This is a genomic window from Azospirillum endophyticum, assembly GCF_016595245.1.
GTDB classification, from domain to species: domain Bacteria; phylum Pseudomonadota; class Alphaproteobacteria; order Azospirillales; family Azospirillaceae; genus Azospirillum; species Azospirillum endophyticum.
Genome location: NZ_JAENHM010000059.1, coordinates 1 through 56,075 on the forward strand (window position 1 = coordinate 1; position 56,075 = coordinate 56,075).

The following is a 56,075-nucleotide window of genomic DNA, read 5'->3' on the forward strand; positions in this document are numbered from 1 at the left end:
GGCATTGGGGGATCGAGAACCAGTTGCACTGGGTGCTCGATGTCGTCTTCAACGATGACCAATCCCGCCTGCGCAAAGGCCACGGCGCCCTGAACATGGCCGTCGTCCGCCACTTCGCCATCAACCTCGTCCGCAAGGCCGCCGAACCCACCCGGCCACGCTCCGGCTTACGGCGTGCCACCAAAAAGCCGCCCGCCACACCAAGACCCACCAGCATCAAGCTCCGACGGAAGTTGGCCGGCTGGGACACCGATTACCTCGACGCTATCCTTGCCGTTAAAATCCGTTAACCCGGATTCGGAGCCCTGCGCACAAGTCCGATTCCTTGACCAAAACGCTCGGTCCGCCTACCTTGTCCGTTTGAACTCCCCCTACCAGCATTGAGCACCCATGGCCCGTCTTCCGATCCTCGTCGCCCCGCATCCGATCCTGAAGCGCAAGGCGCAACCCGTCGCCGAAGTGGATGCGCGCGTCGTCAAGCTGATGGACGACATGGTGGAGACCATGTACGACGCCGTCGGCATCGGTCTGGCAGCCCCGCAGGTCGGCGTGCTCGACCGCGTCATCGTCGTCGACGTCCATGAGAAGGGCGAGCCGCCGAACCCCATCCGTCTCGCCAACCCGGAAATCGTCTGGTCTTCGGACGAGAAGGCGGTGTGCGAGGAAGGCTGCCTGTCGGTGCCCGAGCAATATGCCGACGTCACCCGGCCCCAGCGCGTCCGCGTCCGCTATCTCGACGAAAACAATCGGCAGCAGGAGATCGAGGCGGACGGCATGCTCGCCACCTGCATCCAGCATGAGATCGACCATTTGGATGGCGTCCTGTTCGTCGACTATTTGTCGATGCTGAAGCGGAACATCCTGCTGAAGAAGGTCCAGAAGATGCAGAAGGCGACGGCCTGAGCCGCCCGAAACCAGATCCGCGATCAAGATCCGATGACTCCGCTCCGTCTCGTCTTCATGGGCACGCCGGACTTCGCCGTGCCCAGCCTCGCCGCGCTGATCGAAGCGGGGCATCAGGTCGTCTGCGCCTACAGCCAGCCGCCGCGCCCGGCCGGGCGCGGTCAGCAGGTGCAGAAATCGCCTGTCCATCGCTTCGCCGAGGAACGCGATATCCCCGTGCGCACGCCAAAGAGCCTGCGCAACGCCGAGGCCCAGGCGGAGTTCGCCGCCCTTGGGGCCGATGTGGCGGTGGTCGCCGCTTACGGCCTGATCCTGCCGCAGCCGATCCTGGACGCGCCGCGGCTGGGTTGCGTCAACGTGCATGGCTCGCTGCTGCCGCGCTGGCGCGGGGCGGCGCCGATCCAGCGCTCCATCCTGGCCGGCGATTCCGAGACCGGGATCACCATCATGCAGATGGACATCGGCCTCGACACCGGCGCCATGCTGTCGAAGGAGGCCGTGGCGATCACTCCGGCCACCACCGCCAGCAGCCTGCATGACCAGTTGGCCGCGCTGGGCGCCCGCATGATCGTTCCGGCGCTGGAAGGGCTGGCCGGCGGGACGCTGACCGCCGTGCCGCAGCCGGAGGAGGGCGTCACCTACGCCGCCAAGCTGACGCGCGAGGATGGCCGCCTCGATTGGACCCGGCCCGCCGCCTCTGTCGAGCGGCAGGTCCGGGCGCTGACCCCCTGGCCCGGCTGCTGGTTCGATGCCGCGAACGGCGAGCGGATCAAGGTGCTGGCGGCGGAGCCCGCGACCGGCAGCGGCACGTCCGGCACGCTGTTGGACGACCGGCTGACGGTCGCCTGTGCCGATGGGGCGGTGCGGCTGGTCAAGGTGCAGCGGCCGGGCAAGGCGCCGGTCGATGGAGCGGCCTTCCTACGCGGCTTCGCGCTGGCGGTCGGGCAGGCGGTGTCCGCCCCGATCTCTGCCGAAACCGTCGCGGGCTGATCGCCGTGCAGCGCTGGAAACTGACCGTCGAGTATGACGGCCGTCCCTTCGTCGGCTGGCAGCGCCAGGACAACGGCCCCTCCGTCCAGCAGAGCCTGGAAGAGGCGGTGCAGCGCCTGTCGGGCGAGGTGGTGCGCGTCCATGGCTCCGGCCGCACCGACGCCGGGGTGCATGCGCTGGGACAGGTCTGCCATTTCGACCTGGAGAAGCCCTTCACCGGGCTGAAGCTGCGCGACGCCCTGAACTTCCATTTGAAGCCGGCGCCCATCGCCGTGCTGGAGGTGGAGGCGGTGGGTGAGGACTTCCATGCCCGTCTGACCTCGACCGGCCGCGCTTATGTCTACCGCATCGTGAACCGCCGGGCGCCGCTGGCGCTGGACGCCGGCCGGGCGTGGCATGTCACCCGCCCGCTGGATGCCGAGGCGATGCATGCGGCGGCACAATTTCTGGTCGGCCAGCATGACTTCTCCAGCTTCCGCGCCGCGCTGTGTCAGGCCAAATCGCCGGTGAAGACGCTGGACCGGCTGGCTGTGGAGCGTCAGGGCGAGGAGGTCCGCGTCCATGCCGCCGCGCGCTCCTTCCTGCACCATCAGGTCCGCAACATGGTCGGCACGCTGGAGCTGGTCGGCGCCGGGAAATGGAAACCCGACGACGTCCGCCTTGCGCTCGAAGCCCGCGACCGCGGCAAGGCCGGGCCGACCTGCCCGCCGGACGGCCTCTACTTCATGGCGGCGCGCTACTGAATCGGGTCAATTGCTGATCCGCTCCGGCTGTTCGGGCATGGATTGGAGCGTCTTCAACAGCCTGTCCGTCTCGACGCCCTGGGCGCAGAGGCCGGTGGCGGTTTCGCCGAAATCGACCAGACCGTGGTAGCGGGGCGGCCGCGCCCGTTCGAGCGGGACCAGCCAAGCCTTGTGTCCGCGTGCCGCCAAGCCATCGAAGTAGAGGCGCTGGGTGCGGAACAGCACATTCGTTTCCCGCGGATCTCCGATGACGAAGATCCGGCGTGCCGGATCCTGGGGAATCAGGTCGAGCGAGCGGTAGGGGTCGAACCAAGTCTCCGGCTTTGCCAAGCGGCCCTTGACGCCATGCGCCTGGAGGTAGGCTTCGTAAGCGGAGGCGCCCGACGAGATGACGGCGCATTTCAGGTCGGTGCGGCGGGCCAGGAATTCGGCCGTCAGCGTGCCTCCGGCACTGCTTCCACCGAGCGACCATTGCCCGATGCCGTAGCGCTTCTTGAGCAGGTCGAGATGGGCGTTCATCAGCGCCGCCTCGCGCGGGGTATGGCGCATGGTCCAGAATTTGCCGGAACTGCCATAAGCTCCCGGACGGGCGAGAAAGAGGAAGGGCACGCCGAAGCGCGCCGACAAGACCCTTTCCTGTTCGATCATGCCGGCGACGCTCAGCCCCTTCTGATGCCCGATCTTATCCGGCTTGGAGCCCATGACATCGCCGTGCATCCAGGCCGCGACGATCGGGTTTGATCCAGGCTTCAGGCCGGCCGCGTAATAGCGCAGGCACTCGCCGCGACCGTCGACCTCCACCCAGCTGGCGGTTTCCCGCGCCTCCAACTCGGCGCATTGCGGGCGGGTGACGATTTTCCCGGCTGCGACAACCGCGTTGGTGAAGGCTTCGTCGTTGGAGCGGGACTGCGCGTGGGCGGGGACCGCCGCGACGAGGGCGAGGCTCGCCAGACACAGGGAGCGGAACGACATGGCGGACAAGCCCTTTGCGGCGATGGCTGGAGGAGGGTGGTGGAGGTGGCGGGGCACCGTCAACCGCCGTCCAGCCTTGCGTGCTCGGCGGTGAAGACCGCCACCAGATGCTCGATCACCGCCCGCACCCGCGGCACCTCGCGGCGGTCGCGGTGGACCAGCAGCCAAGCCTCCCGGACCAGCGGCGGGCCGGGCAGCGGATGCCGCACCAGCCCCGCCACGCCGTCGGCCAGCATGCAGGGCAGGAAGGCGGTGCCGAAGCCGGCGACCGCCGCGGCCAGCTGCCCCTGCACGCTGTTGGAGCGGAAGGCGACCCGCCGGCCGCCGCCATGGCGGTCCAGCCAAAGGGCCTCCGGCAGCTCCGCCATCGACTCGTCGTAGGCGATCAGCGTGTCGGGTGCGTCCGGCGCCGCGTACAGCCCATAGCCCAGCGTCGCCAGCCGCCGCCCGACCAGATCGCCGCGCTGCGGCCGGGCCAGCCGGATCGCCAGATCGGCCTCGCGCCGGGCGAGGCTGAGGGTGCGGTTGTCGACGAGGATTTCCAGATCCAGCGCTGGGTTGGCCGATCGCAACGGTCCCAGGCGGGGGATCAGGAAGATGTCGGCCAGCGCCTGGGTCATGGTCAGCCGCACGGTGCCGCTGAGGCCGGCGTCGTCGCCTTCGCGGCGGCGGATCGCCTGTGCCCGCTCGTCCATCGCTTCGGCCAGGGCGCGGACGTTCTCGCCTTCTCCAGTCAGGACATAACCTTCAGGACGGCGCTCCATCAGAGTTCGGCCGAGGGCCGCTTCCAACCCGGCAAGCCGGCGGCCCACCGTGGCATGGCTCAGCCGCAGGCTGCGGGCCGCCGCCGACAGGCTGCCCGCGCGTGCCAGTTCGAGGAAAACGCGCAGATCGTCCCAGTCGAGCGGGCCTGTGAATTTTTGAACGGTCATCGTGCGAGGATAGCGGATGGCTGCGCATCGGTGAACGGGGCAGCATTGCCTCCATCAACGCTCAACGGCTGCGGAGGAACTCCCGATGACGACCGATATCGCCCATGCCCAAACCGTCCGAACCCTGCGCCAGATCGCCGGCGCGCCGAATACCCCCAGCCCGCTGGACAAGGCGGTCCTGGTGCTGATCGACCTTCAGCGCGAATACACCGACGGCGCCCTGAGGCTGTCGGGCGTCGATGCGGCGGTGGAGCGGGCGGCGGAACTGTTGGATCTTGCCCGTGCCAACGGCGTGCCGGTGATCCACATCGTCCATCACACCGCGGCGGGAGCGCCGGTGTTCGACCCCACCGGGCCGCTGGCGGAGATCGTTCCGGCGGTCGCCCCGCGCGATGGCGAACCGGTGATCGTGAAGAAGCTCGCCAACGCCTTCGCCGGAACCGGGTTGCAGGCGGTGGCGCGCGATACCGGCCGGACCGAGATGATCATTGCCGGCTTCATGACCCACAACTGCGTCAGCAGCACCGCGCGGTCGGCAGTGGATCATGGCTGGCGGGTGACGGTCGTGGCCTCGGCCACCGCCACCCGCGACCTGCCGGACGGCAAGGGCGGCGTGGTACCGGCGGCCGACATCCAGCGCGGCGTGCTGACCGGCCTGTCCGACAGCCTCGCCGTGGTGGTGGAGGACGCGCGGGCCTGGAGGTGAGTGTGGAGGGGCGCGACCGGCGCGCCCCTCGCATCCTTACTTCTTCTCGGCCTTCCAGTAGAAGTTGGTGTCGAAGCTCGGACCCCAGACGAGGCCGCTGACGGTCTTGCGCTCGGCGATCATCTCCGTCTGCTGGAACATGATGACGAAGGGCGAGTCGGCCAGCACCGAGCGCTGCAGCTCCTCGTACATCTTGGCGCGCTTGGCGCCGTCGCGCTCCTCGATGGCGGCGGCGGTCTTCTTGGTCAGTTCCGGAATATCCCAGGCGTTGCGCCACGCCAGCGGCTTGGACTTGGCGTTGTCGCTGTTGTCGGGGTTGGAGGCGAAGGTATCGGCGTTGGAGTTCGGGTCCTGATAATCCGCGCCCCATTGCTGGATCATCAGTTCGTGGTTGCGGGCGCGGTACTTGGTCAGCACCTGCTTGCCGTCGCCGGGGATGATCTCGATCTTCACGCCGGCCTTGGCGGCGCTGGCCTGGATCGCCTGGGCCATGTCCTGGGTCGGGTTGGTGTTGCGCACGTCCATGCTGACGGTGAAGCCGTCGGGATAGCCGGCCTTGGCCAGCAGCTCCTTCGCCTTGGTGGGGTCGTACTTGTAGGGGTTGTCGTTGACCGCCCCCAGGAAGCCCTTGGGCAGGAAGGCCTGATGGACGGCGCCGATGCCGTTCATGATCGAGCCCGCCATGCCGTCATAGTCGACGAGATACTTGAAGGCCTCGCGCACCTCCGGCTTGGCCAGGGCGGCGTTCTTCTGGTTCAGGCTGAGATACCACAGCGTGCCCTTCGGCGCCTGGACCAGCCGGACGGTGTCGCTGGCCTTCAGCGGCTCGAACTGCTCGGGCTTCAGGTTGCGCGCGACGTCGACGTCGCCCTTCTCCAGCAGCAGGCGCTGGGTCGCCGGTTCCGGGATGTGGCGGATCAGCACGCGCTTCAGCTTGGGCGCGCCGCGCCAGTATTTCGGGTTGGCGTCGAAGGTCAGCAGTTCGCTCGCCTTCCACTGCTTCAGGATGAAGGGACCGGAGCCGGCGGAGTTGGTCTTCAGCCAGCCGGCGCCGAAATCGCCGTCCTTCTCCTTGCCCTTCACCAGCTTGGAATCGACGATGGAGGCGACGTCGGCGGTCAGGCAGTAGAGCACGAAGGTCGGCGCATAGACCTTGTCGGTGGTGAAGACCAGCGTCTTCGGATCGGTGGCGCGCACCATCTGGTCGACATTCTCGGGCGTCAGGCCGAACTGGGTCAGGATAAAGGCCGGACCCTTGTTCATCTTCACCGCGCGGGAAAAGGACCAGGCGACATCCTCGGCCGTCATCGGGTTGCCGGAATGGAAGGCGATGCCGTCGCGGATCTTGAAGGTGAAGGTCTTGCCGTCGGGCGACACGGTCCAGCTTTCGGCGGCCTCGCCTTCGATCTTGCTGACGTCGGCGACGTCGAAATGGACGAGCCGGTCATAGACCTGGGCGCTGTATTCGGCGCCCGACAGCTCGAAGATCTCGCCGGGGTCGAGGCTGACGATGTCGTCGAACTGCCATGCCATCACCAGCGCGTCCTTCGGCGTGTCGGCGAGGGCGGGGGCGGCAAAACCGGCGAGGGCGAGAGCGGCGGCGCCAAGAACAGTCTGCGCGATCAGGCCGCGCTTGAAGCTGGTCATCCGTGAAGTCTCCCTGGAGGCCCGTTCGGGCGCTGTTGAGGGACAGAATCTTCCCGCCGCCTTCCCTCGCCTGTCAACCCGGCCGGTTGGCTGGTTCCTTGTCAGACGGGTTGCAATTGGCGGGGAAAGTGCCTAGCTCCTAACGCCCTCCGGCACCATTCTTGTATTCGCGGATATTCGGCAGAAGGAAACCACCGTCATGGGCTACACCGTCGCGGTCATCGGCGCCACCGGCAATGTCGGGCGCGAGATCCTGCAAACGCTGGCCGAGCGGAAGTTCCCGGCCGACAAGGTCATCGCGCTGGCTTCCGAAAAGTCGATCGGCCAGGACGTCTCCTATGGCGAGGACGACATCCTCAAGGTCCAGGATCTCAACAAGTTCGACTTCCATGGCGTCGATATCGTCCTGTCGTCGCCCGGCGCCAAGGTGTCGGCCGTCCATGTGCCGCGCGCCGCCGCCGCCGGGGCCATGGTGATCGACAACACGTCGCAGTTCCGCATGGACCCCGACGTGCCGCTGATCGTGCCGGAGGTGAACCCGGAGGCGCTGGCCGGCTATCGCAAGCGCGGCATCATCGCCAACCCCAACGGCGCCACCATCCTGATGGCGGTGGCGCTGAAGCCGCTGCACGACCGTTATAAAATCCGCCGCGTCGTGGTTTCGACCTACCAGTCGGTGTCGGGCGCCGGCAAGGAGGCGATGGACGAGCTGTTCACCCAGACCCGCGCCATCTTCGTCAACGATCCCATCGCCAAGAGCGTCTTTCCCAAGCAGATCGCCTTCAACGTCATCCCCCACATCGACGCCTTCATGGAGGACGGCTCCACCAGGGAAGAGTGGAAGATGACGGTTGAGACCAAGAAGATCCTCGATCCGAAGATCAAGGTCGCCGCCACCTGCGTCCGCGTGCCGACCTTCATCGGCCATGCCCTGTCGATCAACATCGAGACGGAGGAGCCGATCAGCGCCGAGGAGGCCCGCATTGTCCTGCGCGCCGCCCCCGGCGTCTCGGTGGTCGACCAGCAGACCGGCGACGGCTACGTCACCCCGGTGGAGATCGCCGGCGAAAACCCGGTCTTCGTCAGCCGCATCCGCGACGACATCACGGTGGAGAACGGGCTGTCCTTCTGGTGCGTCGCCGACAACCTGCGCAAGGGGGCTGCGCTGAACGCCGTGCAGATCGCGGAGCTGCTGGTGCGGGATTACATGGTGGAGTAGTGGCTTCTGCTTCCCGAGGTTAGACCCCCACCTAACCTCCCCCGTTGGGCGGGGGAGGGACTGCCGCTGCTTTCCCGCTTAAGCGCTTGTCCCCTCCCCCGCCCAGCTCTCGCACAAAGCTATGCTTTGTGCTGACGCGGCAGGCGGACCGCAGGTCCGCTGAGAGCGGGGGAGGGGCAGGGTGGGGGCACCCGCGCGACCACCTTCCCACCCTTCCGAATTGTCGGTAGGCTGAACCGTCCCACCTGACCGGGCGGTTCCGTGCTCCGCATCCTGCCGCTGTTGTGCCTCGTCCTGCTGATGCTCACCGGGTGCGGCGTCGATGCCGACCAGGATATGCTGTGCCGGAAGCTGATCCCGGCCTTCGAGCCCGGCCCCGTCGCCGACCTGTCCAGCCGCGGCTACTCCGAGGAGAAGCGGGTGGTGCGTGTCGATTACCGCAGCGGCGGGCAGTCCCACTGGATCGCCTGCCGGTTCGCCGGCACCGGCATGGGAGAGGAACGGCTGACCCTGGTGGCGGTGGCGACCGACCGCAGCGGCTGGCTGTCGGGGATCCGCTTCGCCATGTTGCAGCAATGGCTGCGCATCCGGCCGCCGCGCGATGCCGTGGGCAGCATGGCGGTGGTCGACCGGGCGGCGGCGACGCGCTGGACGCCCGTGCTTTTCCTGGTCCAGCAGATCATCAACGCCGCCACCGTCGCCTGCGTCTATGGGCTGCTCGCGCTCGGCTACACGCTGGTCTACGCCATTCTCGGCCAGATCAATCTGGCGATGGGGGAACTGACGATGCTCGGCGCCATGCTGACGGCGATGGCGGCGGCCGGGCTGGGCATGGCCGGTTGGGCGACATGGCCGCCGGCCGTGCTGGGCGTTCTGGTGCTGGTGGTCGGCTTCATCGCGGTGCAGGGCTGGACGATGGACCGGCTGGTCTTCCGCCGGCTGCGCGGGGTGCGCAGCCACACGCCGCTGATCGTCGCGGTCGGGCTGTCCATCGCCTATCAGGAGGGGGTGCGGCTGCTGCACGGTGCCCGCGACTGGTGGCCGGCGCCGGTGCTGACCGGCCGCTTCGACCTGCTCAGCGACGGCGCCTTCACCGTCACCGCGCTGACGGCGCAGCTGGCGATCCTGGCGCTGACCGGCGGGCTCTATGCGGCGCTTTGGGGAATCATGCAGCGCACCGCCTTCGGCCGGGCGCATCGCGCCTGCACCGACGACATCGCGGCGGCGGAACTGGTCGGGGTGGACGTCAACCGCACGGTGGCGGCGACCTTCGCCATCGGCGGCGGGCTGGCCGCGGCGGCGGGGGCGGTGATCGCGCTCTATTACGGTGGGGTGAACTTCTTCACCGGCTACCTGATCGGCTTCAAGGCGCTGGCGGCTGCGGTGGTCGGCGGCATCGGCTCGGTGCCGGGGGCGATGCTCGGCGGCGCCCTGCTGGGGCTGGTGGAGACCTTCTGGTCCGCCTATTTCGCTCTCGCCTACAAGGACATCGTGGCGTTCGGGCTGCTGACGCTGTTCCTGATCTACCGGCCGCAGGGCCTGATGGGGCAGGCAAGGGGCAGGGGGGATTGAGGCGGAGTGCCGGCTTCGATAGCCCCCACCTAACCTCCCCCGCTGGGCGGGGGAGGGACGCCCTCACTCCCCGTACAAGCAGTCGTCTCCTCCCCCGCCCGGCGGGGGAGGATTAAGGTGGGGGTCTAACGCAGTCCTCCCACAACAACCTTACAGCGTGCGGACGTCCGTCAGGTGGCCGGTCACCGCCGCCGCCACGGCCATTGCCGGGCTGACGAGGTGGGTGCGGCCGCCGCGGCCCTGGCGGCCTTCGAAGTTGCGGTTCGAGGTCGAGGCGCTGCGCTCGCCGGGCGCCAGACGGTCGGCGTTCATCGCCAGGCACATGGAGCAGCCCGGCTCGCGCCACTCGAAGCCGGCCTCGGTGAAGATCTTGTCCAGCCCCTCTTCCTCGGCCTGCTCCTTGACCAGACCCGAACCGGGAACCACCAGGGCGCGGACGCCCTCGGCGACCTTGCGGCCCTTGGCGAGGTCGGCGGCGGCGCGCAGGTCTTCGATGCGGCCGTTGGTGCAGGAGCCGATGAACACGGTGTCGACCTTGACGCTCGACAGCGGCTGGCCGGGGGTCAGGCCCATGTAGGCGAGCGAGCGCTCGACGGCGGCGCGCTTGCCCTCGTCGGCGATGTCGGCCGGGTTCGGCACGGTCGCGGTGATCGGCAGCACGTCTTCCGGGCTGGTGCCCCAGGTGACCTGCGGCGCGATGTCGGCGGCGTTCAGCACGACGGTGGCGTCATAGACCGCACCCTCGTCCGACGGCAGCGTCTTCCAGTACTGGACGGCCTGCTCGAAGGCGCCGGCCTTGGGCGCCAGGGCGCGGCCCTTCACATACTCGAAGGTCTTCTCGTCCGGGGCGATCAGGCCAGCGCGGGCGCCGCCTTCGATCGCCATGTTGCAGACGGTCATGCGGCCTTCCATCGACAGCTCGCGGATGGCGTCGCCCGCGAACTCGATGACGTAGCCGGTGCCGCCGGCGGTGCCGATCCTGCCGATGATGGCCAGCACGATGTCCTTGGCGGTGACGCCCGGGTTCAGCGTGCCGTCCACGCGGATCAGCATGTTCTTGGCCGGCTTCTGCAGCAGGGTCTGGGTGGCCAGCACATGCTCCACCTCCGACGTGCCGATGCCGAAGGCCAGCGCCCCGAAGGCGCCGTGGGTCGCGGTGTGGCTGTCGCCGCAGACGATGGTGGCGCCGGGCAGGGTGAAGCCCTGTTCCGGACCGACGATGTGCACGATGCCCTGGCGGACGTCGTCCATCGGGAAGTAGCGGACGCCGAAGTCACGGGCGTTCTTGTCCAGCGTCTCGACCTGGATCCGGCTCTCCTCCTCGACGATGCCCTTGGAGCGGTCGGTGGTGGGAACGTTGTGGTCGGGCACGGCGAGAGTGGCTTCCGGACGCCGCACCTTGCGGCCGGCGACGCGCAGTCCTTCGAACGCCTGCGGGCTGGTCACTTCATGGACCAGATGGCGGTCGATGTAGAGGATGCAGGTGCCGTCGTCCTGGCGATGCACGACGTGGCTGTCCCAAATCTTGTCGAACAGAGTGCGCGGCTTGGACATCGGAAAAACTCTCTCTCGCGGTACGATCAGGCGCAGAACAATCGGAGGCCGCACCATAGCCTTGTGTCGTGCCGGGGACAAGCATCGCGCTACGTCTGTCGTCGCAAGCCTGTCCCCCGCAATATTATGACGCGGGCGGCCAATCCTCTCGCTCGTCATCCCAGCGAAGGCGGGGATCCAGGCGTCCGGTTCAAGCGCTTGAAACGGCTGGATTCCCGCCTTCGCGGGAATGACGGACGTTGTGGAAGGGCATCAGCGGATCGTGCAAAGTTACGGCAGCATCTTGCCGGGGTTCAGCAGGCCCTTCGGATCGAGCGTCGCCTTGATGGCGCGCAGCATGTCGAACTCCACCGGCCCCTTGATGGCCGGCATCTCGTCCTTCTTGAAGCGGCCGACGCCATGCTCGGCGGAGATCGAGCCGTCGAGCTTGAAGATCACCTCGTTCACGACGTGGCAGATCTCGTCCCAGCGGTCGAGATAGGCCTTGGTGTCGGCACCCTCGGGCTGGCTGAGGTTGAAGTGGATGTTGCCGTCGCCGACATGGCCGAAGGGGGTCGGGCGGATGCCGGGGCAGGCCCGCTCCACCGCCGCCTCGGCCAGTTCGATGAACTCGGCGACGCGGGACACCGGGATCGACACGTCGTTCTTGATCGAGCCGCCCTCGAACTTCTGCGCCTCGACGATGGCCTCACGGATGAACCACAGCTGCTTGGCCTGGGCGTCCGACTGGGCCAGCGTGGCGTCGGTCGCCAGCTCGGCCTCGAATGCCTCGCCGAGCGCCGTCTCCACCGTCTCCTGGAAGGCGTCGGACTTGGTGCCGGCGGTCAGCTCGGTCAGGACATACCAGGGCGACGGTTCCGACAGCGGGTCGATGGTGCCGGCGACGTGGCGGAGCGCGAAGTCCAGGCAGCGGCGCGACATCAGCTCGAAGGCCGAGACGGCGTCGCCCGAGGCGGCGCGCAGGCGGGCCAACAGCTCGATGGCGGCGGCCGGGCTGGGCACGGCGACGAAGGCGGTGATCGACTGGCGCGGGCGCGGGAACAGCTTCAGCACCGCGGCGGTGACGATGCCCAGCGTGCCCTCGGCGCCGACGAACAGGTTCTTCAGGTCGTAGCCGGTGTTGTTCTTGCGCAGCCGGCGCATGCCGTCCCAGACACGGCCGTCGGCCAGCACCACTTCGAGCCCCAGCACGAGGTCGCGGGTGTTGCCGTAGCGCAGGACGTTGATGCCGCCGGCGTTGGTGGAGATCAGGCCGCCGATCTGCGCCGTGCCCTCCGCTCCCAGGCTGAGCGGGAACAGGCGGTCGGCGTCGGCCGCGGCCTCCTGGATGCTGGTCAGCACCACGCCGGCGTCCACCGTCATGGTGTAGTTCAGCGTGTCGATGTCGCGGATGCGGTTCATGCGCGACAGGCTCAGCACGATCTCGCGCCCCTCCTCATAGGGGATCGAACCGCCGACGAGGCTGGTGTTGCCGCCCTGGGGAACGATGGGGATGCCGGCGTCGGCGCAGATCTTGACGACTGCGGCCACTTCCCCGGTATTGGCCGGGCGGACCACCGCCGGGCTGTTGCCTTTGAAGCGCCCGCGCCACTCCGCAAGGTAGGGGGCCATGTCGGCGGCGTCGGTCAGGATGCCGGACGGGCCGACGATGGCGCGGATCTGGTCGAGGGCGGCGGCAACGGTCATGGCACGGCGTCCAAAGCAGGTTGAGGGACTTGCAATCGATCCCTTCTAACCCCTTCGACGATCATTTTCTATCCCTTGGCGGTCGATGCGGATCTGCGTTGTCCCAGCCGTGCGAACAGTCTTCCATCGATGGCGGCAAGGCCGCCGGCGATCAGCGCCATGCCGATGCCATGCCTGACGGCGAGACGTTCGCCGAGGAACAGGCTGCCCAGCAGGATGGCGCTGACCGGGATCAGGAAGGTGACGAGCATGAGGTTGGTCGCACCGGCGGAAGCCAGGACGCGGAAGAAGATGACGTAGGCCAGGGCGGTGGACAGCAAGGCCAGACCGGCGACCGCGCCCCAGGCGGCGGGGGTGGGCAGCGGCAATGTCCAGGGATGGTCGATCAGCAGCGCCACCGGCACCAGCATCAGGGCGGATGCGGTGACCTGCCCCGTCGCCGTCACCATCGGCGATACTCCCATGCCTTTGAAGCGCCGGCCGAAGATGCCGGCGAAAGCATAGGACAGGGCGGCCCCCAGCACCGCAAGCTGCGGCAGCAGCCGGTCGCCCAGCCCGCCCCATGCAGCCGGCCCGATCATCACCGCCACGCCGGCGAAGCCGATGAGCACCCCCGCCAGCCGGTTGCCCGTCATCTTCTCGTCCCGGGTCAGGACATGGGCCACCACGACGCCGAACAGCGGCGTGGTGGCGTTGAGGATCGAGGCAAGGCTGCTGGCGATCTGCGTCTGCCCCCAGACGATCAGGCAGAAGGGAACGAGGTTGTTCAACGTTCCCATGCCGAAGAACGCCGCCCATGTCCGCCGGTCTCGCGGCATGGGCGTTCCCAGGAGCCGCAGCAGTCCAGCGAGCGCCAGCGCGGCCAGCGCGACCCGCAAGGCGACGATCGTCAGCGGCGGCAACTCGCGCACGGCCATGCCGACGAAGAAGAAAGAACCACCCCACAGGATCGAGAGCGCGACCAGCAAGCTCCAGTCGGTCAGGTCCATCGGCTTGTGGCTTGGTGCGGTCATCGGGCGGCCTCCATTGATGGCTTATGAATGTTCGTGTGTATGTGTGTCGGGGCTGGACATGCCGGGCTTCGGCATCCTGCGCGGCGGTGCCGGCCGGCGGCGATCCGTTTCTTGCGGTGGAATTGCCATCGCCGCCGAAATGGATGTTTCGGGTGCCCGCTCCATGATCGGGCTTGACCCACACGATCCCGCCATTGGCTGGCCTTTCCCGCTCGATCGAGCTGAGCTAAAATTAGCCTCCAGCCCCGATATCGTACAAACGAGCCTTTTTCCGCATACGGGTGAGATTTTCTAAATCATGGCGCCTTCTCTGCCCCCGCTTGCCGGCCTGCGCGCCTTCGAAGCGACCGCGCGTCACCTCAGCATGACGCTTGCCGCGCGGGAGCTGAACGTCACGCCGGGCGCGGTCAGCCTCCAGGTCAAGGAGCTGGAAACGGCGCTCGGCTTGCGGCTGTTCGAACGCAAGCCGCGCAGCCTCGCCTTGACCGCCGAGGGGGCGGCCTATCATGCAGCCATCCGGACCGCCTTCCGCCTGATCCGGGACGCGACCGCCGAACTCACGGCGGGGCTCCGCAGGCCGGAACTGACGCTGTCCTGCACTCCGGCCTTCGCCGTGCAATGGCTGGTTCCGCGTCTGCCGCGGTTCGAGGCCGCTGCGCCCGGGATCGATGTCCGGATCGGGGTTACCAACCGGCTTGTCGATTTCGCGCAGGACCGCGTCGACGTCGCCGTGCGTCACGGTCTGGGCGCCTACGAAGGTCTATGTGCCGAGCGGTTGATCGACGACGAGTTGGTTGCGGTGTGCAGCCCCGACTATCTGCGCGCCGCGCCGCCGGTTCGGCATCCGGCCGATCTGGCAGCCGATCTGGCGGCCGATCCGGCAGGGGGGCCAGCGGCTCACCGGCTTTTGCATGACGAGCACCGCGGGGACTGGGCGCTCTGGTTCCGAGCCGCCGGCGTGCCGGATGCGGGCGCAGGTCACGGGCCGGTCTTCGCCGATGGCAACGGCGTGATGGAGGCTGCCAAGGCCGGATTGGGGATAGCGCTGGTCCGGCACCGTTTTGCCGTGGACGATCTCGCGGCGGGGCGTCTTATCGTCTTGTTCGACCAACGTCTGTCGAACGGCCTCGCCTATCACCTCATCTATCCTGGCGGGGTGGAGGAAAAGCCGGCGGTGGCCGCCTTTCTCCGCTGGATCAGGGCGGAGGCCGGCGATGCCCTCATCCCCGCGGGGCCGCCGCCCGGCGCAGGCGGTCGTTGATCGCCAGCCCGAGCCCGACCTCCGGGATCGGCATCACGGCGATGCGCCTTGCCCCGCTCTGGTCGAGGTTGCGCAGGTGGGAGAACAGGTTGGCGGCGGCCTCGTTCAGGTCGCCTTCCAGGCTCAGGTTCAGCCGGGTGGTGCCGCCGAAGACGAAGCGGTCGGGGCCGAAGGTCAGGAAGGCCTCGTCCTCTTCCGCCGCCGACGCGTTCAGGCGGACCGCGGCGTTGGGGGCATAGTGGCTTTCCAGCTGGCCCGGCGACTTGGGCGCGGTCGGATCGCCGGCCGACAGGCGGACCGGGCCGATCAGCCGCTCCATCTCGTCGGGCAGCACGGCGCCGGGGCGCAGCAGCACCGCCTCCGGACCGGTCAGGTCGATGACGGTGGACTCGACGCCGACCATGCATTTGCCGCCGGTGACGATGGCGTCGACCCGGTCGCCCAGGCTTTCCAGCACATGATGGGGTGTGGTCGGGCTGACGGCGCCGGAGCGGTTGGCGCTGGGGGCGGCGATCGGCTTGCCGGCGGCGCGCAGGATGGCTTGGGCGACCGGATGGCCGGGAACCCGGATGGCGATGCTGTCCAGCCCGGCACTGACCAGCAGCGAGAGGGCCGAGTTGGCCGGGCGCGGCACGACCATGGTCAGCGGGCCGGGCCAGAACTGCGTCGCCAGATCATGGGCGCGGTCGTCGAACAGGCCCCAGGACTGGGCGGACGCCAGATCGGGGACGTGGGCGATCAGCGGGTTGAACTGCGGCCGGCCCTTGGCGGCGAAGATGGCGGCAACGGCGCGGTCGTCGGTGGCGTCGGCGCCCAGCCCATAGACCGTCTCGGTCGGAAAGGCGACCAGACGGCCGGCGCGCAGCAATTCGCCCGCGCGGGCGATGCCGGCGGCGGTGGCCGGGATCAGCGCCGGGCGCTTTTCACCGGTATCGGATGCGGAATGGTCGGTCACGGCATCTTTCTAGAGCCTGCGGCACCGGTGTCAATTCGCGCGGTTGCACCGGTGCCATGCCGAAGGTTATGAGGGGGATGCGCAATCACAGAACACAACATGATGGGTGCGGGCATGACGGGCAAGGTCTTCACCGTGGCGCAGCAGAAAGGCGGCGCCGGCAAGACCACGCTGGCAGCCCATCTCGCCATCGCCTGGGCGCAGCTTGGATACAAGGTCGCCACCGTCGACATCGATCCGCAGGGCAGCCTGACCCGCTGGCACGCCGTGCGCTCGGAGGCGACCGGCGGCCAGCCCGGCTTCACCCATGTGCAGATCACCGGCTGGCGCACCCAGGCCGAGGTGGAGAAGCTGGCGCGCAGCCACGACATCGTGGTGGTCGACAGCCCGCCCCATGCCCAGACGGAAGCACGCATCGCCGTCCGTGCCGCCACGCTGGTGGTGGCGCCGGTGCAGCCGAGTCCGATGGATTTGTGGGCGGTCCATCCGACCATCGATCTGGCGGCGCAGGAGAAGCGCCGTCTGCTGCTGGTGCTGAACCGCGTGCCGCCGCGCGCCCGCATCGCCGACGAACTGGTCGGCAAGGTGCATGAGCTGGTCGCCCCGCCGGCGGTGGAACTGGCAAGGGCCCAGGTCGGCAACCGCACCGCCTATGCCGGGACGCTGATGACCGGGCTGTCGGTGACGGAAGCCGCGCGCAAGACCCAGGCGGCGGTCGAGATGCAGGCGCTTGCCGAGGAAATTCTGGGCCGGGTTTGAGGGGGAGGGGTTGGCCGGCGTTTGCCCCCACCTAGCCTCCCCCGCTGGGCGGGGGAGGGACTCCCGCCGAACGCCGGCAAAGGTCGAAATTCCCTCCTCCGCCCAGCGGGGGAGGGTCAGGGTGGGGGGCTAACGCCGCAAGACTCCAACCACTCAGTCCTTGAACTCGCCCATCGCCGACTGGATGTAGTTCGCCAAGCCGATGTCGCCGATCAGGCTCAGCTGGGTTTCCAGATAGTCGATGCGCTCTTCCGATTCTTCCAGCAACTCGGACAATTCGTCGCGCGACACGTAGTCGGCCTTGTCCTCGCACACCGCGATGGCGACGGCGATGCGGTCGCGGGCCTCCTGTTCGGCGGCGAGGTCGCTGGACAGGATCTCCGGCACATCCTCGCCGATGTGCAGCTTGCCGAGATCCTGGAGGTTGGGGATCGCCTCGATGAACAGGATGCGTTCGATGATCTCGTCCGCGCTCTTCATCACTTCGATGGAGGCGTGGTACTCCCACTTGCCCAGCGCCTTGACGCCCCAGTTCTTCAGCATGCGGGCGTGCAGGAAATACTGGTTGATCTGCGTCAGCTGGTCCTTCAGGACGATCTGAAGCTGGGCGATGACGTCGCTGTTGCCTTTCATGATCCGTCCTCCGCTCAGCTCGGGAAGCCGCCCATGGCCGACTGCAGGTAATTCTGCAGGCCGAGCATGTCGATCAGGCCGAGCTGCTGCTCCAGCCAATGCGCATGGTCTTCTTCGGTGTCGACCAGCAGTTCCAGCAGGATGCGGCGGGTGTCGTAATCCTTCACCTGCTCGCAATAGGCGATTGCCTCCTTCAGGGCGGCCACCACCTCATATTCCAGGTTCAGGTCGTTGCGCAGCATCTCCGGCACGGTCTTGCCGATGTGCAGCGGGTCGCGGCTGGCGACGTCGGCCGTGCCCTCCAGGAACAGGATGCGGCGGATCAGCTTGTCGGCATGCTCCAGTTCTTCGACCCGCTCGTGCGAGATGCGCTCGCTCATCGCCTTGAGGCCCATGTCCTCCATGCTGCGCGCATGGGAGAGGTACTGGTCGGCGGCGCTCAGTTCGCCGGTGAGCAGCTTGTTCAAACGGTCCAGGACACCTTGATCGCCTTGCATGGCCGATCCTCCGAAATAGACGATTTGTCGCACCATGGCACAGGGGAAGGACTCCGACAATAAAAAACTCCCGGAAAATTAGAGATGTAGTTGATAGTCACTATCAATAGGACGGGATGGCGATTGCCTGGAATACAGGCAGGCCTCCCGGTCTTCATTGAGAATCGATGTCAACTGCACCGATGCGAAGTCTTCGCAAATACGACGGGGTATGGCATCGGATTTGACTTGCCGCCCCGGAGCGATGCTTGGAGAGGAGACGGACCGGTGCAGGGTCCGCTTTCCGGGCCGCCGCATTGAGGCAGGGGCCGTTCCGTGCTAACAGACCGCGGGATTTCTCCGACCCTGCCTCGCCCTTCTTTCCAACGACTGCCGGATTGCGGCCATGACGACGACCACCTCCTCGGCCTCCTCGGAGTTCCTGCGCACCCTTCAGGATCGCGGGTTCATCCACCAGTGCACCGATTTCGCCACGCTGGACGAGCGTGCGACGAAGGGGCCGATCGTCGCCTATATCGGCTTCGACTGCACCGCCGATTCCTTGCATGTCGGCAGCCTGCTGCCGATCATGATGCTGCGCTGGCTGCAGAAGACCGGGCACAAGCCGATCGTCCTGATGGGCGGCGGCACCACCAAGATCGGCGATCCGTCCGGCAAGGACGAGGCGCGCCAGCTGCTGACCGACGAGGTTATCGCCGGCAACATGGCGGGCATCAAGCGCATCTTCGGCCGTTACCTGACCTTCGGGGACGGGCCGACCGACGCGGTGATGGCGAACAACGCCGACTGGCTGGACGAGCTGAAATACATCCCGCTGCTGCGCGACATCGGCCGCCATTTCACCATCAACCGGATGATGAGCTTCGAATCGGTCAAGCTGCGGCTGGATCGCGAGCAGCCGCTGACCTTCCTGGAATTCAACTACATGATCCTCCAGGCCTACGACTTCGTGGAGCTGAAGCGGCGCCATGGCTGCAGCTTGCAGATGGGCGGGTCGGACCAGTGGGGCAACATCGTCAACGGCGTCGAACTCGGCCGCCGCACCGACGGGGCGGAGCTGTTCGGCCTGACCACGCCGCTGCTGACCACCTCGTCGGGCGCCAAGATGGGCAAGACGGCGGCGGGCGCGGTGTGGCTGACCGCCGACAAGCTCGGCAGCTATGATTTCTGGCAGTACTGGCGCAACACCGAGGATGCCGACGTCGGCCGCTTCCTGCGCCTCTACACCGAACTGCCGCTGGACGAGGTCGCCCGGCTGGAAAGCCTGCAGGGCGCCGAGATCAACGAGGCCAAGAAGATCCTCGCCAACGAGGTGACCAAGCTCGCCCACGGCGAGGACGCCGCTCTGGAGGCCGCCGAGACCGCGCGCCGCGCTTTCGAGGAAGGAGCCGCGGCCGAGGGGCTGCCCAGCATCGAGGTCGCCCGCGCCGAGCTGGAAGCCGGTATTCCGGTGGTCGACCTGCTGGTGTCGGCCGGGCTGGCCGCGTCGAAGGGCGAGGCACGCCGCCTGATCAAGGGCGGCGGCGCCAAGCTGAACGATGGGTCGATCGCCGACGAGACGGTCAAGGCGACGGTGGCGGACCTGAACGTCGACGGCGTCGTCAAGCTCAGCGCCGGCAAGAAGCGGCATGCGCTGGTGAAGGTGGGGTAAAGGATCGATGAGGGATGGGCGCCGGCCGGACTGCCGGCGTCCATCCTCCTCACCGCATGTGCGATTCCGGCGGCGGCTTGGTGTCCGGCGTCGGCGTCCCGTCGCCGCCCAGGAAGAACAGGTTGCGCAGGAATCCCGGGGCCAGCACCGCCAGCGGGTTGACCGAGACGTCGGGATCGGACAGCGGTCCCTGGACATGCCAGGTGGCGGAGAAGATGCCCTGGCCCTCGCCGCCGCTCAGCACGTCGCCCAGCAGCGGGATCTGGCCGATCAGGCGGTTCAGGCCATAGACCGGGACGATGGTGCCCTGCAGGTTGGCGGTCTCCGTCTCCAGGTCGATCTGGCCCTCCAGCGTCAGGCCCAGCGCCGAGCCGGAGGTGCGCAGGTCCTTCAGCGTCAAGAGCCGGCCTTCCTTGCGGAAGTCCGCCGACATGCGGCCGAAAGCGATGCCCTTGCCGCCGCCCAGCAGTTCGGCGAAGCCCGACGGCGAGATGGCGTTCAGGATGCGGGCCAATGCCGGAACGTCGATCAGCGTGTAATCGCGGATTTCCACCTTGCCGGCGATGGCGGCGTCGGCCCGCGGCTCCGCTGACCGGCCGGTCAGGCTCAGCCGGCCGCCGCGCATGCGGTCGTTGAGGTCCATCGCCTGCAGGGCGGAGCCCAGATCCTCGGCGGTGATCGCGAGATCGTAGATCCCCTGCGGCCCCGGCCGCCATTTCATCGACACGCCGCCGCCCTCGCTGCGTCCGGTGACGTCCAGCAGGGTCCAGGCGGTGGCGTCCCGCCGCAGCGACCCGGCGACCTGCCGCAGCCGCCGGCCGTCGCCGAACACCACCGAATCGAACTTGATGGCGACGTCCAGCGGGGTCTTGCGGCCGTCGTCGGTGGGTGACGGCGGCTTCTTGGGCGGCGGCGTGACGGCCCCCTCGCCGGACGGCGTCTTGCCGGTCAGGCCGCGGGCATCCAGGCTGGCGCCGGAGATGGTCCCGGCATAGCCCCCGGACGGGCCGCCGGGCTTGGCCGGGGGCAGCACGGTCAGGTCGGCGCGCAGGTCGGTCTGGCCCAGCTTGAAGCTGGGGGCCTGCACCCGTGCCACCCGCTTGCCGCCGTCGGCCAGCTCCAGGTTGGCGACGCTCTTCAGCCCGCCGGCATCGATCGTCAGGTTGCTGATCCGGGTGGGACGGTCCTTGTCGAACTCCAGCGTCAGCTTGCCGGTGCCGGGCTTGCCCGGAGGCTTGGCCCAGCCCAGCTCGCCGATCGACAGCCGGGTCTTTTCCAGGTTCAGGATGGCGTTCAACAGCAGCTTGTGCTTGCGGTCCACGGTGAACAGGATGTCGGCACCGAAGGGACCCTGCAGCCGGTCCTCCAGGTCGATGCCGTGGGCGCGCAGGTCGTCGGCGGTGGCGTCGCCCTTCACCGCGATGCGGGTGCGCGGACCCTTTGCCGCGCTGTCGAAGGACTCGTTCCAGTCGACGGTGACCGGGATGCCGTCCAGCTTGGTGGCGCCCTTGATCTGCATCGCCTTGAGGTCGAGCGCCAGAGCCAGCTCGCCCTCGGTGGCGTTCAGCCCGGCCGCCACCTTTTCCACCGCCACCTTGTGCAGCTTGCCGGTCACGTCCAGTTCCAGCTGCTCGACCTTCAGGTCGGCCAGCAGGGGGAAGGCGAAATGCAGCTGCGCCTCGGCATTGCCCTGGGTGCGCTTCGGGTCCATCTCCAGTTTGGTCGGATAGCCGAGCGGCGGCATGTCGATCAGGGTCAGGATGGAGCGCACCGGTCCCTGGATCGGCAGGCGGATGTCCATCGTCTCCTTGCCGACATCCAGCCCGCCGATCACCACCTTGCCGTCGCCGATCTCAATGTCGCCCGACTTCGGGTCGGCGATCCGTCCGCCCTTGGTCAGGACGGTGAAGGTCTTGCCGTCGGTCGTCGCCTCCACCCCGGCGCCGGTGACCGGCGTCAGGTCGTGGAAATAGCGGACGCTGATGTCTTCCCCGGCCATGGTGGCCAGGAAGCGCGTCTGCTCGGTCGGCCCCGACCCGTCAAGGGGTACCGACAGCGCCGCTTCGGCCCGCGCCTCCGTCACCGTTCCGTGGGAGAGGTTCCGGGTCACCCATTCGCGTGCGTTGGGGCCGGCGACCTTCGGCCAATAGCGGCGCAACTCGTCCAGCGCCACCCCGCGGGCGGCGGCCCGCGCCTCCACCGCCATGCGGTCGCCCTGGCGCAGCGCGGTGGCGCTGGCCTCCACCCGGGGCTGCGGCCCGCCGGCCTCGCCCAGCACCGCAGTCAGACCGTCTAGCTCGATGCGGTCGCGGTCGCCATGCAGGCGCAGCCGCGCCGACTCCACCGGCAGCGGCCCCTCGAACAGGTCGGGCCGCAGCAGCCGGCCACGGCCGGCTTCGATATCCGCCTTGCCGCCGGTCGGCTGCAGCGAGCGATCGAAGCTGACCTCCGCCGTTCCCGACAGCGGCAGGTCCGCGGCCTTCAGCGGTGCCAGCAGCGGGGCGAGGCCGGCGACGGTGGCGGGGGTGAAGCCGGTCAGCCGTGCGGTCGCGCGGCCGTCCTTTTCCGGTCCCTGCCGGCCCGACAGCTCCAGCCTGGCGGTCCGGCCGCCGGCGGTCAGCGACAGGCTGGCCTGGAGGTCCCGGCCATGGTCGGTCTCGGTCAGGTCGCCCCGGCCGCTCAGCGCCAACGGCCCGGCGGCACCCGGAGGGGTCGCCTTCAGCGACAGGTCGTCGACGCGCAGCCGCCGGCCCGGTACGTCCAGGCCGCCGCGCAGTTCCAGGCTCTGCACGGCGAGCGGTTCCTGCCACAGGGAGGGCAGGGCGACGCTGCCGCTGCCGCCGCGCAGGTCGAGGCCGACGGTCATGGGTTCGAACCGGGCATCGAGCCGTGCCGCAACCGTGCCGGACAACGGCAGCTTCACCGCCGACAGCGGTGCCAGAGCCGGCCCGACCTCCGCCAGTGCCGCCGGTTCCAGCCCATCGACGGACAGCGTCACGTCGGTGGTGGCGTCGGCGATGTTGTAATGGCCGGTGGCGGCGACGGTCGCCGCGCGCGACGGCTCCGTCCCGTCCCCGCCGAGATCCAGCGTCACGCGGGCGCGGGCCTGGGCGCCCTGGGCGTCGCGGGTCAGCACGATGTCGGCGCGCGTGGCGTGCCATGACAGATCGAGCATGCGGTTCTCGACCCGCAGGTCGGCGCCCACCACCGACAGCCGGCGCAGCAGTCCCAGCGGCCGGTCGATGTCGGGCGGGCGGCGCAGGCTTTCCAGCGCCTCGTCCACAAGGTCGGGGCTGCCGTCATCGGACTTGCGCGTGGATTCGGCGTCGGACCGCACGTCGAAGGCGAGGCTGCCGTCGGCCCGGCGCAGGATCGACAGGCGCGGCCGGACCAGATCCAGACGGGTCGGCGACAGGGTTCCGCGCAGCAGGGCCGGGATGGAGAAGCCGATGCCCATCTCCGGCACCGCGGCCAGTTCCGTCCCATCGGCGTTCAGCGCCTGCACCCGGCGGGCGCGCAGGTCGAGGCGGCGGCCGCCGGCATTGTCGAGCCCGTCCTCGTTCTCCAGCGACAGGAGCAGTTCACCGACATCGATGCGGAACCGGCCGTCGCGGTCGCTCAGCGCCTGCTCGACATAGGGGATCAGCGGATCGAGCGCGATCGGCCCCTGCGACAGCCGCCAGGCGAACAGCCCGCCGGCCGCCAGGGCCACCGCCGTGACGCCGGTCAGCGTCAGGCCGAGGATCTTCGCCGTGCGCCGGATCATCGGGCACCGGCCTGGGTGGAGCGACACAATTCCCTCTCCCCCCCGCTCTCGCGCAAACGAAGTTTGCGCTGACGCGACAGGCGGACCTGTGGTCCGCCGAAAGCGGGGAGAGGGTTAGGGTGAGGGGGGAACGTGGCGAGGATCTTCAAGGAATGCCGTGCGCCGGCTCTTCCAATAACGCCACGCAGTGCATCCCCCTCACCCCGACCCTCTCCCCGGGGGGGAGAGGGGGGTGACGGAGATTCGTGCGAATCGGCCCGATTGACCTTCCCGTCCGACACGTGCAGCTTTCTGCCCATGATTTGAGCAGGAAAGACCGCCGTTATGTCCAGCCCCATCGCGTTCTCAAATCCTTTGCCGAAGCCCTTCGACACCGCGCAGGCGGCGCTGGGAATGGAGCGCTGGCGCCAGCAGGCCGCCACGGCGGAGCCGGAAACCCGCGCCTGGGCGGAGGTCTTCGCCGATTCGGAATCCGGCCGGGCGCTGGTCGAGGCGGTGTGCGGCAACAGCCCGTATCTCGGCCACAGCCTGACGCGGGAGCTGCCCTTCGTCCGCCGGGTGATGGAGGAGGGGTTCGACGCCAGTTTCGCGGCGCTGATCGCCTCCCTCCATGCCGAGCATGACGAGGAAAAGTCGATGGACCGGCTGATGGCGGGCTTGCGGGTCGCGAAGCGGCGGGCGGCGCTGCTGATCGGGCTGGCCGACATCGCCGGGGCATGGCCGCTGTTCCGCGTCACCGGCGCCCTGTCGGAACTGGCGGAGACGGGGGTGCAGCTGGCCGCGAATTTCCTGCTGCGCCGCGCCGGGGAGGCGGGGACGCTGACGCTGCCGGATCCGCAGCGACCGTGGGTCGGTTCGGGCCTGATCGTTTTGGGCATGGGTAAGCTTGGCGGGCGCGAACTCAACTATTCCAGCGACATCGACCTGATCGTCCTGTACGACGACGCTGTTGTGCAGACGCCCCAGCCGGACAACCTCGCGCGAACCTTCATCAGGCTCGCACGCGATCTTGTCCGCATTATGGATGAACGGACCAAGGACGGCTACGTCTTCCGCACAGACCTTCGGCTTAGGCCGGATCCCGGCGCCACGCCTCTGGCGGTTTCCGTCTCGGCAGCCGAAATTTATTACGGCAGCGTCGGCCAGAACTGGGAACGCGCGGCGATGATCAAGGCCCGCCCGATCGCCGGCGATCCGGAGGCGGGGGCCGCCTTCATCCGCTTCCTGGAGCCCTTCGTCTGGCGCCGCAACCTGGACTTCGCCGCCATCCAGGACATCCATTCGATCAAGCGCCAGATCAACGCCCATAAGGGCCACCGCGAGGTGACGGTCAACGGCCACGACGTCAAGGTCGGCCGTGGCGGCATCCGCGAGATCGAGTTCTTCGCCCAGACCCAGCAGCTGATCTTCGGCGGGCGCGATCCGCGCGTGCGCATCGCCCCGACCCTGATGGCGAACGAGGCGCTGCGCGATGTCGGCCGGGTGCCGCCGCAGACGGTGGAGGAGCTTGCCGGGGCCTATCATTTCCTGCGCCGTGTCGAACATCGCATCCAGATGATCGACGACCAGCAGACCCACCGTATTCCCGCCGACGATGTCGGGGTGGCGCATCTGGCGACCTTCCTCGGCTACGGCGACCCCGCCGACTTCCGGGCGGAGCTGCTGGCGACGCTGGGGCAGGTGGAGGACCGCTACGCCGAGCTGTTCGAGGAGGCGCCGTCGCTCTCCGGCCCGGGCAATCTGGTCTTCACCGGCACCGATCCCGATCCCGGCACGGTGGAGACGCTGGCGGGCATGGGCTTCGCCGATCCGGCGCGCGTCATCAGCGTGGTGTCGGCCTGGCACCGCGGCCGCTACCGCGCCACCCGGTCGGGCCGGGCGCGGGAGCTGCTGACGGAGCTGACGCCGGCCCTGCTGAGCGCGCTGACCAAGACGCCGGCGCCCGATTCGGCGCTGATGAACTTCGACGATTTCCTGGGCAAGCTGCCGGCCGGCGTCGGGCTGTTCTCCCTGTTCGTCGCCAACCCCTGGCTGTTGGAGCTGGTGGCGGAGATCATGGGCATCGCGCCAGAGATGGCGAAGACGCTGTCGCGCAACCCCTCGCTGCTGGACGCCGTGCTGTCGCCGGACTTCTTCGACCCGCTGCCGGGCAAGGAGGACGGGCTGGCCGACGACCATGCCCGCGTGATGGCGCCGGCCCGCGACTTCGAGGATGCGCTGACCCTGTCGCGGCGCTGGACCAACGACCAGCGCTTCCGCGCCGGGGTGCATATCCTGCGCGGCATCACCGACGGCGACCGCTGCGGCGCCTTCCTCGCCGACCTCGCCGACCTCGTCGTTCCCGACCTCGCCCGCCGGGTGGAGGAGGAGTTCGCCCAGCGCCACGGCCGCATTCCCGGCGGCGCCTGGGTGGTGGCGGCGATGGGGAAGCTGGGCAGCCGGCAGCTGACGATCACGTCGGATATCGACCTGATCGTCATCTACGACGTGGCGCCCGGCCAAGGGGGGGGCGGGGGCCCGCGCCTGTCGGGCCCCTCCCTGTCCGATGGGGCCAAGCCACTGTCGCCCAACGAATATTACATCAAGCTGACCCAGCGCCTGACCAACGCGGTCACCGCACCGATGGGCGACGGCCGGCTCTATGAGGTGGACATGCGGCTGCGCCCGTCCGGCAATGCCGGGCCGCTCGCCACCTCGCTGGACGCCTTCGTCAAGTATCAGGCGACCGACGCCTGGACCTGGGAGCATATGGCGCTGACCCGCGCCCGGGTGATCGGCGGCGATGCCGGGCTGGCGGACCGGGTGTCGGCGGCGATCCGCGCGGTGCTGACGGCCCCCCGCGACGCCGACCGGCTGCTGTGGGACGTCGCCGACATGCGGCGGCGGATCGAGAAGGAGTTCGGGACGACCAATGTCTGGAACGTCAAATACGCCCGCGGCGGCCTGATCGACATCGAGTTCATCGCCCAGTACCTGCAGCTGCGCTTCGCCCACGAGCGGCCGGACATCCTGCACATCGGCACCGCGAAGGCACTGCAGTGCGCCGACCGCACCGGTGCGCTGACGCCGGAGGTGGCGGAGGATTTGGAGTCGACGTTGCGGCTGTGGCGGCGGGTGCAGGGCTTCCTGCGGCTCACCACGGCGGGCGTGCTCGACCCCAACCAGGTGTCGCCCAGCCTGCTGGCCGGGCTTGTCCGCGCCGCCTTTCCCGACGAGCGTGAGCCGGGCACTGTTGACTTCCCCGAACTCGACCGCAGAATCCGTGCCGTCGCCGCCCGCGCCCACGGCCATTTCAAGGCCCTGGTCGAGGAACCGGCGGGCCATGTCGCCCCGCCCAACACCAACAAGCCGCCGGCCTGAGGGCTCGTTCCCTTTGCCGGCAAGAAGAAGGATAGTCGAGCAGCCATGACCGTAGACGTCGGATCGCCCGCCCCGGATTTCACCATGCCGACCGACGGCGGGGGCAGCATCACGCTGTCGGCCCTGCGCGGCAAGCCGGTGATCCTGTATTTCTACCCGAAGGACGACACGTCGGGCTGCACCTCGGAAGCCTGCGGCTTCCGTGACCAGCTGCCCGACTTCTCCGCCGTCGATGCGGTGGTGGTCGGCATCTCCAAGGACAGCGTCGCCAGCCACGACAAGTTCAAGGCCAAGCACGAGCTGACCTTTCCCCTGGCGTCGGACACCGACGGCAGCGTGTGCGAGGCTTACGGCACCTGGGTTGAAAAGAGCATGTACGGGCGTAAGTACATGGGTATCGACCGTGCCACCTTCCTGATCGACAAGGACGGCGTCGTCCGCAACGTCTGGCGCAAGGTGAAGGTCACCGGCCATGTCGCTGCGGTGCTGAAGGCCGTGCAGGGGCTGTAACCTCCAACGGGAGGGTGGGATACCTTTTTCTCCCGGCATGGACCGGACGGGAAGGGTGTCCTGCCGGCCCGGTTATTCTCGTGGCGTGTGGGTTTACGCCCGAAGGGTATTTTTAGAATCACCCCAAACCTGCCTACACTTCGTGCATTCCCGCATCAGAGGCCGCGCAACCCGCCGCGGTTTTGGTCCTTCGGCTGCCCCAGGGATGCACATGCCATGAACGTTGCGAACATCGCCCGGCGCCTCGTCGCCGGAGAGCTTCACTATGCGCTGGGCCGTTTCGAATCGGTCCGGCGGGGCTACAGCGCCCTGCGCCGCCTCTCCCCGCGGTCGCGGCAGCGGGCGCCGGCCGGTCCGCCCATCGCCTTGCCTCCGCTTCCGGCCACCCTGTTCGCGGGCCAGACGGCGGACCGCGCGCTGGCCGACCTGCGGCGCGACTCGATCGCCCTTGGTTTCGACCTGCCCTGGTCGATGGTGGAGGAGATGGTCGAGTTCGCCACCCACTCCCCCCTGCAGCGGCGGCTGCGCGACGACCGCACCTTCTATCGCCACGACGTCCGCAAGGGCCGCTTGGAGGATGGGTCGCCCGCGGTGATGGGCATCGTCCCCGATCCGCTGGACTGCCCGGCGGTGCGGCGGGTCTGCCGCGACCCGTTGCTGATGGAGTGCGCCGGGGCCTTCCTGGGCTTTGCCCCCACCAAGATCATCCCGCGCCTGTTCTGGAGCTTCGTCACCGACGCCACCGACGATGAGCGGCGCCAGCTGGGCCAGACCATCGACTGGCATTACGACGTCCACGACTTCCATTTCTGTTCGGCGCAGTTCTACCTGACCGATGTCGGGCCGGGGGCGGGAGAGCATGCGCTGGTCCGCGGCAGCCACCACGGCAAGTCGCTGCGCATGCTGCTGGGCTCCGCCAACGCCCGCGACGAGGAGCTGTTCACCCGCTTCGCCCGCGACCGCATCCTGGTGGTGGAGGGACCGGCCGGCACCGGCTTCATCGAGGACACCTCCTGCTACCACCGCGCCACCCCGCCGGTCAGCCGCGAGCGGCTGATGCTGCAGCTCTGGCTCAGCTGAGCCAAATCGGGTCGCCAAACGAGGGTCTATGACCTCCTGCGTTTCTTATTGAACGCGGGAGGCTATAGACTGCCGCATCGTCACAGCGGATGCGGAACGGATGATGGAAGCGACGGATGGGCTGCGCACGGTCGTCGGCCTGATGAGCGGAACGTCGATGGACGGCATCGACGCCGCTTTGCTGCGCACCGACGGTCGCGATCGTGTCGAGGCGTTGGACTTCCTGACCATCCCCTATGACGACGGCTTCCGTGCCCGGCTGCGCGGTTGTCTCGGCCGCACGGACGGCGGGGGGACGGTGGCGGAGGTCGAACGCGAGCTGACGGACGCCCATGCCGATGCGGTGCGCCGACTGCTGGATCAGGCGGGCGTCGCCCCGGCCGAGGTCGAGCTGATCGGCTTCCACGGCCACACCATCCACCATGATCCGGACCGGCGCCTCACCCGGCAGATCGGCGACGGCGCCCGCCTGGCCGCCGCGACCGGCATCGCCGTGGTCGGCGATTTCCGCAGCGCCGACGTCGCCGCGGGCGGGCAGGGGGCGCCGCTGGTGCCGCTGTTCCACCGGGCATTGGCGCATGGGTTGCCGCGTCCGCTTGCCGTGCTCAACATCGGCGGCGTCGCCAATGTCAGTTGGATCGCTTCCGACCCGGCGGAGAGCGACGGAGAGGCGGATGTGGTCGCCTGCGACACCGGGCCGGGCAACGCCCTGATCGACGATTGGGTGCTGCGCCACGGGCTCGGCCGATTCGATGCCGGCGGTGCGCTGGCGGCGGCCGGCCGGGTGGACGGCGAGGCGCTGGCCGTCCTGATGACCCATCCCTATTTCAGCCGGCCGGCGCCAAAGTCGCTGGACCGCGACGCCTTCGACCCGGCACCGGTGACCGCCGCGTCGCCGCCCCTGTCGCCGCAGGACGGAGCCGCCACCCTGACCGCCTTCACCGCGGAATCGGTCGCCCGCGTCGTGCCCCATCTGCCGGCCCCGCCGGTGCGCTGGCTGGTCTGCGGCGGCGGGCGGCACAATGCCACGCTGATGGCGATGCTGGCCGACCGGCTGGGCGTGCCCGTCGACCCGGTCGACCTCGTCGGCTGGGACGGCGACGCGCTGGAGGCGCAGGCCTTCGGCTACCTCGCCTTGCGCAGCAGGTTGGGGCTGCCGCTCAGCCTGCCCGCGACCACCGGAGTTCCGGTGCCCATGCGTGGCGGGGTGTTCCACCCGGCCGGCTGACCGGGCCCCGCACCTCCCCTCCGGCGGGCGGGCAGCGCGTCCGGGCTGCGCGCCGTCGCCATCAGCACCAGCGCCGCGAAGGGCACCAGCCAGATGACGCGGTTCTGATAGCGGTCGTGGACCGCCGACAGGCCGCCGGTGACGACGGCGTTCAGCGCCAGTCCCAGCCCGATCACCAGGAGCAGCATCCGCACCCGGCCGTCGACCCGCCGCCAGCGGCTCAAGCCCAGGGTGGCGAGCCCCAGCACGCCGAGCGACAGGGACAGGTCCTGGACCACGGCCAGCCCGTCGCGGGGGAAGCGCTGTTGCGCCTGCAGCGACTGTTCGAAGGCCGCATAGACCGGTTGGGGAAAGCGGCTGAACAGCCGGCGGGTCAGCGGTTTGACCGGATCGTCGAGGGTTTCGTCCGGCTGGACCTTCAGGAATTGGCCGGCGGCGTTGGCCAGCCCATGTTCGGCGACCGCGGCCGGCCGGCTGGCGATGGTGGCGTGGGCGATCTCCGCCGCCTCGGCCACGAAGCGCGGCTGGTCGCCGAAGCGGCGGCGGGCGCCGTCGGGGTGCCAGAGGAAATAGTCGGAGGTGACGTAGCCCGGTGCGCTGCGGCCCAGCGTGTCCAGGCTGCCGCACAGCAGGTAATCGTGGCTCTGGCAAGCCTCGGCCAGATAGTCGCGGGCCGGTCCGTCGCCGATCAGCCGGGCCAGCAGGAAGACGGGGGAGCTTTCCGAGAGCACCGCCCGGCCGGCGGTCAGCAGGTTGGAGGCGCCGAGCAGCCCGACCGCCAGCACCATCGGCAGCAGCACGCCCCAGGCCAGCGACCGCAGCATCCCGCGGTCATGCTGCAATGCCCAAAGCCCGAGCAGGACGATCGTCCCGCCCAGAATCGCCAGATGGCTGAGATGGGAGACGATCATGCCGGTGAGCGCCGCAACGGTCAGCAGCCGCTGCGCGATGGTCAGTGCCGGCCAGCGCATGACGACGACATAGACCAGCAGGATCGCCAGCCCGGTCAGGAAATCCGGCATGATCGTCGCGGCGTGCAGCGACAGGCTGGTGGTCAGCCCCAGTACCGCGGCGATGCCGAGGAAAAGCCCCGGCCGATCCGGCGCCCCGGCTGCGGTCAGGGCCGCGCGCAGGACCGCCGCCGCCAGGATTCCCTGGCCGACCGGGATCAGCCACACCCCCCAGCCGCCGGCGAAGGGCAGCAGGAACAGCATGTAGCCGAAGGGGCGCAGGAAGAAGATGTTGGGCGACGGCTGGCCGTGGGAGGACGGGTCCGGCGGGGGTGTCCAGGCCGGCTGGGCCATGCGGTGCAGGATGTTGAAGGCCGGCTCCAGATAGCCCGGCGTATCATCGAAGGTCAGCGGGAAGCCGTTCAGCACCAGCAACGGTGCACCGATCAGGAGGCCGGCCAGGACGATCGTCAGGGCCGGCAAAATCCAGGTTCGGCAGGAGATGTTCCAAAAGCCCATCGGCGCCTTCCGGCCATGGCGGGATGACCGGAGGATGTCCGTCGCCGCTGCGACGCACAACGGATCGGGCGTGGTAGCGGAGGACCGCGGGGCGACGCTTCCGGCATACCCCCTGGCAGCCCCCTGGCAGCCGGGAGCGGGGTCAGCACTGCGGAGGGACCGCCGAGTCCAGCAGGTCCGCCAGCGCCGCCCGCTGGTCGACGCCGCGGAAGTCGGTCTTGCGCTCCATCGCGGCGGCGAGGCGGCGGCGGTATTCGGTGCGCGGGATCTCGACGGCGCCGAAGCGGCTCAGATGCTCGGTCACGAACTGGGTGTCGAGCAGGGCGAAGCCGGCGGCGCGCAGCCGGGCGACCAGATGGGCCAGCGCCACCTTGCTGGCGCCGGTCTCGCGGCTGAACATGCTTTCGCCGAAATAGGCGCCGCCGATCGCCACGCCGTAAAGCCCGCCGACCAGCCGGCCGTCGCGCCAGCATTCCACGCTGTGGGCGAAGCCGGCATCGAACAGGTCGCCGTAGAGACGGACGATGTCGTCGTTGATCCAGGTCTTCGGCCGGTCCTCCGTCGATTCGGCGCAACCCTCGATCACCGCGCGGAAGGCGCTGTCGAAGCGCAGTTCGAACGGGCAGCGGCGCAGCGTCTTGCGCAGGCTGCGCGGCACATGGAAACCGTCCAGCGGCAGGATGCCGCGGCGTTCCGGGTCGAACCAATGGAGTTCCCGCGATTCGGCGCTTTCGGCCATCGGGAAGATGCCGGCGGCGTAGGCGCGCAGCAACATCGGGGCGGACAGGGTGAACATGCCGATCACTATACCCGCTGGTGGGACGGAACGCGCAAGCGTTCGCCCTGAAGTGTGCCGAGTGATACTGGTGTCGAGACCCAGCGACAGCAACCTCCTTCCATGGTATGCAACGCAGGGAAGCATATTCGTGAAGAGGCACGCCATGAGAAGCGCAATCGCCACCGTCTTGTCCGTCATGGTTGCCGGACTTCTCGCCGCAAGCCCGTCCTGGGCGCAGCGGCGGGCGGAGCCGGGCAATTTCGACTATTACGTCCTGTCGCTGTCCTGGACGCCGACCTATTGCGCCCGCGACAAGAACGGCCCCGATCCCGACCAGTGCGGCGACCGGAAATACGGCTTCGTCGTCCACGGCCTGTGGCCGCAATACAATGACGGCAGCTATCCGGCCACCTGCACCCGCGACCGCAACCTGCCCAAGGCGGTGGTGGACCAGACCATGCCGGTGATGCCCAGCGTCGGGCTGATGATGCATGAATGGCGCAAGCACGGGACCTGTTCCGGCCTGAACGCCACCGATTATTTCGCCAAGCTGCGCGCCGCCGCCGCCAAGCTGGCGATCCCGGAGCCGTTGAAGGCTCCCGGCCCGACCGTGCCGGCGACGCAGGTTGAGCGCCTGTTCCTGGAGGCCAATTCCGGCCTGTCGGCCGAGGGCGTGGCGGTCATCTGCTCCCGCCGCGACGTGTCGGAGGTCCGGGTCTGCCTGAACAAGGATCTGGGCTTCGTCGCCTGCGGCCAGAAGGTGGTCGACCGCTGCCGCGACCGCGATGCCGTCCTGTCCGCCGAGGTGGCCCCGTCCCAGCCGCGCCGCAGCACCCCGCTCGCCGCCGCCCCGGCGCTGCCGCCGGCCCCGGTCCAAGCTCCGGCCCCGCCCCCGGCCCCGGTTGCCGCGCCCGTCACCGCACCGGTGCGCTGAAGGTCAGTCGCCGTCCGGGCCTGTCGCCAGCGCCGCCATCACCGCCGGGATTTCCGCCAGCAGTTCACGGGCGAGGAATCCCAGCGGGCCGATGCGGCGGCACAGCCGGTTGCCGGCCTCGCCGTGCAGGTAGACGCCCCAGATGGCGGCCTGTTCGAGGCCGGCGCCGCGGGCCAGCAGGCCGGTGACGATCCCGGCCAGCGTATCGCCGGAGCCGGAGGTGGCCAGCCCGACCGTGCCGCCGCGATAGGCCCAGGCACGGCCGTCCGGCGCCACGATCCGGGTGCAGCTTCCCTTCAGCGCCACCACCGCCTTCAGCAGGGCCGCCGCCCGCCTTGCGGTGCCGAGCGGATCGGCCTCCACCTGTTCCCGGGAGCAGCCCAGCAGCCCCGCCATCTCGCCGGCATGGGGGGTGATGACCACGCGGCCTTCATGCCGGTGCAGCGGCGCCGGGTCGCGCCCCAGCCCGGCCAGCGCCCCGGCGTCCAGCACGACCCTTGGCCCGCCGTCGCCCGGCTCCAGGCGGGTCAGCAGATCCGCCGTCAGGTCGGCCACCGCCGCCTCGTCCATCATGCCGGGGCCGATCAGCACCGTGTCGCAGCGCGATGCGCGGTCCGCCAACGCCGCGGCCGACCCGGCGGCGATTCCGCCCTCCGGGGTCTCCGGCAGGCCGGCGACCAACGCTTCCGGCAGGGCGAGTCCCAGATGGGGGGCGATGCTGGCGGCGGTGGCGATCTGCAGCTTGCCGGCGCCTGCCCGCAACACGCCGATTCCGGCCAGCAGGGCGCCGCCCGGAACCGGCACGCTGCCGGCCACCACCAGCGCACGGCCGCGGGCTTCCTTGTCGCCGTCTCCGTCGGGCCGGGGCAGGGGCATGCCGCGCAGGAGATCGTCGGTGACGGGGATTTCGACGGGCGGCTCGGCAGCAGGATTCTCATTGGCGGCGATCAATCGTCTCTCCTCTGCGGTCGGCCCCCGGCAGGCGGCTTTCAGCGGGCGGCTATGGCGGCGTCCGGCTCGGCGGTGACCGGGGCGCCGGCCTCCTCCAGCGGGGCGACGAAGTTGTAGCGGTGCAGCAGCAGCCCGCCGCGCGGCCCGGCCTGGGCATCGAACCGGTATTCGGTGACGGAGCAGTTGGCGACGTCGCCGGCCGCGTCGATGCGCAGGATGTCCTCCTCCGTCAGGCCCTCGAGCAGATAGCGCAGGCACAGCACCACCACCTGATGCCCGACGATCAGCACCCGCCGGCCGCCGTGATGCAGGCTGACGGTGTCGAGCGCGCTGCGCAGCCGCAGGATCACGTCGCACCAGCTCTCGCCGCCCGGCGGCCGGTGATAGAATTTGCCCAGCAGGCGACGGAACTCGGCCTGTTCGGGGAATTCCTGATGGATGCCGGCGGTGGTCAGCCGGTCGAGCACGCCGAACTCCTTCTCCCGCAGCCGCTCGTCGATCACGAAGTCGCTGGGGTGGACCGGCAGCCCGCCCGACTGGTGCAGCCTTTCCGCCGTGCGCATCGCCCGCCGGTAGGGCGAGGCCAGCACCACGTCCGGCCGCTCCTCCGCCGGCATGGCGGCGAACCAGCGGCCGAGCGCGTCGGACTGCCGCTCGCCCAGCGGGCTGAGCGGAACGTCGACGTCGCGCTCGGCGATGTCGATCCGGCGGAGTCCGGCGGCATGCGCGGCGTCGCGGGCGACGTTCCCGGCGCTCTCGCCGTGGCGGACGATCCAAAGGCGGTCGGGCCAGCGCTGTTGCATCGGCGATCCCGTTTTCTGGTGGGCGGAACTTCGGGAATAACCGCCGGGCGAGCCGAAAGGTCCCGCTGCCCTGCGGGAGATGGTATGGCAGCCATGTTGTCCGTCCGGCTGCTGCGGTGCAGCGACACCTTGCCGGCGCCACCGGGCGGGCCACACTTTCCTGTCCAGTTTCCAACGATAAGGAATGGATCGGACATGACGGACAGCCAGGACGCGGCCCCCCTGTTCCAGCCGGTGACGATCGGGCGCTACAGCTTGCCCAACCGCATCGCCATGGCGCCGCTGACGCGCAGCCGCACCGACAACGCCACCGGCGTACCGACCGCGATGAACGCCGAATATTACGCCCAGCGCGCCGGCGCCGGCCTGATCATCGCCGAGGCGACGCAGATCTCGCCGCAGGGCAAGGGCTATGCCTTTACCCCCGGCATCCACAGCGCCGAACAGGTGGCCGGCTGGAAGCTGGTGACCGACGCCGTCCATGCCAAGGGCGGGCACATCTGCCTGCAGCTCTGGCATGTCGGCCGCATCTCCCACCCCGACCTGCAGCCGGGCGGCGCCCTGCCGGTGGCACCGTCCGCGGTGAAGCCGGAGGGCAAGGCCTTCACCGTCGACGGTTTCAAGGACATTCCCACCCCGCGCGCGCTCGACATATCGGAGCTGCCGGGCATCGTCGAGGATTACCGCCGGGCCACCCGCAACGCACTGGCCGCCGGATTCGACATGGTGGAGGTGCATGCCGCCAACGGCTACCTGATCGACCAGTTCATGCGCGACGGCACCAACAAGCGCACCGACGCCTATGGCGGGTCGGTCGAGAATCGCGCCCGTTTCCTGTTCGAGGTGCTGGACGCCGTGGTGGCGGAGGCCGGGGCCGACCGCGTCGGCATTCGCCTGTCGCCGCTGAGCCCGGCCAACGATGCCTGGGAAAGCGACCCGATCGGCACCTTCAGCCCGGTGATCCGGCGGCTGAACGGCTACGGCCTTGCCTATCTGCACATGATCGAGGGAGTGACCCGCGGTCCGCATCCCGGATTCGGCGGACAGCTGGCGGAGCTGCGCGGGCTCTACACCGGCCGCTACATGGCCAACAACGTCTACGACCGCGCCATGGCGATCCAGGCGACGTCCAGCGGGCACGCCGACATGATCGCCTTCGGCCGCCCCTTCATCGCCAACCCCGATCTGGTGGAGCGGCTGCGCATGGACGCACCCTTGGCCGAACCCGACCAGAAGACCTTCTATGGCGGCGACCGTCACGGCTATACCGACTATCCGACGCTGGGCCAGTCGGCGGCCTGATCCGGCGACGCACGGCGCGCGTGCAAAAGGCCTTCCGAGTCGCGCCGTTTGCGGCGGGCGGGGGGTGCCGAAAACGGGTGGCGATGCGGCACTTCGGTGCCGCTTCCGTCCATCCGGGGCTCCAAGGGTGAGCCCTACCAGGCAAGCTTGAGCCTTGGGTGGGGCATTTAGCGGCGATTCGGCCATCTTTCCTTTGGAAGGCTTGACCTGGGACCGGATCCCTGTGACAACAGACTTTCGGCACACTCTATGAGCTTGAAGACACATGTTCGACCGCCCGCCCCGCCAGGGCTTCCGCGCTCCCGAGATCACCAAGTCCAACGTCACCGCCACCGTGAAGTGGTTCAACCCCACCAAGGGGTTCGGCTTCGTGTCGCCCGAGGACGGTTCGCCCGATGCCTTCCTGCACGTCTCTGCGGTTCAGGCCGCCGGCTACGACGCGCTGGACGAAGGCACCACCATCACCTGTGACCTGGCCCGTGGGCCGAAGGGTCCGCAGGTGGCCTCCATCCACTCGGTCGATGCGTCGACCGCACAGCGTTCGGCCCGTCCGCGGACCGGCGGCTTCGACCGTGGCGGCTATGACCGCGGCGGCTACGATGCCGGCGGCAGCAGCAGCGGCGGTGAAGAAGTCGACGGCACCGTGAAGTGGTTCAATGCCGACAAGGGCTTTGGCTTCATCACGCCCAGCACCGGTGGCAAGGACGTCTTCGTCCACGTCAACGTGCTGCGCCGCTCGGGCATGCAGACCCTTCAAGAAGGCGATCAGGTGCGCGTCACCGTTCGCCAGGGCCAGAAGGGTCCGGAAGCGGGCAAGGTCGAGTACCTGTAAGGCTCCGGTTTCCCCGGGCCTCGGCCGCGCGGCGTTCGTCCTCTCCGGACGCACGCCGTATAGGCTGGCTCCGCTTGGCTGAAAAGCCTGACGAAGCCCCGAGCCGTTAGGTTCCGGGTTTCCCGGTGAAAGTCCGGATTTTCAGCGCACGGTGCCTCTTTTCGGGGGCGCCGTGCGTTCTTGTCTTTTGTTATGCTGCTTTTTGCGGTCCTGGCTCGTGAGTGATCCGGCCGTGGCGCGGTTCGGCCCGGCTGTTCGTTGCGTGTGTCTTCCGCCCTGTCATCGCTTCTTTCCAAGTTCGCTGCTTGGCGCCGCCCTCCGGGGCGGCCGGCGCAGCCCGACAGGCCGCTGCCGCCTCGCTTGTTCGCCCGGCTTTCCCCTCCATTGCTGCCCCAAACTGTCGAAGGCGCGATTCGGCATGAGCGAGTTTTTGACCGACTTGCTCCCGCTTGCCGGTGCCGGTGGATGGTCCGCGGCACAGCTGTTCGGCTTCTGCGGCACGCTCGGCGGGATGCTCTGGCCATTCTTCCGCAGCCGGACCGGCATGTTGCTGGTGCAGCTCGTGCCCTGCCTCTGCTTCGCCCTGCATTTCGCCATGGTGGGCGCCCCGACCGGGGCGGCGCTGAATGCGCTTGCGGCCCTGCAGGTGCTGGCGGCGCTGGCGATCGGCACCCGGCCGGCTTTCCGCATCGTCTATCTGCTGATCCTTCCGGTGATCGCCGCGGTGATGGCCGTCACCTGGGCCGGGCTGCCCTCCGCCTTCGCCGCGGCGGGGATGGCGCTGATCAGCCTTGCCCGCTACCAGACGCGGGTCGCACTCTTCCGCGGCACCATGCTCGTGGCATTGCCCTGCTGGTTCGTGCACAACAGTCTGGTGGGATCGGTGCCGGCGATGATCTCGGACCTCACCGGGATCGCCGTCAACGCCTGGATGCTGCTGCGCGGCAACGGGCCGGCGCCGGCGTCCTCGACAGTCCCACCAACCCGAATACCGACACCGATGCCGCCAGCGGCGGGGGAGGGGAAGCCGTCATGACCGTCAACCATTCCCACCTGTCGGCGGAAGACGCCGCCACACTGCGCGCGATTCCGCTGTTCGCCAAACTGACCGACCGGGCGGTGTCCCTGCTGGGCGGCGTCGCCATCGTGCGTCCGGTGGCGCGGGGAACCACCCTGTTCCTGCAGGACGAGCCGGCCGACCGCTTTTTCGTCCTGTTCGACGGCTGGGTGAAGCTGTACCGCCTGACCCGCGACGGGACGGAGGCGGTGGTGCATGTCATCGGCCCGGCGGAGAGCTTCGCCGAGGCCGCGATGTTCGCCGACGGCAAGTTCCCGGTCTGTGCCGAGGCGGTGACCGATGCGCGCGTCCTGACCCTGACCGCCGACGGATTCGCCCGCTGCCTGCGCGAAGACGACCGCATCGCCTTCGGCATGCTGGGCTCGCTGTCGGTCCGGCTGCGCCATCTGGTGACGCAGATCGAACAGCTTCAGGTCCAGCCGGCACCGCAGCGGGTCGCCGCCTTCCTGATGCGCGTCTGTCCGCCGGGCGACGGGCCGGCGCAGTTCCAGCTTCCCTTCGACAAGGCGCTGATCGCGCGGCGCCTGGGCATGCAGCCGGAAACCCTGTCGCGTGCCCTGGCCAAGCTGCGCGCCGTCGGGGTGGAGACCCAGGGCCTGACCGTCAGCGTCGCCGAACGCGGCGCCCTGCGCGCCATGGCCGAGGCGGGCGAGGAGGAGTGACCGCCGGTGGCCTCGCCGGCGCCTGTGACAGCGTCGGCGGGGCGGTCAGACCGGATTGACGGCGCTGTGCCTCCGTGCGAGTTTGCACCCCTCCCAGTACCGGGTTTGTTCAGGATTTCGAGGCAGCGATGGGCGACAGCAAGACGGTGGCGGCGGCATCGGATCCGGCGCAGGATCTGGTGGCCTTCGCCGGTGACCGGCGCTTCGCCACCGTGATGGCGGACCCGCCCTGGCGCTTCGTCAACCGCACCGGCAAGATGGCGCCGGAGCACCGCCGCCTGTCGCGCTACGGCACCATGACGGTGGAGGATATCTGCGCCCTGCCGGTCGCCGACATCGCCGCCCCCACCGCGCATCTCTATCTCTGGGTCCCCAACGCCCTGCTGCCGGAAGGTCTGCAGGTGATGCGCAGCTGGGGGTTCGAGTACAAGACCAACCTGATCTGGCACAAGGTGCGCAAGGATGGCGGGTCGGATGGGCGGGGCGTCGGCTTCTATTTCCGCAACGTGACCGAGCTGATCCTGTTCGGGGTGCGCGGCAAGAAGGCCCGCACGCTGCCGCCCGGCCGCACCCAGGTCAACCTGATCGAAAGCCGCAAGCGCGAACACAGCCGCAAGCCCGACGAGCAGTATGACCTGATCGAGGCCTGCAGCCCCGGACCCTATCTGGAAATGTTCGCCCGCGGCGCCCGGCCCAACTGGTCGGTATGGGGCAATCAGGCCGACGACGGCTATGAGCCGACCTGGAAGACCTACGCATTCAACTCCGCCACCGACCGCGAGGCGGCGGCGGAGTGAAGGGATGGGGGCGTCGGCCCCCTCACAGCAACCCGATCGCCTTCAAATCCCGCCGCAGCGCCTCCGCCCCTGAGAACAGGTGCGCCGACATGCCCACCGACCTGGCCGCCTCGACATTGTCGGGGTTGTCGTCGATGAAGTAGCAGTCTTTCGCTTCGAGGCCGTAACGATCCGTCAGCAGCCGGTAGATCGCCGGATCGGGCTTCACCAGCCTTTCCTGACCCGAAACGATGATGCCGTCGAAGCCGTTCAGGAAGTCGAAGCGCTTGCGCGTCAGCTCGAACTTGTCGACCGAGAAGTTGGTGATGGCGTAGACGGGAACGCCGCGCGCCTTCAGCTCCGCCAGGATGTCCGGGGTGCCGGGAATCGCGCCGGGCACCATCCGCTCCCACATGTCGTCATAGGCGCGGATCAGCTCGGCGCAGTCCGGATGCTCTTCGGTCAGCAGGGCGACCGCATCCGTCCAGGGACGGCCGCGATCCTGCTCCAGGTTCCAGGCGGGGGTGCAGACCCGGTCGAGGAAATCCTCCATCAGGTCTTCATAGCCGTCGAACAGTTCGCGGTAGAGATGCCGCGGATCCCATTCGATCAGCACCTGCCCGACATCGAAGACGACGATGGTCGGCGTCTTCGGCTCAGTCATTGCGGTCATCGAAGGATCGACCTCAGCCCTTGGCGCGGGCGGCGTCGGCCAGCCGCTTCATGTCTTCGAGGCGAATGGCGCCCGGCACCAGCTCGTCGCCGAAGACGAAGGCCGGGGTGCCGCGGATGTTGAGCTTTTCCGCCAGAGCTTGGTTTGCGGCGATCACCTTCAGGACGTCCGGCGATTCCATGTCCTTCTTCAGCCGGTCGGTGTCGAGCCCGACCGACTTGGCGAGGCGCATGATGACGGCCTCGTCCAGCTGGCCGCGCTGGGCCATCAGGGCATTGTGGAATTCCACGTATTTGCCCTGCCCGCGCGACGCGAGCGCCGCCTTGGAGGCGACGACGGACGCCGGCCCCAGGATCGGGAACTCCTTCAGCACGAAGCGCAGCTTGGGATCGCCCTTGATCAGCGACTGCGTGTCGGCCTGCACCGCCTTGCAGTAGCCGCACTGGTAATCGAAGAACTCGACCACCGTGATGTCGCCCTGCGGGTTGCCGATGACTGGGTCGGCGGGGCTGCGGGTCAGCTCCTGCCTGTTCTCGACCAGGGCCTTGCGCGCCTGTTCGGCCTCGGCCGTCTTCTGGCGTTCCTGCATGGCGTCGACGGCCTGCAGGATCACCTCCGGATGCTCCATCAGGTAATCGCGGACGATCTTCTCGATGGCGGCCTTCTGGTTGCCGTCGAAGCCCGCCGACTGCGCGTGGGCCGGAACGGCGGCGGACAGCGCCAGCGCCGCGACGGGCAGGGCCAGCAGGGCGGAACGCAGGAACGGCAAGGCGGGGCGCATGGGGGCGGTCTCCGAAACGCGTAGGGAGTTGGGCCGAGGGCCGCCCACACTGGACCGACAATCGGGTCCGGACAAGTGCAAAGCGCTTGCCCGGACTTCACGTTTGGGCGATCGGCGCGTCAGCGGGCGCGCAGCAGCTCGCCCACCGACAGCAGCGCCATCTCGTCGCCGTCGGCCTTGCCGATGGTCCGGCCGGTGGAGTAGGGCAGGTTGTTGTCGTTGACGACGACGATGTGGTCGGCGTCGACGATGTTCACTCCCTCCGGCCCGAGATGGGGCATGACGAAGCGGCCTTCCGGCGCCTGCCCGGCGCGCGCCTTGTGGTCGGGATCGGCGATGTCGGTCAGGTCGATGTAGCCGACCTTGCGGACGAAGCCGTCGGCATCGGCCCCAGCGATGTCGATCTTGTAGATGCGCTTGAAGGCGGCCGGCGCGTTGAAGCAGTCGGGCTTAACCTCGCCCTGGCAGGCCTGGGTCTTCGCCCCTTCGGTGGTGTCGTCGCGCTCGATCACCAGCGCGCTGCCGGCGTCGATCATCGCCATGTCGGCGACGACGTTGGCGTTGTCCTCCAGCCTGTACTTCCAGGACTTGCCGGTGTAGCTGCGGCCGGCGACGTCGAATTCGAGGATGCGGGTGTAGTAGCGCCCGTCCTTGTTCTCGAAGCCGTTCGCCGCGGCGTTCCACAGCGGGCCTTCCAGCGACGGGTACAGGGTCTTGCCGTCCGGCGACACGCCCATCGGTTCGAACCCGCGGGAGCGGCGGACCTCGAAGCTGACGGCGCCCGGCACCGCCGGCAGGCCGTTGTTGCGGTAATGGTCGGGCGAGCGGGCCGGCTTGCCGTCGACCATCGTCTCATGCACCGCGATCACCACCCCGTCGCGGCTCAGCTCCAGGATATAGGGGCCGAACTCGTCGCCGATGAACAGGCGATCGGCCTGCACCACCAGCGATTCGGGGTCGAAATCGGCGCCGGTCAGGTAGCGGCTGGCGGTGTTCTCGTTGACGATGGCGAAGGGGACCTTGCGGTCGGGATCGCGCAGGAAGATGGTTTCCAGCCGCTGCATGGCGCCGCTCTGCCAGTCCGGCTTGACGCGGTGGACCATCAGCAGGGCGTCGACCGAGTTCACCTTGCTGCCGAAGCCGTTGTCGGTCAGGGCCAGGAACTCGCCGTTGCCCTGCGGCACGACGGCGGAGAAGCCCTGCACCGCCTGTCCCGCGACCGGCAGCAGGATCTCGGTCTCGCGCGGGGCCTTGGGATCGGCGGCGAAGGAGGTGGCACGGATGCTGCCCACGGCGTCCACCCGCTTGCGGTCGGCGTTGGTGAACTTGCCGGCGGTGGCGAACAGCGGTCCGGCATCGGCCGGCGCCTGCACCAGCGTGTCGGCCGGCAGCACGGCATGGCCGGCGAGCGCGGCGGGGTAGTGCTTGGCCTGCTGGTCCTGGGCATGCGCCGGGACGGCGGCGCCCAGGCTGGCGGTCAGGAGGGTGGCGGTGGCGAGCAGGGCGCCGCGCCCGGACTTTATCCAGGACTTCGGCCCGGATCTCGGACGGAGGGTCGGCATGCGGTGTACTCCGTGGACGGAACCGCGCGCCCGGATCGGCCGGCAATCGGCCTTCGGCGCGCGCTCGATATCCGCGGAATAGCAAGCGGCGATGACGCGGCGGGGACGGTTCGATGACCATTGCGTTACCCGAAGGACGCCATGGTCGTATGCCCCACCCGTCAGCGCGACTCCTTGTCGGCGCCGCCGGTCTGGCCGCGGATGTCCTGGGCGCGCAGCCAGCCGGGCGACCCGGCGGGCAGCATCTTTTCCGCTCGCTCCGCTTGGGCCTTGGCCATCGGCATGTCGCCTCTCGCCAGCGCCTCCTCGGCGGTGGCGTAGGCGACCATGCCGTCGTTCTTCTTCATGCTCCAGGCCTGCGCCGTCAGCCGCCACAGGAAGGCCGATTGCGCCTTGCCCTTGGACGCGATCTGGAGATTCTTCAGCGCCTCGTCCGCCAGGCGGGGATCATGCTGTTCCAGCAGGGAATGGGCGAGGGAGACGCGGATCGTTCCGGCATCGGCCCCGGCCATCTCGATGGCCTTCCGGTACGGGGCCACCGCATCCGGCGCCCGGCCGGTCTGCAGCATCAGGTCGCCCTTCATCTCGTAGAGGTAGGGGTTCTTCGGCTCGTCGGCGATCAGCCCGTCGACCAGCGGCGCCGCCTGCTTGACGTCGCCCTGGCGGAAATAGGCATAGGCGCGGCCGTAGCGGGCGGCCGGCGAGGGATCGTTCGCCTTGTAGCGCTGCAAGGCGCCGCGCGGGTCGAGATAGCCGTAAAGCTTGGCCTGGACGCGCCGCAGGTCGGCCTCCGTCGCCGACGGCAGCTGGGCGTTGCTGTAGCGGGAGCGGGCGACGAAGGCCTTCACCGCATCGATGCGCTCGCGGGTCAGCGGGTGGGTCAGGCGATAGCCGGCGTCGCGGTCGTTCATCAGCGGATCGTTGACGCCCAGCTTCTCCAGGAAGGTCTCCATCCCCTTGGCGGAGATGCCCGACTGCTCCAGGAAGGAGAGGCCGGCCTGGTCGGCCGAGGCCTCCTGCGTGCGGGAGAAGGACAGGTAGTTCCGCTCCGCCAGATGCTGGCCCAGCATGACGCCGGCCGCCCCGGCCCCGGCATTGCGCGAGGCCAGACCGCCGGCGATGCCAAGGCCCATGCCGAGCAGCGAGGCGAGGAAGGCGTTGTCCATCGCCTCCGCCCCGCGCACCAGATGGCCGCCGGCGATGTGGCCGGTCTCGTGCGCGATGACGCCCAGCAGCTGGTCGGCGTTGTCGACGTCCAGCAGCAGCCCGGTGTGGATGAAGATGTTCTGGCCGCCGGCGACGAAGGCGTTCACCGACGGGTCGTTGATCAGCAGGATCTGCACCGATTCCGGGTCGATGCCGGCAGCCTGGAAGATTGGCCGGGCCATCTTGCGGATGATATGGTCCGTCTCGGCGTCGCTGAGGATTTGCATCTCCGACCGGCGCTGCGCGCTCGCCGGTGGCGCTCCCCACACCAGCGACATCAGACATACGGACATGATGGCGACGACCGAAACCAGCCTGCTGGGCTTGCGCACCGTGACGACCTCCGGCTTTGAACAGCGGACCCCCGCGCGCGACCGGCGGAGGCCGCGACACACTCGCTTGCAAATCTGGCAACGGTTGGGCGCGGTTGCCATAGCTGCATCACTGCTTTCGGGCTGCGTCAACACCAAGTTCAAGACCGACGCCACGGTGCAGAGCTTCGTCGTCGCCGACGAACCCTATGCCGCCGGCGTCGGGCGCGACATCATCGCCCAGGGCGGCAAGGCCGGCGACGCGGTGGCGGCGATGGCGCTGGCGATGACCGCCACCCTGCCGTCGCGCGTCGGGCTGGCCGGCGGCGGCGTCTGCGTGCTGTTCGACGCCGCGTCGAAGAAGGCGCGCACCATCGATTTCCTGCCGCGTCCCGCTGGGGCGGGCGGCGTCGCCATGCCGGCGATGGCGCGCGGCCTCTACGCCGTCCAGGCCGCCGCCGGCGTGATGCGGTGGGAGCAGGTGATCTCCCCGGCGGAACAGCTGGCCCAGTTCTCCCCCGGCCTCAGCCGCGCGCTGGTGCAGGATCTCGGCGCCTTCGGCGGGCGGCTGGCGCCCGACTCCGAGACGCGTCGCCGCTTCTTCGGGGCCGGCACTCCCGCCGTCGGCGCGATGATCGGCCAGCCGGAACTGGCCGCGACCCTGTCGGTCCTGCGGCGGCAGGGGGTGGGCGCCTTCTACAACGGGCCGCTCGCCGCGACGGTCGCCCAGGGCGCCGGCATCGACCCGGCGCAGCTGCGCGCCTACCAGCCGCGTGTCGGCGGCACGCTGACCGTGCCCTTCGACATCTCCGACCTGCATGTTCCCGACCTGGACGAACCGGAGTCCGGTGCCGCCCTGATCCAGGCCTGGAAGGCGGTCGCATCGCTGCCGCCGGCCGAGCGCGCCACCCATGCCGCGCAAGTGCTCGGTGCCACCGGCAGGGGCGCGACTGCCGCCGGGGCCGGGGTCATGGTGATCGACGTGGACGAAAACGGCGCCGCCTGCGCCTTCACCCAGGGGGCGCCCTTCGGCACCGGCCGCGGCATCCCGGGGACCGGCATGCTGGTGGCACAGGGCGTCGATCGCGGCGGTTTCGGCGCGCCGGCGCTGATCGCCAACTCCATCATCGGCCGCACCCTGTTCGCCGGCGTCGGCACCGCCAATGGCGACGACGGCCCGGCCGCCGGCCCGGCGGCGCTGCTGTCGGTTGCCCTTCCGGCCGGGCTGGAGGACAAGTCCACCGCCCCGCAGATCCAGGCCGCTCGTCCGCAGTCCATTCCCGGCCGCGTCAGCTTCGTCGGCTGCCGGGTTTCGGTGGAGGACGGCGTCCGCTATTGCCAGGCGGCGAACGACCCGCGCGCGGGCAGCCTTGCGTTGACCGTGGAAAGCGAACGCAAGCGGGAGTGATCTCGCCGGAAAACGGCGTGGCTTAAGACAGTTAGAGACGGATGATCATGAGCAAGCAGCCCAAGGTTTCCAAGCGGGGCGCCATCCCGCCCTTCTTCGTGATGGAAGTGATGCGTGCCGCGGCCGAGCGCGAGGCCGCCGGCCTGGAGGTCCTGCATATGGAGGTGGGACAGCCCTCCAGCGGCGCGCCGAAGGGCGTGGTGCAGGCGGCGGCCACCGCGGTGGTCGGCACCGACCCGCTGGGCTACACCGGCGCGCTGGGCATCCCGCCGCTGCGCGCGGCCATCGCCAAATGGTACAAGGAGCGCTACGGCGTCGACGTGCCGGAGCGGCGGGTGGTCGTCACCACCGGATCGTCGGGCGCCTTCCAGCTCGGCTTCCTGGCCGCCTTCGATCCGGGCGACCGGGTGGCGATGGCGTCGCCCAGCTATCCCGCCTACCGCCACACCCTGACCGCGGCCGGCGTCGTTCCGGTGGAGCTGCCGACCGGGCCGGAGCATCGTTTCCAGCCGACGGTGGAGTTGCTGGAGGCGCTGGACGAGCCGGTGCAGGGGCTGATCGTCGCGAGCCCGGCCAACCCGACCGGCACGATGCTGAGCCGGGAGGAGCTGACCGCCCTGTCCGACTGGTGCCGCGCCAACGGTGTGCGCATGGTGTCGGACGAGATCTACCATGGCCTGACCTATGGCACCGCCGCGGTCACCGCGGCCGAGGTGAACGACCAGGCGCTGGTGGTCAACAGCTTCTCCAAGTATTTCTCGATGACCGGCTGGCGGCTGGGCTGGATGATCGTGCCGGACGACCTGCTGCGGTCGGTCGAATGCCTGGCGCAGAACCTGTTCATCTCCGCGCCGACGCTGAGCCAGGTTTCGGCGGTCGCCGCCTTCGACTGCACGGAGGAGCTGGACGGCCACGTCGCCCGCTATGCCCGCAACCGGGCGCTGCTGCTGGAGGAGCTGCCGAAGGCCGGCTTCACGAAGATGGCCCCGGCCGACGGGGCCTTCTACATCTATGCCGACGTGTCGGACATGACCGACGACAGCGAGGCGCTGGCGAAACGGATCCTGGAGGAGACGGGCATCGCCTGCACCCCCGGCATCGATTTCGACACCGCCCGCGGCCGGCGGTTCCTGCGCTTCAGTTTCGCCGGGTCGGAGGCGACCATCGCCGAGGCGGCGCGGCGGCTGATCGCCTGGAAGGCGGGGCTTTAGACCCCCACCTAACCTCCCCCGCTGGGCGGGGGAGGGACTGCCGCGGCTCTCCCGGATCAGTACCAGTTTCCTCCCCCGCCCAGCGGGGGAGGATTAAGGTAGGGGGGTTAACTCCGCAAACACTCATCCCCTTCAGAACAGATGCTGCCCGCCGGTGATGAAGGTCTCCGTCCCCGTCACATAGGCAGAATCCGGTCCGCAGAGATAGAAGATCACCGCGGCGACATCCTCCGGCGTGCCCATGCGCTTCAGCGGGATGCGCGGAATCAGCACGTCGTATTCCGGGCCGGTCATCGCGGTCTCGATCTCGCCGGGGGCGACGGCGTTGACGCGGACGCCGATCTCGGCGAACTCCACCGCCATTTCGCGGGTCAGACCGGACAGTGCCGCCTTCGAGGTCGAATAGGCCGAACCGGCGAAGGGATGCACCGAATGGCCGGCGATGGAGGTGACGTTGACGATCGCCCCCTTCGCCCGCGACAGCGGGGCGGCGAAGCCGCGCGCCAGCACCAGGGCGGCGAAGAAGTTCAGCTCGAACACCCGGTGCCAGCCCTCGATCGAGCCGTTCAGGCAGCCGAGCCGTTCCTTGATCGGGGTCTTGGGCGAGATGCCGGCATTGTTGATCAGGGCGTGCAGCGGCGCGCCGTCCAGCGCCTTGTTGGCCTCCTCGACGAAGGCGGCGCGGCTGGCCGGGTCCGACAGGTCGGCCGGGATATGGTGGGTCCAGTTGGGATCGCGCCGGCAATGGGCCGGCACATCCTCGCGCGAGCAGGAGATCACGCGCCAGCCTTCGTTGCTGAACCGGGTGACGGTGGCGTGTCCGATACCCCGGCTGGCGCCGGTGAGAATGACGACTTTGCGGTGCGGCATGGGGGCTGCGCTTCACGAATGATTGCGGTCGGCGGGGAAGCGGACACCCTGGGAATGGCCTCGGGAGATCCGGATGCGGGAGGCGGGCGCTCCCGATCCGCCGGTGGTCCACCGCCTGCGGCGATCCTACCCGCCGCCGCCCCGCCTGTCATCCGCCGGCGCGGACGACCCCTGCGTTGCGTCGGGCGCGGCCGAACGACGCAATCGCCGGCCCGGCCCATCGCCGTCCATTGACGTTGCGTCCGGCAGTTCCAACCTTGGCGCAATCCCCGCACCGACGGAGCCAGCCCTTGCCGCGCCAGCCCTTCCGTCCCGCCGCAGCCGCTCCGCGCCTCCACTTCGCCGCGCTGACCGCCGCGGTGCTGTCCTTGACCGCTCCCGCCTGGGCAGCGGACGCCGGGCGCGTCGGCTGCCTGCCGCCCGGCGCCTGGGCCGACGGCACCGGCGCGGCGATGGAGCCGGTGCCGCTGCTGCGCCGCCTTGCCGAGGCGCCGGTGGTCCTGCTGGGAGAACAGCATGACAAGGCCGACCATCACCGCTGGCAGCTCCACACTTTGGCCGGGCTGCACGCGCTGAACCCCGATCTCGCCGTCGGGATGGAGATGCTGCCGCGCCGGCTGCAGCCGGTGCTCGACCGCTGGGTGGCGGGAGAGATGACGGAGGGCGAGTTCCTCAAGGAGACGGACTGGCGCACGGTCTGGGGCTTCGACCCGCAATTCTACCTGCCGATCCTGCAATTCGCCCGCCTGCACCGGCTGCCGGTGGTGGCGCTGAACGTGGACCGCGCGCTGATCAGCCGCACCGCCCGCAACGGCTGGGCCGCGATCCCGGAGGCCGACCGCGAGGGCGTCGGCACACCCGCCGCCCCGACGGCGGCCTACCGCAGCCGTCTGATCGAGACGCTGGCGGCGCATGACCGGTCGGAGGCCCGCTCCGCCGCGCCCGACGATGCTGCCAACAGTGCGGCCACGCGCTTCATCGAGGCGCAGGGTGTCTGGGACCGGGCGATGGCGGAGAAGATCGCCGAGACCCGCCGGACCACCGGCCGCATCGTGGTCGGCATTCTCGGCGAAGGGCATGTCGCCGGACGGGAGGGGGTGCCGCACCAGCTGGCCGATCTCGGCATCGGCGACTCCGCGGTGCTGCTGCCCTGGGATGCCGACCGCGGCTGCGACGAACTGGACGGCCGCATCGCCGATGCCGTCTTCGGCCTGGGGATTGGGAGGGAGGATGCCGAACCGCAGCGGCCCAAGCTGGGCGTTCAGCTCGAACCCGGCCCGGAGGGGATCGTCGTGGGAACGGTCGGCGACGGCAGCGTGGCCGCGGCGGCCGGGCTGCGCATCGGCGACCGCATCCTGATCGCCGCCGGCCTCCCGGTGCGCGCGCCGGCCGATCTGGTGGCGGTGATCCGCCGTCAGGCGCCCGGCACCTGGCTGCCTCTGACCATCCGCCGGGACGGGGCGGAGCGGGAGGTGGTGGCGAAGTTCCCGGCAGAGGTCCGGTAGCCTGCGACGGCGGCCGTCCGGCCGCTACAGCATCGTCTCCCACCGTGCCAGCGCATCGGGCGTGGGATTGACCGCCGGGGCGCAGTCCGTCCGGCCGAGCCGCTCATGGTGCTCGCGCAGGGCCCAGACGACGGTCGGGAAGGCAAGCTCGCTCCAAGGGATGTCCTTCCAGGCGAACAGGCCGACATCCAGGCTTTCCGGGCCGGGCTCGACGTCGGGGGACAGCAGGCGGGCGCGGAAGATCATCTGGACCTGGCTGATGCGCGGGATGTCGTAGATCGCCAGCAGATGGTCGATGTCGATGCGCGCCCGCGCCTCCTCCCAGGCTTCGCGGGCGGCGCCCTCGCGGGTGCTCTCGCGCTCTTCCATATAGCCGGCGGGCAGGGTCCAGAAGCCCTTGCGCGGCTCGATGGCGCGGCGGCAGAGCAGGATGCGGCCATCCTCCCAGGTCGCCACGGCGCCCACCACGATCAGCGGGTTCTGATAGGCGATGTAACCGCAGTCCGGGCACATCAGCCGTTCACGGTCCTCGCCGGGCGGGATGCCACGGACGCGCGGCCCCCCGCAGTCCGGGGCGCAATCGGCGGGTTTGGCGTCGGTGATCTTCTCGTCTGGCATGCCATCCGATATGGCGCCGCATCCTTCGCTGGGCAAGCGGAGAAAGCGGGAGCCCGACCGTTGCGGCTCCCGTATCCGTTCGCGGCCTGTTCCAATTCGCGATTCGTTCCGATAGGCTGTCGCCATCTCTGGGGTGGGGGGGAGTCGGGGTGACGCAGTTCCTGGTGAACGGGATGGTTGTGGATGGCGTCTCGCTGGCGATCGGGCTGGCGGCCGGTCTGCTGCTGGGCGCCGCCGTCTCCTGGGCGGTGCTGCGTGCCGCTGCCGGCCGGGCGGAGGCGGCCGCAGCAGCCCTGCATGCGGAGTTCGCCACCCGCCTCGATCTCGCCGAACGGATCGAGGACGATCTGCGCGAGGAGATCGAGGCGCGCGACCATCAGATCGCCCGCCTGCACGGCGAGGTCGCCGACGCCCGCGAACGCCATGCCCAGATGTCCACCCGGCTGGAGGCCGAACGCACCGCGGCAGCGGAGAAGATGGCGCTGCTGGAACGTGCCCAGGCGGCGCTGGCCGACAGCTTCAAGGCGCTGTCGGCGGAAGCGCTGCACCAGAACAACCGCAGCTTCCTCGATCTGGCGCGGGAGACGCTGACCGGCTTCCAGGAACAGGCCAAGGGTGATCTCGACAAGCGCCAGACCGCCATCGCCGCGATCGTCGATCCGGTGCGCCAGACGCTGGAGGCGATGGACCGCCAGATCCGCGAATTGGAAAGCACGCGGGCCGGCGCCTATGAGGGGCTCAAGCAGCAGGTGCTGTCGCTGGTGGAAACACAAAGCGAGTTGCGGACCGAGACCGGCAACCTCGTCCGGGCCTTGCGGACGCCGGCGGCGCGCGGGCGCTGGGGCGAAATCCAGCTGCGCCGGGTCTGCGAGATGGCGGGGATGCTCGACCATTGCGACTTCGTCGAACAGGTGGCGGTCGACGGCGGCCGGCTGCGGCCCGACCTGATCGTCACGCTGCCCGGCGGCAAGACGATCGTGGTCGACGCCAAGACGCCGTTGGAAGGCTATCTCGACGGCATCCAGGCGGCGGAGGACCCGGCACGGCGCGACGGCATGATCCGCCATGCCCGCCATGTGCGCGAGCATATGAAGCAGCTCGGCACCAAGGGCTATTGGGACCAATTCGACGACAGCCCGGAATTCGTCGTGCTGTTCCTGCCCGGCGAGAACTTCTTCTCCGCGGCGCTGGAGCAGGATCCGGCGCTGATCGAGGCCGGCATCGACCACCGAGTCATCCTGGCGACCCCGACCACCCTGATCGCGCTGCTGCGCGCCGTCGCCTATGGTTGGCGGCAGGAGCGGCTGGCCGACAATGCGCGTGAAATCAGCATTCTCGGTGCCGAGCTGTACAAGCGGTTGGCCGACCTGGGCGGCCATATGGAGCGGCTGGGCGGGCAGCTGGACAAGGCCGTCGGCTGCTACAACAGCGCGGTCGGGACCCTGGAATCGCGGGTGCTGGTCAGCGCACGGCGCTTCCGTGATCTGCATGCCGCGCCGGAAGGGTCGGAGATGCCGCTGCTGGAGCCCCTGGACCACAGCCCGCGCCGTCTGCAGGCGACCGAACTGCGCGCCGTGCCGCCGATCGAGAGCACCGCAGCCGATTGACCGGCGCCGGTCCGAATTGCGCGACATTTCGCCTCACCCGGGACGGTGCCCTGCCGCAGGTTGTCGACGCTGCGGTGCGGCGGCCGTGCTATCCATGCGGCCTCATAGTCGTCGATCTCATGGAAGCCACAGATGACGGACCAGACCGGAACCGAGCAGACCGTCCGCTGCGAGCGCTGCACCCACCGCTATCCGGCTGCCGCCGAAGGGTGCCCGCGTTGCCGTTCGATTCGCCGGACCAATGCGGTGATCGTGGCGCTTCTGGTGATGCTGGTGATCCTCACGCTGGTCGGCTGGATCGGCACCTTGGCCCTGACGTGACGACCCATCCGGCGCTTCGGCCGGCCGGTCCTTGCGCAGGCTTCGCACAATCCTGATGCAGAGCGCATAACGAAATATCATTTCTGTTTCGACCGATAATCCAGCAAGCTTTTTGCTTGTCACAATTGGTTTATTTTGAGAAGCAACCCCATGCCGTCGTTTTTGTGCAGGGGTCGCATCATGTTGAAGAACCTCCGGATCGCCGCGCTCACCAATCTGTTCGGCGTGGTGGTTACGCTGGGTTTCCTGGCGGTGGTGGTCACTGGGGCGCTGGCGATCCGTGAGTTGAAGGTGGGCGGGCCGATCTATCAGCGCATCGTGCTGGGCAAGGACCTGATCGCCGACATCCTGCCCCCGCCGGAATATGTGATCGAGGCCTATCTGGAGGCGACGCTGGCGATGAACGAGCCGGCATCGGTCGAGCAGCGCTGGACGCGGCTGGCGCAATTGCGCAAGGATTACGACGAGCGCCACGACTACTGGCTGAAGGAGAGCTTCGAGCCGGCGCTGGTCGACCGGCTGACCCGGACCTCCCACGCGCCGGTGACGCGGTTCTGGAGCGAAATCGAGACGAGGTTCCTGCCAGCGCTGGCCGGCAAGGACGAAGCGGCGGCGCGCGCTTCCTACGCGGTCATTGCCGACGCCTATGCCGCCCATCGCGCCGTCGTCGACCGCATCGTGGAGGAGACCAGCCGCTACAACAGCGAGACGGAGGTCGATGCCGCCGATCGGGAGCGCCTGTTCATGACCGCGGTATGGGGCGTCTCGGCCCTGGTGCTGACGGTCCTGGTGCTGGGGGTGCTCGGCATCCGGCGCCGCGTGGTGCGACCGGTCGGAGAATTGACTGTGGCGATGCGGGCCCTGGCGCAGGGCAATCTCGCCACCGCCATCCCCGGGGCGGAGCGCGGTGACGAGATCGGCGCGATGGCCCAAGCCCTGCGCGTCTTCAAGGAGAATGCGGAGGAGGCCGAACGCCTGCGCCGCCTGCGCGAAGAGGAGCGCGAACGGTCGGAGCGGGAGAAGCAGGCGGCATTGCTGCGCATGGCAGAGACGGTGGAGACCGAAGCATCCAACGCGGTCGATGTCGTCGCCGGCCAGACCGGTCTGATGGCCGACAACGCCACCCGCATGGCCGAATCGGCCCGCGCGGTCAGCGGCAACAGCCAGACCGTCGCCGCCGCCGCGACCCAGGCCCTGTCCAACGCCCAAACGGTGGCCGCCGCTTCGGAGCAGCTCAGCGCTTCCATCCGCGAGATCGCGGCCCAGATCGGCACGGCGACCATGATGACCGGCGACGCCGTCGGTGCCTCGGTCCGGGCGGAGGAAACCATCCGGCGCCTCGCCGATGCCGTCACCCGCATCGGCGAGGTGACCAACCTGATCAATGATGTCGCCGGCCAGACCAACCTGCTGGCTCTGAACGCCACCATCGAGGCGGCGCGGGCCGGCGAGGCCGGCAAGGGCTTCGCGGTGGTCGCCAACGAAGTGAAGCAACTGGCCAGCCAGACCGCGCGGGCGACCGACGAGATCGAAAGCCAGATCGCCGCCATTCAGGCCACGACCGCCGAGGCGGTCGACGCCGTGCGCGCCATCGCCGAGCGGGTGCGCGGCGTCGAAGCGGTCTCGGCCACCGTTGCCGCCGCCATCGAGGAGCAGGAGGCGGCGACCGGCGAGATCGCCCGCAACGTCGTCCAGACCTCCACCGCCGCGCAGGAGGTGGCGACGCGCATCGCCGCCGTTTTGCAGGAGGCGACGGCCACCGGCGAGCGGGCCGGCGAGGTCAATGTCTTGTCCGCCCATGTCGCGACCAGCATCGAACAGCTCCGCCGCGTGCTGATCGAAGCGATCCGCACGGCGACGCCGGAGGTGAACCGCCGGGCCGCTCCGCGCTATCCGCTGCACCGTCCCGGCCGGCTGATCGTCGGCGGGCGCGATCTGCCGGCGACGGTCGACAACGCATCGGAAGGCGGCGCCCAACTGAGCGGCCTGTCGGAGCAGGCATGGAGCCTCTTGGCGGAAGGGAGTGCTGTGGGCATTTCCTTCTTGCCGGGACTTCAACCGATCCCTGCCGTCGTGCGTGCCCTGGACGGCGGTCCGGCCGGCCGGGCGCATGTCACCTTCACCCTGGCCGGCGCCGACCGCGATCGTTTCACCGCGCAGTTCGTCCACCTCGTCGCCGGGCTGGTCGCGCTGGATCAGGCGGCTTGAGCGGCAGACCGGCCACAGCCCGGGAAAGGCCTTAAACTATGACAGGGATTTCATGACGGTTGGGCCGTGGGCGGGTTCAGAATGGCGCCAGTTCCAGGGCCTCGGCCCCTGCTGAAAGCCCATCCGCCATGGTCGAAACCACCGCCTGCCCCTATTGCGGGTCCGATTACGGGCATGGTCCCAATGATTGCCCGCTGTGCCGTTCCGCCCGACGCAAGGATTTGATCGTGCGTTGCGTCATCGGGCTGATGTTTCTGATCCCGATCCTGACGCTGTTCGCCACCATCCTGCTGGACAACGGCGTGGGAGCGAAGATTTTTTCGATGGATTGAAGAGGTCCGGCGCTTACAGGTGTCCGGTTCGCGCCGACTGTTCCAGCGCCTTGATGTGCGACAGACCGGGCAGGATCTCCGATTTCACGAATTCCATGCGGCGGTTGGGACCGCCGCCGCCGCGGGCGAAGCGGTGTTTCCACAGGTTCATCTTCACCGCCAGACCGCACAGCACCCCGCCGATGGTGACATGGTGGGAGGCGATCAGTTCGCGGATCGACCGGAAGGTGTCGGCATTGATGTCGCTCCAGAAATCCTTGGACCGGTTGTCGAAGCTCTCGAAGCGGCCGGTGATGGAGGTCGCGATGTCGGTCAGGTCACGGGCGATGTCGTCGAGCATCCTGATCTGGCGCGGGTCGCGCTTGACCTCCGCGGAACTGTGGATCTCGCCCATCCAGGTGACGAAGCGCTGAACCTCGGGTACGATCTCGTCCAGGCATTTGCGGAAATAGGCCAGCGACAGGAAGATGTCGCCGTATTCCTCGAGAAACTGCGGAATTTCGTTCAGGCCGATGTCCAGCCGGTCGGCCATCATGCGCAGGTTGCGCAGGGCCTCGTCCCGGTTGGGGTTGGCGAACAGCTGGATGATGTCGGTGACGTCGGCGACGTGAAGCTCTTCCGTGCCGTAGACATATTCCATCAGCGGACGGGTGAAGACCCGCATGTAGTTGGTCAGCTCGGCTTTCTTGCGATCGGACAGGGTCAGGGATTCGACGTTGTTGACGTCGATGTTCAACCGCCGAAGCTCGATCCGCGATGAATAGACGTCGAAGCTGGAAGCGGCGCCGATCTTCTCCAGCTTCACCAGATCGTGTTCGATCTCGTCCTTGTAGGATTCGAAATAGGCAGGCAGATGGCGGGCGGTGACCTGGCCGCTGCCGGTCTGGACGTCGCGGAACATCTCCACCACCGTCTGCAGCCGGACATTCTTGATCAGCCGGGAATGCTGTAGGCCGGGGGTCTCCAGCGGGATCGTCGACAAAGGCAGGATGTGCAGGGAATCGCGGGCTTCGTCATCCCACGCCTTCCGCTTTTCCCTGTCCGCCGCGGCTTTCGCGTCGACTGCTGTATCGCTTGCCCCGCCGTCCAACCGACCGTCCCCCGATGCCTTCGCGCGTCTTGCGTCCATGAGTGTCGCAGAGGGCACCTTACAACAGGAGTCAGGGTTGACAAGGATCGAGATGCCGCCCCCTGCAACGGAAAAACGTCAATACAAAACCAGGGGTTGAGGGTGCCGTCGTGCAACCGGCTATGGAGTTCGTCAGTCCCGGTGGGTCCTGCATTCCGGCCGGGCATCCTGGCCCGCAGATGACGCAGACCAGGATGTAGGCCGAGCGGCGCGACGGTCAGTGGACGCTGACCGGTTCCATGTCGTTCTGGACGATGGCGGCGAAGGCCAGGTCGCGGTCGGCGACCACGCTCAGCGGCGTGCCGTCGGCGGCATGGATCGCGAAGGCGGCGGTACCGTCCATCTCGACCGGGCGGACATAGGCGACGTCGCCCAGGCCGAAGCCGGCGAAATCCTGGGTCGACAGCTGGCGCAGCTGGCTGTGGGTGTCGTTCATCATGGTGACGGTCTCCCGGCGGCTCCCCGTCATGGGCGGCCGCGCGTGCAGAGTATCGGGAATGGCAGGAAGGAAGGCGGCGGCCGGGATCAGTCGTCCCCGCCGTCGGCGGATACGTCGATGGTACGGGGCATGGCGCCGCCCGCGGCCTTTTTCGGCTGTTCGATCTTGATGGTGCGGACCTTCGGTTCCGGCATCGGGCGGGTCAGGTCGATGTTGAGCAGCCCGTTGTCGAGCGAGCATCCCACCACCTCGATCCCTTCGGCCAGGACAAAGCTGCGCTGGAACTGCCGCGCGGCGATGCCGCGATGCAGGTAGACGCGCGACTTGTCGTCGGTCTGGCGGCCGCGGATGACGAGCTGGTTGTCCTCGATCTGGACCGACAGGTCCTCGGAGGTGAAGCCGGCCACGGCGAGCGTGATGCGCAGGCCGTCATCGCCGATCTGCTCGATGTTGTAGGGCGGATAGCCCTCGGCCGAATTCTTGGCGATCCGGTCGAGCGTCCGCTCGAACTGGTCGAACCCGAGCAGCAGCGGACTGTTGAAGAGCGAAAGGCGAGTCGTCACGACGCATCCTCCTCACGACGGGAGCGAGTTGCGGAAGATGGGCCCGTCTCCGGCGCCCGGCGGGTCGGCGGCCCAGCATCGGCCGGCGCCGCCATGCCTATAGATTGGG

The 56,075-nt window shown here is 68.9% G+C and carries 51 protein-coding genes; 28 read left to right on the top strand and 23 right to left on the bottom strand.

Annotated elements, in window-relative coordinates; genetic code table 11:
* The 4 genes from JHL17_RS20585 to truA form a co-directional block, all read left to right on the top strand.
* The coding region (locus JHL17_RS20585; protein WP_200195955.1) for a transposase at positions 1-290 on the top strand (290 nt) is incomplete at its 5' end.
* Positions 291-390: 100 nt separating this feature from the next.
* A complete protein-coding gene (def, locus tag JHL17_RS20590; RefSeq protein ID WP_200195957.1) occupies positions 391-903 on the top strand; it encodes a peptide deformylase in 513 nt (170 codons plus the stop codon).
* A 33-nt stretch (positions 904-936) separates the two neighbouring features.
* Positions 937-1,893 carry a methionyl-tRNA formyltransferase gene (gene fmt / locus JHL17_RS20595; protein WP_200195959.1) on the top strand — a complete coding sequence of 319 codons (957 nt, stop codon included), beginning with the start codon at positions 937-939 and terminating at the stop codon, positions 1,891-1,893.
* A gap of 5 nt (positions 1,894-1,898) precedes the next feature.
* Positions 1,899-2,636, top strand: a complete 738-nt coding sequence (gene truA / locus JHL17_RS20600) for a tRNA pseudouridine(38-40) synthase TruA (RefSeq protein ID WP_200195961.1) — start codon at positions 1,899-1,901, stop codon at positions 2,634-2,636.
* Positions 2,637-2,642: 6 nt separating this feature from the next.
* Here the strand turns inward: truA and JHL17_RS20605 are convergent, their stop codons facing one another.
* Positions 2,643-3,608 (bottom strand): alpha/beta hydrolase family protein, encoded by a 966-nt coding sequence (locus JHL17_RS20605; protein WP_200195963.1) that lies wholly within the window; start codon positions 3,606-3,608, stop codon positions 2,643-2,645.
* A 59-nt stretch (positions 3,609-3,667) separates the two neighbouring features.
* Positions 3,668-4,540, bottom strand: coding sequence for a LysR family transcriptional regulator (locus JHL17_RS20610; protein ID WP_200195965.1), 873 nt, complete (start codon positions 4,538-4,540; stop codon positions 3,668-3,670).
* Between the two features lie 85 nt (positions 4,541-4,625).
* On the opposite strand from JHL17_RS20610, the gene JHL17_RS20615 reads away from it, so the two are divergent.
* Entirely contained in the window at positions 4,626-5,246 is a 621-nt protein-coding gene (locus tag JHL17_RS20615) for a cysteine hydrolase family protein (RefSeq protein ID WP_200195966.1), read from the top strand.
* Positions 5,247-5,282: 36 nt separating this feature from the next.
* Here JHL17_RS20615 and JHL17_RS20620 read toward each other — a convergent pair whose 3' ends face one another.
* The gene (locus JHL17_RS20620; RefSeq protein ID WP_200195967.1) at positions 5,283-6,893 is read right to left on the bottom strand and encodes an ABC transporter substrate-binding protein; all 1,611 of its coding nucleotides are present in this window, start codon (positions 6,891-6,893) and stop codon (positions 5,283-5,285) included.
* 199 nt (positions 6,894-7,092) lie between these two features.
* Here JHL17_RS20620 and JHL17_RS20625 point away from each other — a divergent pair, with 199 nt between their 5' ends.
* Together JHL17_RS20625 and JHL17_RS20630 are read left to right on the top strand one after the other, a co-directional pair.
* Positions 7,093-8,112, top strand: a complete 1,020-nt coding sequence (locus JHL17_RS20625; protein WP_200195968.1) for an aspartate-semialdehyde dehydrogenase — start codon at positions 7,093-7,095, stop codon at positions 8,110-8,112.
* A 261-nt stretch (positions 8,113-8,373) separates the two neighbouring features.
* Positions 8,374-9,684, top strand: coding sequence for an ABC transporter permease subunit (locus tag JHL17_RS20630; protein ID WP_200195969.1), 1,311 nt, complete (start codon positions 8,374-8,376; stop codon positions 9,682-9,684).
* Between the two features lie 150 nt (positions 9,685-9,834).
* On the opposite strand, the gene leuC is transcribed toward JHL17_RS20630, so the two are convergent.
* From leuC to JHL17_RS20645, 3 genes are all read right to left on the bottom strand, one after another.
* The gene (leuC, locus tag JHL17_RS20635; protein WP_200195970.1) at positions 9,835-11,238 is read right to left on the bottom strand and encodes a 3-isopropylmalate dehydratase large subunit; all 1,404 of its coding nucleotides are present in this window, start codon (positions 11,236-11,238) and stop codon (positions 9,835-9,837) included.
* A 270-nt stretch (positions 11,239-11,508) separates the two neighbouring features.
* Complete coding sequence (locus JHL17_RS20640; protein ID WP_200195972.1) at positions 11,509-12,924, bottom strand: FAD-binding oxidoreductase; 1,416 nt, start codon at positions 12,922-12,924, stop codon at positions 11,509-11,511.
* 68 nt (positions 12,925-12,992) lie between these two features.
* On the bottom strand, positions 12,993-13,937 hold the full coding sequence (locus JHL17_RS20645) for a DMT family transporter (RefSeq protein ID WP_200195973.1): 945 nt from the start codon (positions 13,935-13,937) through the stop codon (positions 12,993-12,995).
* Between the two features lie 58 nt (positions 13,938-13,995).
* On the opposite strand from JHL17_RS20645, the gene JHL17_RS20650 reads away from it, so the two are divergent.
* Together JHL17_RS20650 and gcvA are read left to right on the top strand one after the other, a co-directional pair.
* The gene (locus JHL17_RS20650; protein ID WP_200195975.1) at positions 13,996-14,232 is read left to right on the top strand and encodes a hypothetical protein; all 237 of its coding nucleotides are present in this window, start codon (positions 13,996-13,998) and stop codon (positions 14,230-14,232) included.
* 3 nt (positions 14,233-14,235) lie between these two features.
* Positions 14,236-15,198 (top strand): transcriptional regulator GcvA, encoded by a 963-nt coding sequence (gene gcvA / locus JHL17_RS20655; RefSeq protein WP_200195977.1) that lies wholly within the window; start codon positions 14,236-14,238, stop codon positions 15,196-15,198.
* Here the strand turns inward: gcvA and JHL17_RS20660 are convergent.
* Positions 15,158-16,153 (bottom strand): L-threonylcarbamoyladenylate synthase, encoded by a 996-nt coding sequence (locus JHL17_RS20660; protein ID WP_200195979.1) that lies wholly within the window; start codon positions 16,151-16,153, stop codon positions 15,158-15,160. The two genes, gcvA and JHL17_RS20660, sit on opposite strands and share 41 nt — an antisense overlap.
* Positions 16,154-16,267: 114 nt before the next feature.
* Here JHL17_RS20660 and parA point away from each other — a divergent pair, with 114 nt between their 5' ends.
* Positions 16,268-16,912, top strand: coding sequence for a ParA family partition ATPase (gene parA, locus JHL17_RS20665; RefSeq protein WP_200196189.1), 645 nt, complete (start codon positions 16,268-16,270; stop codon positions 16,910-16,912).
* 153 nt (positions 16,913-17,065) lie between these two features.
* Here parA and bfr (JHL17_RS20670) read toward each other — a convergent pair whose 3' ends face one another.
* Both bfr (JHL17_RS20670) and bfr (JHL17_RS20675) read right to left on the bottom strand, forming a co-directional pair.
* Positions 17,066-17,545 (bottom strand): bacterioferritin, encoded by a 480-nt coding sequence (gene bfr, locus JHL17_RS20670; protein WP_200195981.1) that lies wholly within the window; start codon positions 17,543-17,545, stop codon positions 17,066-17,068.
* A gap of 14 nt (positions 17,546-17,559) precedes the next feature.
* Positions 17,560-18,042, bottom strand: a complete 483-nt coding sequence (gene bfr, locus JHL17_RS20675) for a bacterioferritin (protein ID WP_200195984.1) — start codon at positions 18,040-18,042, stop codon at positions 17,560-17,562.
* 385 nt (positions 18,043-18,427) lie between these two features.
* Between bfr (JHL17_RS20675) and tyrS the strand changes: the two genes are divergently transcribed.
* Entirely contained in the window at positions 18,428-19,693 is a 1,266-nt protein-coding gene (tyrS, locus tag JHL17_RS20680) for a tyrosine--tRNA ligase (RefSeq protein ID WP_200195986.1), read from the top strand.
* A 49-nt stretch (positions 19,694-19,742) separates the two neighbouring features.
* Here tyrS and JHL17_RS20685 read toward each other — a convergent pair whose 3' ends face one another.
* Positions 19,743-23,459 (bottom strand): DUF3971 domain-containing protein, encoded by a 3,717-nt coding sequence (locus JHL17_RS20685; protein ID WP_200195988.1) that lies wholly within the window; start codon positions 23,457-23,459, stop codon positions 19,743-19,745.
* Between the two features lie 324 nt (positions 23,460-23,783).
* On the opposite strand from JHL17_RS20685, the gene JHL17_RS20690 reads away from it, so the two are divergent.
* The 4 genes from JHL17_RS20690 (at position 23,784) to JHL17_RS20705 (ending at position 29,637) form a co-directional block, all read left to right on the top strand.
* Positions 23,784-26,819: a bifunctional [glutamine synthetase] adenylyltransferase/[glutamine synthetase]-adenylyl-L-tyrosine phosphorylase gene (locus tag JHL17_RS20690; protein ID WP_200195990.1), complete on the top strand. Its 3,036-nt coding sequence runs from the start codon at positions 23,784-23,786 to the stop codon at positions 26,817-26,819.
* 45 nt (positions 26,820-26,864) lie between these two features.
* Positions 26,865-27,329 carry a thioredoxin-dependent thiol peroxidase gene (bcp, locus tag JHL17_RS20695; RefSeq protein WP_200195992.1) on the top strand — a complete coding sequence of 155 codons (465 nt, stop codon included), beginning with the start codon at positions 26,865-26,867 and terminating at the stop codon, positions 27,327-27,329.
* Between the two features lie 216 nt (positions 27,330-27,545).
* Complete coding sequence (locus tag JHL17_RS20700) at positions 27,546-28,409, top strand: phytanoyl-CoA dioxygenase family protein (protein ID WP_200195994.1); 864 nt, start codon at positions 27,546-27,548, stop codon at positions 28,407-28,409.
* A 100-nt stretch (positions 28,410-28,509) separates the two neighbouring features.
* Positions 28,510-29,637 (top strand): anhydro-N-acetylmuramic acid kinase, encoded by a 1,128-nt coding sequence (locus JHL17_RS20705; protein ID WP_200195996.1) that lies wholly within the window; start codon positions 28,510-28,512, stop codon positions 29,635-29,637.
* On the opposite strand, the gene JHL17_RS20710 is transcribed toward JHL17_RS20705, so the two are convergent.
* Positions 29,535-31,106: a hypothetical protein gene (locus JHL17_RS20710; protein WP_200195998.1), complete on the bottom strand. Its 1,572-nt coding sequence runs from the start codon at positions 31,104-31,106 to the stop codon at positions 29,535-29,537. The genes JHL17_RS20705 and JHL17_RS20710 overlap by 103 nt on opposite strands.
* 142 nt (positions 31,107-31,248) lie before the next feature.
* Complete coding sequence (gene aat / locus JHL17_RS20715) at positions 31,249-31,902, bottom strand: leucyl/phenylalanyl-tRNA--protein transferase (RefSeq protein ID WP_200196000.1); 654 nt, start codon at positions 31,900-31,902, stop codon at positions 31,249-31,251.
* A gap of 145 nt (positions 31,903-32,047) precedes the next feature.
* Here aat and JHL17_RS20720 point away from each other — a divergent pair, with 145 nt between their 5' ends.
* Complete coding sequence (locus tag JHL17_RS20720) at positions 32,048-32,818, top strand: ribonuclease T2 family protein (RefSeq protein WP_200196002.1); 771 nt, start codon at positions 32,048-32,050, stop codon at positions 32,816-32,818.
* Between the two features lie 3 nt (positions 32,819-32,821).
* On the opposite strand, the gene JHL17_RS20725 is transcribed toward JHL17_RS20720, so the two are convergent.
* Together JHL17_RS20725 and JHL17_RS20730 are read right to left on the bottom strand one after the other, a co-directional pair.
* Complete coding sequence (locus JHL17_RS20725) at positions 32,822-33,769, bottom strand: NAD(P)H-hydrate dehydratase (protein ID WP_247893705.1); 948 nt, start codon at positions 33,767-33,769, stop codon at positions 32,822-32,824.
* 38 nt (positions 33,770-33,807) lie between these two features.
* Positions 33,808-34,572 carry a histidine phosphatase family protein gene (locus JHL17_RS20730; RefSeq protein WP_200196004.1) on the bottom strand — a complete coding sequence of 255 codons (765 nt, stop codon included), beginning with the start codon at positions 34,570-34,572 and terminating at the stop codon, positions 33,808-33,810.
* Between the two features lie 195 nt (positions 34,573-34,767).
* On the opposite strand from JHL17_RS20730, the gene JHL17_RS20735 reads away from it, so the two are divergent.
* The 5 genes from JHL17_RS20735 to JHL17_RS20755 all read left to right on the top strand — a co-directional run bounded on the left by JHL17_RS20735 (position 34,768) and on the right by JHL17_RS20755 (position 39,243).
* Complete coding sequence (locus tag JHL17_RS20735; RefSeq protein ID WP_200196006.1) at positions 34,768-35,874, top strand: alkene reductase; 1,107 nt, start codon at positions 34,768-34,770, stop codon at positions 35,872-35,874.
* A 265-nt stretch (positions 35,875-36,139) separates the two neighbouring features.
* Positions 36,140-36,706, top strand: coding sequence for a cold-shock protein (locus tag JHL17_RS20740; protein ID WP_200196008.1), 567 nt, complete (start codon positions 36,140-36,142; stop codon positions 36,704-36,706).
* A 418-nt stretch (positions 36,707-37,124) separates the two neighbouring features.
* On the top strand, positions 37,125-37,742 hold the full coding sequence (locus JHL17_RS20745) for a YgjV family protein (RefSeq protein ID WP_200196011.1): 618 nt from the start codon (positions 37,125-37,127) through the stop codon (positions 37,740-37,742).
* Positions 37,739-38,446: a Crp/Fnr family transcriptional regulator gene (locus tag JHL17_RS20750; protein WP_247893706.1), complete on the top strand. Its 708-nt coding sequence runs from the start codon at positions 37,739-37,741 to the stop codon at positions 38,444-38,446. The genes JHL17_RS20745 and JHL17_RS20750 overlap by 4 nt, the downstream gene beginning before the upstream one ends.
* 128 nt (positions 38,447-38,574) lie before the next feature.
* Positions 38,575-39,243: an MT-A70 family methyltransferase gene (locus tag JHL17_RS20755; protein WP_200196013.1), complete on the top strand. Its 669-nt coding sequence runs from the start codon at positions 38,575-38,577 to the stop codon at positions 39,241-39,243.
* Between the two features lie 22 nt (positions 39,244-39,265).
* Here JHL17_RS20755 and JHL17_RS20760 read toward each other — a convergent pair whose 3' ends face one another.
* From JHL17_RS20760 to JHL17_RS20775, 4 genes are all read right to left on the bottom strand, one after another.
* Positions 39,266-39,895, bottom strand: a complete 630-nt coding sequence (locus JHL17_RS20760) for an HAD family hydrolase (RefSeq protein ID WP_247893707.1) — start codon at positions 39,893-39,895, stop codon at positions 39,266-39,268.
* Between the two features lie 13 nt (positions 39,896-39,908).
* Positions 39,909-40,676: a DsbA family protein gene (locus JHL17_RS20765; RefSeq protein ID WP_200196015.1), complete on the bottom strand. Its 768-nt coding sequence runs from the start codon at positions 40,674-40,676 to the stop codon at positions 39,909-39,911.
* 119 nt (positions 40,677-40,795) lie between these two features.
* Positions 40,796-42,238 carry an esterase-like activity of phytase family protein gene (locus JHL17_RS20770; protein WP_200196017.1) on the bottom strand — a complete coding sequence of 481 codons (1,443 nt, stop codon included), beginning with the start codon at positions 42,236-42,238 and terminating at the stop codon, positions 40,796-40,798.
* 161 nt (positions 42,239-42,399) lie between these two features.
* Positions 42,400-43,776, bottom strand: coding sequence for a M48 family metalloprotease (locus tag JHL17_RS20775; protein ID WP_200196019.1), 1,377 nt, complete (start codon positions 43,774-43,776; stop codon positions 42,400-42,402).
* A 67-nt stretch (positions 43,777-43,843) separates the two neighbouring features.
* Between JHL17_RS20775 and JHL17_RS20780 the strand changes: the two genes are divergently transcribed.
* Both JHL17_RS20780 and JHL17_RS20785 read left to right on the top strand, forming a co-directional pair.
* The gene (locus tag JHL17_RS20780; RefSeq protein WP_247893709.1) at positions 43,844-45,163 is read left to right on the top strand and encodes a gamma-glutamyltransferase; all 1,320 of its coding nucleotides are present in this window, start codon (positions 43,844-43,846) and stop codon (positions 45,161-45,163) included.
* Positions 45,164-45,210: 47 nt separating this feature from the next.
* Positions 45,211-46,374, top strand: a complete 1,164-nt coding sequence (locus JHL17_RS20785) for a pyridoxal phosphate-dependent aminotransferase (protein WP_200196021.1) — start codon at positions 45,211-45,213, stop codon at positions 46,372-46,374.
* Between the two features lie 132 nt (positions 46,375-46,506).
* Here JHL17_RS20785 and JHL17_RS20790 read toward each other — a convergent pair whose 3' ends face one another.
* Positions 46,507-47,244 carry an SDR family NAD(P)-dependent oxidoreductase gene (locus JHL17_RS20790; RefSeq protein ID WP_098739178.1) on the bottom strand — a complete coding sequence of 246 codons (738 nt, stop codon included), beginning with the start codon at positions 47,242-47,244 and terminating at the stop codon, positions 46,507-46,509.
* Between the two features lie 290 nt (positions 47,245-47,534).
* Here JHL17_RS20790 and JHL17_RS20795 point away from each other — a divergent pair, with 290 nt between their 5' ends.
* On the top strand, positions 47,535-48,749 hold the full coding sequence (locus JHL17_RS20795) for a ChaN family lipoprotein (RefSeq protein WP_247893710.1): 1,215 nt from the start codon (positions 47,535-47,537) through the stop codon (positions 48,747-48,749).
* 24 nt (positions 48,750-48,773) lie between these two features.
* Here JHL17_RS20795 and JHL17_RS20800 read toward each other — a convergent pair whose 3' ends face one another.
* Positions 48,774-49,367: an NUDIX hydrolase gene (locus JHL17_RS20800; RefSeq protein ID WP_200196023.1), complete on the bottom strand. Its 594-nt coding sequence runs from the start codon at positions 49,365-49,367 to the stop codon at positions 48,774-48,776.
* Positions 49,368-49,516: 149 nt separating this feature from the next.
* On the opposite strand from JHL17_RS20800, the gene JHL17_RS20805 reads away from it, so the two are divergent.
* The 4 genes from JHL17_RS20805 to JHL17_RS20820 all read left to right on the top strand — a co-directional run bounded on the left by JHL17_RS20805 (position 49,517) and on the right by JHL17_RS20820 (position 53,835).
* A complete protein-coding gene (locus JHL17_RS20805; RefSeq protein WP_345773848.1) occupies positions 49,517-50,974 on the top strand; it encodes a DNA recombination protein RmuC in 1,458 nt (485 codons plus the stop codon).
* A 132-nt stretch (positions 50,975-51,106) separates the two neighbouring features.
* Positions 51,107-51,295 carry a hypothetical protein gene (locus JHL17_RS20810; protein WP_200196025.1) on the top strand — a complete coding sequence of 63 codons (189 nt, stop codon included), beginning with the start codon at positions 51,107-51,109 and terminating at the stop codon, positions 51,293-51,295.
* A 180-nt stretch (positions 51,296-51,475) separates the two neighbouring features.
* On the top strand, positions 51,476-53,503 hold the full coding sequence (locus tag JHL17_RS20815; protein ID WP_200196027.1) for a methyl-accepting chemotaxis protein: 2,028 nt from the start codon (positions 51,476-51,478) through the stop codon (positions 53,501-53,503).
* A 128-nt stretch (positions 53,504-53,631) separates the two neighbouring features.
* Entirely contained in the window at positions 53,632-53,835 is a 204-nt protein-coding gene (locus JHL17_RS20820; RefSeq protein ID WP_200196030.1) for a hypothetical protein, read from the top strand.
* Positions 53,836-53,848: 13 nt separating this feature from the next.
* On the opposite strand, the gene JHL17_RS20825 is transcribed toward JHL17_RS20820, so the two are convergent.
* From JHL17_RS20825 to JHL17_RS20835, 3 genes are all read right to left on the bottom strand, one after another.
* Positions 53,849-54,817: a hypothetical protein gene (locus JHL17_RS20825; RefSeq protein WP_345773849.1), complete on the bottom strand. Its 969-nt coding sequence runs from the start codon at positions 54,815-54,817 to the stop codon at positions 53,849-53,851.
* A 364-nt stretch (positions 54,818-55,181) separates the two neighbouring features.
* The gene (locus tag JHL17_RS20830) at positions 55,182-55,403 is read right to left on the bottom strand and encodes a DUF1150 family protein (protein WP_200196034.1); all 222 of its coding nucleotides are present in this window, start codon (positions 55,401-55,403) and stop codon (positions 55,182-55,184) included.
* Positions 55,404-55,489: 86 nt separating this feature from the next.
* A complete protein-coding gene (locus JHL17_RS20835; protein ID WP_200196035.1) occupies positions 55,490-55,966 on the bottom strand; it encodes an Hsp20 family protein in 477 nt (158 codons plus the stop codon).
* Positions 55,967-56,075: the final 109 nt, after the last annotated feature.

Bases quoted from the DNA above. Each gene is read 5' to 3' on its own strand.
- bfr (WP_200195984.1), bottom strand. From the start codon at position 18,042: ATGCAAGGCGATCAAGGTGTCCTGGACCGTTTGAACAAGCTGCTCACC.
- JHL17_RS20720 (WP_200196002.1), top strand. From the start codon at position 32,048: ATGAGAAGCGCAATCGCCACCGTCTTGTCCGTCATGGTTGCCGGACTT.
- JHL17_RS20750 (WP_247893706.1), top strand. From the start codon at position 37,739: ATGACCGTCAACCATTCCCACCTGTCGGCGGAAGACGCCGCCACACTG.
- JHL17_RS20815 (WP_200196027.1), top strand. From the start codon at position 51,476: ATGTTGAAGAACCTCCGGATCGCCGCGCTCACCAATCTGTTCGGCGTG.
- JHL17_RS20755 (WP_200196013.1), top strand. From the start codon at position 38,575: ATGGGCGACAGCAAGACGGTGGCGGCGGCATCGGATCCGGCGCAGGAT.
- JHL17_RS20830 (WP_200196034.1), bottom strand. From the start codon at position 55,403: ATGATGAACGACACCCACAGCCAGCTGCGCCAGCTGTCGACCCAGGAT.
- gcvA (WP_200195977.1), top strand. From the start codon at position 14,236: ATGGCGCCTTCTCTGCCCCCGCTTGCCGGCCTGCGCGCCTTCGAAGCG.
- JHL17_RS20650 (WP_200195975.1), top strand. From the start codon at position 13,996: ATGCCGGGCTTCGGCATCCTGCGCGGCGGTGCCGGCCGGCGGCGATCC.
- JHL17_RS20790 (WP_098739178.1), bottom strand. From the start codon at position 47,244: ATGCCGCACCGCAAAGTCGTCATTCTCACCGGCGCCAGCCGGGGTATC.
- JHL17_RS20610 (WP_200195965.1), bottom strand. From the start codon at position 4,540: ATGACCGTTCAAAAATTCACAGGCCCGCTCGACTGGGACGATCTGCGC.
- JHL17_RS20605 (WP_200195963.1), bottom strand. From the start codon at position 3,608: ATGTCGTTCCGCTCCCTGTGTCTGGCGAGCCTCGCCCTCGTCGCGGCG.
- aat (WP_200196000.1), bottom strand. From the start codon at position 31,902: ATGTTCACCCTGTCCGCCCCGATGTTGCTGCGCGCCTACGCCGCCGGC.
- JHL17_RS20710 (WP_200195998.1), bottom strand. From the start codon at position 31,106: ATGGGCTTTTGGAACATCTCCTGCCGAACCTGGATTTTGCCGGCCCTG.
- leuC (WP_200195970.1), bottom strand. From the start codon at position 11,238: ATGTCCAAGCCGCGCACTCTGTTCGACAAGATTTGGGACAGCCACGTC.
- JHL17_RS20760 (WP_247893707.1), bottom strand. From the start codon at position 39,895: ATGACCGCAATGACTGAGCCGAAGACGCCGACCATCGTCGTCTTCGAT.
- JHL17_RS20745 (WP_200196011.1), top strand. From the start codon at position 37,125: ATGAGCGAGTTTTTGACCGACTTGCTCCCGCTTGCCGGTGCCGGTGGA.
- JHL17_RS20820 (WP_200196030.1), top strand. From the start codon at position 53,632: ATGGTCGAAACCACCGCCTGCCCCTATTGCGGGTCCGATTACGGGCAT.
- JHL17_RS20645 (WP_200195973.1), bottom strand. From the start codon at position 13,937: ATGACCGCACCAAGCCACAAGCCGATGGACCTGACCGACTGGAGCTTG.
- JHL17_RS20800 (WP_200196023.1), bottom strand. From the start codon at position 49,367: ATGCCAGACGAGAAGATCACCGACGCCAAACCCGCCGATTGCGCCCCG.
- JHL17_RS20770 (WP_200196017.1), bottom strand. From the start codon at position 42,238: ATGCCGACCCTCCGTCCGAGATCCGGGCCGAAGTCCTGGATAAAGTCC.
- JHL17_RS20785 (WP_200196021.1), top strand. From the start codon at position 45,211: ATGAGCAAGCAGCCCAAGGTTTCCAAGCGGGGCGCCATCCCGCCCTTC.
- JHL17_RS20615 (WP_200195966.1), top strand. From the start codon at position 4,626: ATGACGACCGATATCGCCCATGCCCAAACCGTCCGAACCCTGCGCCAG.
- JHL17_RS20705 (WP_200195996.1), top strand. From the start codon at position 28,510: ATGATGGAAGCGACGGATGGGCTGCGCACGGTCGTCGGCCTGATGAGC.
- tyrS (WP_200195986.1), top strand. From the start codon at position 18,428: ATGACGACGACCACCTCCTCGGCCTCCTCGGAGTTCCTGCGCACCCTT.
- JHL17_RS20685 (WP_200195988.1), bottom strand. From the start codon at position 23,459: ATGATCCGGCGCACGGCGAAGATCCTCGGCCTGACGCTGACCGGCGTC.
- JHL17_RS20765 (WP_200196015.1), bottom strand. From the start codon at position 40,676: ATGCGCCCCGCCTTGCCGTTCCTGCGTTCCGCCCTGCTGGCCCTGCCC.
- JHL17_RS20620 (WP_200195967.1), bottom strand. From the start codon at position 6,893: ATGACCAGCTTCAAGCGCGGCCTGATCGCGCAGACTGTTCTTGGCGCC.
- bfr (WP_200195981.1), bottom strand. From the start codon at position 17,545: ATGAAAGGCAACAGCGACGTCATCGCCCAGCTTCAGATCGTCCTGAAG.
- JHL17_RS20730 (WP_200196004.1), bottom strand. From the start codon at position 34,572: ATGCAACAGCGCTGGCCCGACCGCCTTTGGATCGTCCGCCACGGCGAG.
- fmt (WP_200195959.1), top strand. From the start codon at position 937: ATGACTCCGCTCCGTCTCGTCTTCATGGGCACGCCGGACTTCGCCGTG.
- JHL17_RS20690 (WP_200195990.1), top strand. From the start codon at position 23,784: ATGTCCAGCCCCATCGCGTTCTCAAATCCTTTGCCGAAGCCCTTCGAC.
- JHL17_RS20740 (WP_200196008.1), top strand. From the start codon at position 36,140: ATGTTCGACCGCCCGCCCCGCCAGGGCTTCCGCGCTCCCGAGATCACC.
- JHL17_RS20640 (WP_200195972.1), bottom strand. From the start codon at position 12,924: ATGACCGTTGCCGCCGCCCTCGACCAGATCCGCGCCATCGTCGGCCCG.
- JHL17_RS20625 (WP_200195968.1), top strand. From the start codon at position 7,093: ATGGGCTACACCGTCGCGGTCATCGGCGCCACCGGCAATGTCGGGCGC.
- JHL17_RS20700 (WP_200195994.1), top strand. From the start codon at position 27,546: ATGAACGTTGCGAACATCGCCCGGCGCCTCGTCGCCGGAGAGCTTCAC.
- JHL17_RS20735 (WP_200196006.1), top strand. From the start codon at position 34,768: ATGACGGACAGCCAGGACGCGGCCCCCCTGTTCCAGCCGGTGACGATC.
- def (WP_200195957.1), top strand. From the start codon at position 391: ATGGCCCGTCTTCCGATCCTCGTCGCCCCGCATCCGATCCTGAAGCGC.
- parA (WP_200196189.1), top strand. From the start codon at position 16,268: ATGACGGGCAAGGTCTTCACCGTGGCGCAGCAGAAAGGCGGCGCCGGC.
- bcp (WP_200195992.1), top strand. From the start codon at position 26,865: ATGACCGTAGACGTCGGATCGCCCGCCCCGGATTTCACCATGCCGACC.
- JHL17_RS20810 (WP_200196025.1), top strand. From the start codon at position 51,107: ATGACGGACCAGACCGGAACCGAGCAGACCGTCCGCTGCGAGCGCTGC.